This window comes from Embleya sp. NBC_00896, from assembly GCF_045207785.1.
Classification (GTDB): domain Bacteria; phylum Actinomycetota; class Actinomycetes; order Streptomycetales; family Streptomycetaceae; genus Embleya.
The window spans coordinates 4,178,911-4,235,977 of the sequence record NZ_CP108776.1; the positions used below are offsets into that span (position 1 = coordinate 4,178,911).

Here is a 57,067-nt window from a genome sequence, read left to right on the forward strand (position 1 = left end):
GGCGGCATGTCGAGGTCACGTCCGGGGTGCCCGGTGGCCGGATCAGTCGGACCGGCTTCGACGTGGTCCCCGAGCAGCCCGCCGACCTGGCTCCGGAACCGACGACGCAGTCCCTCGTCCCGTCCGACCCCGGCGCGATCTTCCACGCCCCGCTGCGTTTTCGGAACGTGCGCGGGCGCACCGTCGACGGCGTATCGCTGATCGTGCGGACCCGGCACGGCCTCGCACCGGTGCGCGGGCACGACAACTGCCGGTACGGCACCGGGTCGGACGTGGACACCGCCGTCTGCGACTTCCCCGTATCCGTAGGCCCCGACGCGTCGTTCGAGGTGGCCGGCGGCCTTGCGATACACGTCGCGAGGAACGCCCGGGTCGAACAGGTCGACGCGGTCTACCGCTTCCTGCCGACCGCCGATGCGGCCGAGGCAGTTCGGTCGGAGAGCGCCCGCTGGGAGCCCGGTCACGGGCCGGCCCTCGGCCTCGTCGCCGCGGCCCCGATCGTCTTGGAGCCACCCGAGGGCGTCGACCCCGAGGCGTTCGCGGACCGGGAGACGGCCGCCGCGGATCGACCGTACGAAAGCCGCGACACCTTCATCGCCGACCTCGACCGCGGTGGCTATCGCCTCCAGGACCCGCCGGGCAGCGGGCCCGGGTCGGACCCGAACGGCAGGTTGTGGAACATGGCCGGCGCCGCGATCCTCACCCTCGCCATCGCCGCCGCCCTCTACGGGATCCTGCGCCGTCGCCCCCGGCCCGGCCCGCCGGCACCCGGCCTGTTCCCCGGCTAGGCGTATATCGGTTCGGGGAGCCGATACGCGGTGGGTAGCCTTGTCCCGTGACCGAGCAGAGCGCAGCGCAGCCGCAGATCGACGACCTTCCCGAGCAGATGCGGGTCCGCCGCGACAAGCTCGACCGGCTTCGGGCCGAGGGCACCGACCCCTACCCGGTCGGATTCCCCCGGAGTACCACCGTGGGCGCGCTGCGCGCGGAGTTCGACGGTCTCGAAGCCGACGTCGAGACCGGTCGCCGGGTCGGCATCACCGGCCGCGTCGTGCTCTACCGCACCGGCGGCAAGCTGTGCTTCGCGACGCTGCGCGACGGCGACGGCGACATCCAGGTGATGGTCTCGCTCGACGGCGTCGGTGCCGAGTCGCTCGCCGCGTGGAAGAGCGACGTCGACCTGGGCGACCACGTCGGTGTCGAGGGGCAGGTCATCACGTCCCGCCGCGGCGAGTTGTCGATCATGGTCGACAACTGGGCGATCACGTCCAAGTGCCTTCGCCCGCTCCCGGACAAGCACAAGGGCCTGACCGATCCCGAGGCCCGGGTCCGGCAGCGCTACGTCGACCTCATCGTCAACGACGAGTCGCGCGCGATGCTGCGCACCCGCAGCCGGATCGTCCGCTCGATCCGCGAGTGGTTCGACACCAGGGACTTCCTGGAGGTCGAGACCCCGATGCTGCAGCCGGTGCACGGCGGCGCCACCGCGCGCCCGTTCGTGACCCACATCAACGCGTACGACATGGACCTGTTCCTGCGCATCGCGCCGGAGCTGTATCTCAAGCGCCTGGTCGTCGGCGGCGCCGAGAAGGTCTTCGAGATCAACCGCAACTTCCGCAACGAGGGCGCCGACTCGACGCACAACCCCGAGTTCACGATGCTCGAGGCGTACGAGGCGTACGGCGACTACAACACGATGGCCACGCTCACCCGCGAGGTGTACCAGCACGTCGCCCAGGCCGTGTTCGGCACGCACACCTTCCGGTACGGCGACGGCGAGGTCGACATCTCCGGCGAGTGGCGCGAGATCACCGTCTACGGTTCGGTCTCCGAGGCGGTCGGCGACGAGGTCACCCCGGAGACCCCGATCGAGACCGTGCGCAAGCTCGCCGGCGCGCGCGAGATCGAGTACGACAAGTCGTGGGGCCAGGGCAAGCTCGTCCAGGAGATCTACGAGGCACTCGTCGAGCACACGATCGTCGCGCCGACGTTCGTGCGCGACTTCCCGATCGAGACCTCGCCGCTGACCCGCCAGCACCGCACCACGCCGGGCGTCGCGGAGAAGTGGGACCTGATCGGCTTCGGCATGGAGCTGGGCACCGCGTACTCCGAGCTGGTCGACCCGATCGAGCAGCGCCGCCGGCTCACCGAGCAGTCGCTGTTGGCGGCGGGCGGCGACGTCGAGGCCATGCAGATCGACGAGGACTTCCTGCGGGCCCTGGAGTTCGCGATGCCGCCGAGCGGCGGCCTGGGTCTGGGCATCGACCGGATGATCATGGCCTTCACCGGCCGGGGCATCCGCGAGACCATCCTGTTCCCGCTGGTCAAGCCGACCACCGACTGAGCGGGACCCGGCTCGGAACGGAAACCCCGGGGCGTGCCCCGGGCGGGCGACGCGCGCACGGCGGCGAGGATGTCGACCGTCGCCCTCCCGGGGGTCCTGTCGCTGTTTCCGGGCGCATCACCCGTTCGTACGCATAGGGTCGGCCGCATGGAAGCAGCCCCCGATCTCCGGATCTGCGTCGCCGGCGACTCGTTCGTCCAGGGCGTCGGCGACCTCTCCGGCGGCGGATGGGTCGGTCGCCTCGCGGCCGAGTCCCGTCGCCGTGACCGGCAGTTGACCGCGTACAACCTCGGCGTCCGCCTCGAGACCTCCGCCGACGTCGCCGAGCGCTGGTACGGCGAGGCCGTCCCGCGCATGCGGCACGCCGACGGCTACGGCATGGTCTTCGCGTTCGGCGCCAACGACGTCGTCGTCGAGAACGGCCGCCGGCGCGTGAAGCACGAGGACAGCGTCGCCAACCTCGACGCGATACTGGACACCGCGACCGGCGCGCGCTGGACGTGCCTGGTCGTCGGTCCGCCGCCGATGCCCGCCGACGTGAACGGGGTCGACAGCGCGCTCACCCTCGAGGACGCCTTCGCGAAGACGTGCGCCGCCCGCGGTGTCCCCTTCGTGCCGGTACAGCGCGCGCTGCGCGAGGACCCCGCGTGGTGGCGCAGCGTCGAGGCGTGCGATGACGGGGCGCACTGCGACGGCGTCGGTTACGCGATGCTCGCCGCACTGGTCGCCGAGGGCGGCTGGTGGGACTGGTTGGACTCGCTGACGATCAGGGGCTGACGCCCTTGCCGCGCAGCCACGAGCCCGGGTCCACGGCCGAGCGGCCGCCCGGGTGCACCTCGAAGTGCAGGTGCGGGCCGGTCGAATTGCCGGTGGTGCCGACGTAGCCGATCAGGTCGCCCGCCGCGACGGCGCCCGAGGTCTTGGCGAACCGCGACTGGTGGCAGTACCAGGTCTGGGTGCCGTCGGGGTGGGTGATCACGATGCGATTGCCGAACGCGCCGGCGGTCCCGGCGGAGGTTATCCGTCCCGCCGCGGCGGCCTTGATCGGGGTGCCCGACTTCGCGGCGAAGTCCAGGCCGGTGTGCGTGTGCGCCCAGCGCGAGCCGCTGTTGCCGAAACGACCGGTCAGCGTGTAGCCCGAGGTCGGCAGCACCCACCCGGTGGCGGCCTTCTCGGCGGCCTCGGCCTCGGCCCGCTCGGCCTCCGCGCGTGCCTCCGCCTCTGCCTCCGCGCGTGCGTCCGCCTCGGCGGCCGCCTGTCGCTCGGCCTCGCGCTCGGCCTGCTCGGCTTCGGCGCGCTGCAATTCGCCCTGCCGCGCGTCGGCGGCGAGGAGCTGCCCGTCGCCGAGCGCCGCGCGCTCCTGCGACCGGGCCGCGACGTCGACACCGCGATCGGCGAGCCGCTGGTCCGGGCCGGACGTCGGGGTCGGGTTCCGTGCGGCGAACGCCGCCGTGGTCGCGCGGTGCTCGACCGAGCCCGCCCCCGATGCCTGTACGCCGGCGGAAACCGCGACGGCGACGACCGCCAGGCCCGAGACCAGAGTGACCGGGCGGCTCGGGCGCAGGCCCTTGAGACGCGAGACGCGGTCGGTGGGCGCGAGCGGGGCTTCGGGGGTGTTCGGCACGAATACCTCGGGGGGTTCGACGACATTGCCGAGATCAGTGGTAGCAATCCGCCGTACATCGACCAAGTCGTAACGGAACGGACACTACGACGTCGCGTAGTAGTGGATCACCCGACCCTCGGCCGCCCGATCCGGCACGTCGGGCCGTAGGTCGCCGCCCACGGCGCCCGCCCGCTGTCCGCTCGCAGGCCCCCTGCCTGTGCGGATCGGCGGAATTCAGCTGACCGGCGCCCCGTGCGGGAGTGGGGCGAAAGTCCTTGTTTAAATACGGACAAATACTGACCAATATGTGTCTACGATGCTGCATAGGAGGCCGCGCGGTGCGCGTGACGCAGCTCACGGCATGACGAGGTTTTGCGAAAGGGCCGGCATGACACGTCTCGGTGAACTCGAAGCCCAGGTGATGCTCCGCGTGTGGGCGCGCAACAGTCCGTCGTCGGTGCGCGACGTCCAGGAGGCACTGCTGCCGGATCGCGAGCCCGCCTATACGACGGTGATGACCGTGCTGGACAACCTGTTCCGCAAAGGCATGCTGCGCCGCCGGCTCGACGGGCGCGCCTATCTCTATGAGGCGGTGCGCTCGCGCGACGCGCATACTGCCGAGCTGATGCTCGCGGATTGGGCGGCGGGCGACAGTCGCGCGGGTGCGCTGGTCCACTTCGTCGAGGGGATGACTCCCGATCAGATCGAGGCGTTGCGCGACGCGCTGCGGGTGGCACTTCCGTGAGTCGCAGCGAGGCGTTCCCGACGCGGTTTCTGGGCTGTTCGGGGCCTATCCAATTCGTTCGGCCTAGGCGGAGCACGTTCGGAAGGCGACTCTACGTAATCGTATTAATGATCTACGTAAGGAATGCCGAGTTCTGATCCGAACAGTCCAGCGGAAAGCAGGCCGACACATGATGCGCGCGAAAACCCGAGTACGACGCACTCTCGCGGCGGTCACGGTCGGAGTGACCACCGCGATGGGCGTGAACCTGGCGGCGGCCGGTACGGCCCAGGCGGCCCCCGAGCGCCGACCCGCGCCGCGCGCGAGCGCGTACGGATGGTCGCCGTGGTCGTCCGCGTCGATGTGGTCGTCCTCGCGCGTGGTGCTGCCGCCGGACGACGTGATGGCGGACCTGCGCGGCCAAGTGGACGAGATGCGCGGGACGGTCGGGCAGGAGCTCCAGGACGCGCTCGCCGACATGATGGCGACCCTGGCCGCGTCGCTGCCGCCGGGCGTACCCCTGCCGAACCTGCCCGACCTGTCCGACCTCGGCGTGGTCATGCCGACCGTGACCTCGCCGACGAGGCCCGCGGCGCCGCCGCCGCCCGTCCCGGTCACCCCGCCCAAGCCGCCGGTCCCGCCCGTCCCGCCCAAGCCGCCGATCGACCCGACCGCCACGGTCAGGCTGGAACTGCGCCGCGCGGCCGACCGGGCCCAGGCCAAGCCGGGTGACGTCGTCACGCACACGGTGACCGTCCGGAACGGCGGCACCGCCGACGCCACGTCCGCGGTGGTCCGCAACACGGTGCCGGCCGGCGTGAAACTGATGGATTCGAAGCCGTCGCAGGGTGAATTCGACACCGCGACCGGCCTGTGGAAGACCGGCTCGATCAAGGCCGGATCCGCGGTCACCCTGATTCTCGTGCTCAAGGTGCCGGAAGGCGCGGCCGGATCCGAGATGACCGCCCGATCGAGTTTTGTCACCGCGCCCGGTGCGAAGCCGGTGATCGGCAACGCGTGTAGCGATGACACCACCGCGACGTGTGCCGGCACTCGCGTGGCCGAATCCTCGTAGCGGGAAAGGCTTGTGGGAATCCACTCATATCCGACCTGATCACTCCACAACACATGGTCGTGGTCCGGAGGTATCGAGCCGGATGTATGAAGAACGTGTGGCCCGGGCGTCGGGAAACCCCGCCCGGGCCGCCGTCTGTCGGCCGGGTGATTCCCGGACCGGCGGGGCGGATCGGTGGTAAACAGGGCGGAGCGGCGATCGCTATCGTGATCGCGATAGCGTCAGCCCATGGAAGTGACGATCCGCCGTGCCAGAACGTCCGATGTGCGGGCCATTCGACGCCTTGTGGATGGCTACGTGGGTCTGCGTATCCTTCTGGACAAACCCACGGTCACCCTCTTCGAGGACGTTCAGGAGTTCTGGGTAGCCGAACGCGACGCCGACAGCGAGGTTGTCGCGTGTGGGGCCCTGCACGTGATGTGGGAAGACCTCGCCGAGGTTCGCACTCTCGCGGTGGATCCCGTGTGCCGCGGGCACGGAGTGGGTCACGTGTTGCTCACCAAACTCCTGGAGACCGCGCGTTGGCTCGGCGTCCGACGGATATTTTGCTTGACCTTCGAGGTCGACTTCTTCGCGAAGCACGGCTTCGTCGAGATCGAGGCGACACCGATCGACGGCGATGTCTACAGCGAACTGATGCGTTCGTACGACGAGGGCGTCGCCGAGTTTTTGGATCTGGAACGCGTCAAACCCAACACCCTTGGCAACACGCGGATGCTGCTCCATCTCTGGCAGTGATCTCGATCCGCGTAGACCGCGTCGAGTGTGGTGGAGATCGCGTCCTCCGGACCGGCGAACCCCTTGACGCTTCTTGCCGGTGACGGTGTGGTGTGCGGTGAAGTCACATCCACAAACCCGGTAACGTATTGGCGACTCGACGGGTTCCGCTCGCGTGGGTTTGTATTTTCCCGCAGAAAGCGGTTTCCTTTTCTTGAGCTGGTTGTGAACCCTCCCGATGAAAGGGAATCCTGGTGGCACAGAAGGTCCAGATTCTTCTCGTTGACGACCTCGACGGCGGCAAGGCCGATGAGACGGTGACGTTCGCGCTCGACGGTGTCTCCTACGAGATCGACCTGAGCGCCACGCACGCAGAGCAGCTCCGCGCGGCCCTGACGACCTACGTCGAATCCGGTCGCAAGACCGGTGGCCGGGTCGCCGCACGTCGCGGCGTTCGCCAGGTGGTCAAGGGCGGTGCCGCCTCCGGCGACACCGCCAAGATCCGTGCCTGGGCCAAGGAGAACGGCTACGACGTCAGTGAGCGCGGGCGCGTGCCGGGCAACATCCGCGACGCCTACGAGAAGGCCCACGCCTGATCGTCGACGCCATCGTTGAGCGGTGCCCTCCCCCGATCGCATCGGGGGAGGGCACCGCTCATGTCGTTTTTCGGGATGGCGGAGCGGAGTCTGCGTCGCCCGGCCGCCGGTCAGACCGGGGCGGGGCGGTGGTGGATCAGCAGTCGCGGCCCGCCCGCGCGCGGCCTCGGGAACAGCCGCACGTGCTGGCACGCGTGCGCCAACGTGCTCAGCAGCCGCGTGACGTCCGGGAAGCGCACGTCCACGTGCAGGACGGCACCGAGCGGGTGCGGGTCCCGGACCGGGCCCGCCGGGCCCACGCCGGCCGGTCGGCGCAGCCAGCGCGCCTGCTCCCACGCCCGGGGCCACGGGGCGCGCCACGTCGCCGGCCACGGGGACGGCGCGGCCACCGTGTCGCCCTCGCCGTACGCGCGCAGGTCGAGATCGAGATCGGCCCAGTCCAGCCAATCGAGCAGCGCGGGCAGATCGTCCGCGACGCCCGGGGCCACGAAGAACTGGATCCGTCCCGTGCTCGTCGCGGCCACCGGCCCGACCGGGAGACCGAGCCGCTCGGCCCGATCCAGGGCCCGGGCCCCGGCGGCCCCCGGTACGTCCAGTACGTCGAAGTGCACGCCCGCGGCGAGCCGCACCGGAGCGGCGGGGGCGGCGGCCCAGTACGCCGTGAGCGCGCGCGGATCGGTGGTCGCGGCCGCGATCGGGCCCACGGAGTCGACCGACCCCGGGCCGGCCGGCCAGCCGAGGGTGCGCGCATACCAAAGAGCTTCGTCCAGCGGACCCGGTACGACGGGCGCCGATCGGGACGCGAAAACAAGCGTGGCTGCCATACCGTGTTCAACTCCGGGACGACGGCGAGGTTACGAAAGGTGATATGGCCATCGCAATGAGTGACACATCGCGGAGGGTGCCCACCCGGTGCCGTTCGCGGCGTCGGCGCGGTTGCCCGCATACCTGTCGTGACCTGCCGGTATACAGGAGGTGTCGTCCGGGGTATGACCCGAACATGGAGGGGAGACGGGGAAGCGGAGTAGTCGGCGGTGATCCGGCCGGGTCAAACCGGTGGTCGAAATTGCCGCGTTCGCTTCTGGCGTACTCGGAATCGGCCTCAGTACGTGGCCGGCGGGAACATCGTCTCGCACCATCGGGTTTGACTAGTAGTCCAACGCGGTCCGCAACACGTGGGTCGCACGTCTTCACGGACGAATCGAGCGGTCCTGCGTGCAGGACTAGCATGCGGAAGGACAGGGAGGGGACCGTCCCCGATCTGCACGACCGCTCTGAGGAGCGATAACGATGTTCGAGAGGTTCACCGACCGCGCGCGGCGGGTTGTCGTCCTGGCTCAGGAGGAGGCCCGGATGCTCAACCACAACTACATCGGTACTGAGCACATCCTCCTCGGCCTCATCCACGAGGGTGAGGGCGTCGCTGCGAAGGCCCTGGAGAGCCTCGGCATCTCGCTTGAGGCAGTGCGTCAGCAGGTTGAGGAGATCATCGGTCAGGGCCAGCAGGCTCCGTCCGGTCACATCCCCTTCACGCCCCGTGCGAAGAAGGTCCTCGAGCTGTCGCTTCGCGAGGCGCTCCAGCTCGGCCACAACTACATCGGCACGGAGCACATCCTCCTGGGCCTGATCCGCGAGGGCGAGGGTGTCGCAGCCCAGGTCCTCGTGAAGCTCGGCGCCGACCTCAACCGGGTCCGCCAGCAGGTCATCCAGCTGCTCTCCGGCTACTCGGGCGGCAAGGAATCCGCCGCCCCGGGCGGAAGCGGTCAGGAGGGCACTCCTTCGACGTCCCTCGTGCTCGACCAGTTCGGGCGCAACCTGACCCAGGCCGCACGCGAGGGCAAGCTCGACCCCGTCATCGGGCGAGAGAAGGAAATCGAGCGGGTCATGCAGGTGCTGTCCCGCCGCACCAAGAACAACCCCGTCCTGATCGGCGAGCCCGGCGTCGGCAAGACCGCCGTCGTCGAGGGCCTGGCCCAGGCGATCGTCAAGGGCGAGGTGCCCGAGACGCTCAAGGACAAGCAGCTCTACACGCTCGACCTCGGCGCGCTCGTCGCCGGTTCGCGCTACCGCGGCGACTTCGAGGAGCGCCTCAAGAAGGTGCTCAAGGAGATCCGCACGCGCGGCGACATCATCCTGTTCATCGACGAGCTGCACACGCTCGTCGGCGCGGGTGCCGCCGAAGGCGCGATCGACGCGGCGAGCATCCTCAAGCCGATGCTGGCGCGTGGCGAGCTGCAGACGATCGGTGCGACCACGCTCGACGAGTACCGCAAGCACTTGGAGAAGGACGCGGCCCTCGAGCGCCGTTTCCAGCCCATCCAGGTCGCGGAACCGTCTCTGCCGCACACGATCGAGATCCTCAAGGGTCTGCGCGACCGTTACGAGGCGCACCACCGCGTGTCGATCACCGACCAGGCCCTCGTGGCCGCGGCGACGCTCGCGGACCGGTACATCTCCGACCGGTTCCTGCCGGACAAGGCGATCGACCTCATCGACGAGGCCGGCTCGCGCATGCGCATCCGTCGCATGACCGCGCCGCCGGACCTGCGCGAGTTCGACGAGAAGATCGCCAACGTGCGTCGGGACAAGGAGTCCGCGATCGACGCGCAGGACTTCGAGAAGGCCGCGTCCCTGCGCGACAGCGAGAAGAAGCTCCTCGCCGACAAGGCGAAGCGGGAGAAGGAGTGGAAGGCCGGCGACATGGACGTCGTGGCCGAGGTCGACGAGGAACTGATCGCAGAGGTTCTCTCGACCGCCACCGGCATCCCGGTCTTCAAGCTGACCGAGGAGGAGTCGGCCCGTCTTCTGCGCATGGAGGACGAGCTGCACAAGCGGGTCATCGGCCAGAAGGACGCCATCAAGGCGCTCTCCCAGGCCATCCGGCGCACCCGCGCCGGGCTCAAGGACCCGAAGCGTCCCGGTGGCTCGTTCATCTTCGCCGGCCCGTCCGGTGTCGGTAAGACCGAGCTGTCGAAGACCCTCGCCGAGTTCCTCTTCGGCGACGAGGACGCGCTGATCCAGCTCGACATGAGCGAGTTCTCGGAGAAGCACACGGTCTCGCGACTGTTCGGTTCCCCGCCCGGATATGTGGGTTACGAAGAGGGTGGCCAGCTCACCGAGAAGGTGCGTCGCAAGCCTTTCTCGGTCGTCCTGTTCGACGAGGTCGAGAAGGCCCACCCGGACATCTTCAACTCGCTTCTGCAGATTCTGGAAGACGGTCGCCTGACCGATTCCCAGGGTCGGGTCGTCGACTTCAAGAACACCGTCATCATCATGACGACGAACCTCGGCACGCGGGACATCTCGAAGGGCTTCGGCCTGGGATTCTCCGGGTCGTCCGACGTCAAGACCGGCTACGACCGGATGAAGGCGAAGGTCAACGAAGAGCTCAAGCAGCACTTCCGGCCCGAGTTCCTGAACCGCGTCGACGACACGATCGTCTTCCACCAGCTTTCCGAGGAAGACATCATCCAGATCGTCGACCTCATGATCGCCAAGGTCGACGAGCGGCTGCGCGACCGTGACATGGGCATCGAGCTCCGTCCGGCCGCCAAGGCCCTGCTCGCCAAGCGGGGCTACGACCCGCTGCTCGGCGCCCGTCCGCTCCGTCGGACGATCCAGCGCCAGATCGAGGACAACCTCTCCGAGAAGATCCTCTACGGCGAGCTGCGCTCCGGGTCGATCATCGTGGTCGACACCGAGGGTGAGGGCAAGGAAGAGAACTTCACCTTCGAGGGCATGGAGAAGGCACCGCTGCCGGACGCGCCGCCCATCGAGGCGACCGGTTCGGGCCCGAACCTGACCAAGGAGTAGTACCGGACCGAAGGGGCCGCCCCCGGGAATCACTTCCCGAGGGCGGCCCCTTCGCGTTCCGACCGTGGCGCGCTCGGCTCAGCCGCCCGGGCGCGGGAGGTAGTGCCGAAAGCCCAGGGCGCGCGTCTCGAAGCCGCATGCCTGGTAGAACGCGTGCGCCTCGGCCTCGTCGACGGCCAGGAGCTCGATCTTGTAGCAGCCCGAGTCGGCGGCCGTCGTGACAGCCGCCGCGAGCAGCCGGCGTCCGATGCCGCGCCTGCGGTGCGCCGCCGCGACCACGACGTTCTCCACGAACATGATCGAGCGCCCACCGCGCGTGAGATTGGGCAGCACCGCGCAGTCGGCGGTGCCGACGATCGTCCCGGCCACGTCCGCCACCAGCACCGTACGACCGCGCTGGGTGCCGATGTCTGCCCAGATCAGATGCGCGTCCTCGATCGGCAGCGGCACGTCGTCGGGATTGAACTCGGCGTACAGCGCGAGCACCCCGGGCAGGTCCCGCGCGGTCGCGGGGCGGATCGTCATGGTCATGACGGAAACCTACAAACGTTCGATCGTCCGACACGGCGCGATGCATCGGTGGGATTCCCGGTATGCGCGCCGGCAAAGGCGAATACTGGGTGTCGACGATCATGCTACGGACAGCGACCGGATGCCGCGAGTGGCGAGGTGCGGGGGAGCGGAGGCGGACACGGTGACGGACGAGATCGGCGACGAGGATGCCGGGGCGAGCGAGGCGATCCAGTGCACGGGCTGCCAGGGCACCGGGCTCGACACCTCCGGCCGGGCCTATCGGAACCGGCGGCACGAGGTCTCGACGGTCTGGGCCGGCACCCGCTGCCCGCACTGTCGGGGCACCGGGTGGCTGCGCAACGGACCGACCGACCCACCGGCGGGCTGTACCGGCGGCCCATGGCGCACGGGATCGTGAGCGAACGCCCCCGACCCGGCGTCAGGGGCCCCGCCACGCGGCGGCCTTCACCGGCCGATAGGTCATGCCGAGGCTCTCGTACAGCCGCACCGCGGCGTGGTTGGATTCTTCGACCATGAGGGCGGCGGCGCCGTGCCGGGCGAGTGCCTCGGCCAGAACGAACGCGCACACGACCCGGCCGAGTCCGCGTCCTCGGGCGGCCGGGCCCACCCCGACCCCCGCGAGCAGGCCGATGCTCGGCGCGGACCACGCGAGCGCGGCCACCGCGAGCAGCTCGCCGTCGCTGTCGCGCACCCCCGCCCAGCGCTCGACGCCGGGCATGCCCGGTTTGGCGTAGGAGGTGGGGAATCCGGTCTCGATCAGCGCCGCGACCTCGTCCGCCGCGTCGTCGGCCAGCCAATGGGCCGGGCCGACGCCCGGGTCCGGTCCGCTCGGCCCGGGCAGGTCCATCCACCCGAAGGCCCCGACCTCGACCAGCTCCGGCACGCCCGCCACGAGCGCGGCGATTCGTTCCGGGGCGCCGAACGGCCGGTACGTCGGCCCCACCTCGGCCATGACGTCGCGTACCAGCGGCACCAGCGCGGCCGGCGGCCCGTACACCGCCACTCGGTCGCGTCGGGACAACCCGGCCCCGGCGACCGCGACCGCCCGCCCGTCCGCACTCGCCCACGCCCGCCGTCCACCGACGAGCCCCTGAGCGGCCCAGACGCACATCGCGTCCCCGTCGCAACGGCGCACCAGCTCGTCGTGATCGATCAGCTCCCGCACGCCACAAATCCTGCCGGACGGGCTTCACGAGACGGCTCCCGGGGGTCCGCGCCGGTCTCCGGGGGACACCCGCCGGCCCCGCCGAGGTCGGCCGAGATTCACCCGATCGGGTGAATCCCCGTGCCGTGCCCACGGTCCGCCACATGGCGGGTTCCCGCTGATGCCAAGGCCACCGGTGACTTCGGGCGGGTCCGGTCCCGGGTACCTCCGGTTGTCGCTTCGTTCGATTCGCCGTCTGCTGGTGATCGGAGCTCCCACACGACGACCGCCAGGTCGCGGCATCCCTGCCGCGACGCCGGGAACAGGAGCGTTGGCTCGTGAAGACGAATGTCACCCCGCAGGAACTGATCGGCCGCAAGGTCGTCGATTCCGAAGGCAGCAAGATCGGGTCCATCGGCCAGGTGTACCTGGACGACCGCACCGGCGAGCCGGAGTGGGTCACCGTCAAGACCGGGATGTTCGGCGGACGCGAAAGCTTCGTGCCGCTCGGACCGGCCGAGATGCAAGGCGACGACCTGCGTGTGCCCTTCGACAAGGAACTCGTCAAGGAGGCCCCGAGCCTCGGCTCGGACGAGCACCTCTCCCCCGAGGAAGAGGCCCGCCTCTACCGCCACTACAGCGTCACACCCTCCACCGGCATGACCCGCACCGGGGCTCCCCGCGGCGCCGGCGGCCCCGCGGGTAGGGCGCCCGGAGCCGCCGGAGCCGCCGGAGCCGCCGGAGCGGCGGGAGCGGCGGGAGCGGCGGCCGGCGGGCGACAGCACCGGGCCGACATGTCCAAGTCCCAGCTCGCGGGCACGGACGAGGGCTTCGAGGAGCTGACCGGCAAGCACGACCCGTCGATGCGGTCCGACTCGCTCCAGGCGACCGCGGCGGCCGGCACCGTGACCGATCGGCCCGCGCGCCCGGCGACGGACGCGGACGCGAAGTCCGGCATGGCCTCGCCCACCCCGGCGGCCACCCCGACCCGCTCGACCACTTCCGCCCCGGGCATGGCCCGGGGCGCGGCGACGTCCGCCAAGTCCGGCACCGACAACGCGATGACCCGTTCCGAGGAACGCATCGACGTGCAGGTCGAGACGATCGAGGCCGGCCGTGCCACGCTCCGCAAGGTCATCGAGACCGAGCGGGTGGAGAGGGTCGTGCCGATCATGCACGAGGAGTGGGAGATCGTCCGCGAACCGATCACCAACGCGAACCGGGCCGCCGCACTCGACGGTCCGGACATGCACGAGGCCGCGCACGAGATCGTGCTGCACGCCGAACGGGTCATCGTCCGCAAGGAGGTCGTCCCCGTGGAGCGCATCCGCCTGGTCTCCAAGCGGATCGCGGGCGAGCAGCGGGTGACCGAGGAGGTCCGTCGCGAGCGGATCGAACTGCACGACGGCGACAAGGTGCAGCGCCTCGACGACACGGGCGAGCGACTCGACAAGAACATGGGCGCGCGCCCGGACAAGAACATGGGCGCGCGGCCGGAAAAGAACATGGGCGAGCGACGGGACAGGAACATGGGCGCGCGCCCGGACAAGAACATGTAGCGCGCCCGCTCGAGCGCTCCGCTCGCGAAGCCCCCGATCGCCCCCGGCCGGTTCTCCGGCGGCGGCCGGGGGCTTCGCCCGGTGCGTCGGGAAGCCGAGCGCCGGTTTCCGGGGATTCCGGTGAAATCACCTCTTCCGTACGGCGTTACCCGCCAGTAGGGTCCGAGGCATGGACCTCACGGTGTTCGCCATTCCGGCCTTCACCCTCCTCCTGGTCGTCGAGTGGGTTTCGTACCGATTCGCTCCCGACGACAGCGAGCGCGGGTACGCGGTGAAGGACACCGCGACGAGCCTGACCATGGGCCTCGGCAGCATCGCGGCCGGCCTCGGTTGGGGGTTGCTGACCGTCCTGGCCTGGGAGGGACTGCACGAACTGACGCCGCTGCGCCTCGACTACACGTGGTGGACGTGGGTCCTGGTGATCGTCGGGGTGGACCTCTTCTACTACTGGGAACACCGCGCCGGCCACGAGGTCCGACTGCTGTGGGCCAGTCACGTCGTGCATCACTCCAGCCGGCACTACAACCTGTCCACCGCGCTGCGGCAGACCTGGACCGGGGCGCACCACATCGTGTTCATCGGGCCGATGCTGCTGCTCGGTTTCCCGTTCGCGATGGTCGTGACCTCGTTCTCGATCAACCTGCTCTACCAGTTCTGGATCCACACGGAGCGCATCGACAAGCTCTGGAAGCCGATCGAGTTCGTGTTCAACACGCCTTCGCACCACCGCGTGCACCACGGCTCGAACCCGCAGTACCTGGACCGCAACTACGGCGGCATCCTGATCCTGTGGGACCGGCTGTTCCGCAGCTTCGAGCCCGAGGGCGAGCCGGTGAACTACGGGCTCACCAAGAACATCGAGACGTACAACCCCCTGCGCGTGGCCTTCCACGAGTACGCGGCGATCGCCCGCGACGTGCGCGCCTCGCGGACCTGGCGGGCGCGCCTGGGACGGGTGTTCCGCGGGCCCGGCTGGCAGCCCGCACCGCCGGTGCCGGCCGAGGCGGGCCCGCGACCGGCCGGCGCGGAAGCCACCGCGTGAGGCCACGGGCGCTCCTCGTCGGGTATCTCGTGCTCGGCCTGGCCGACACCGTGTTCGCCGCGATCGACCTGACCGAGCCGCGCTGGGTCACCAAGACGCTGCTGATGCCCGTGCTGGTCGCCTTCCTCGTGGCGACCGCGCGCCCCGGCACCCGGTCGGGGCTGCCGATCGCCGCGCTCGCGGGCGGGTTCGTCGGCGACGTCGGGCTGCTCGTGGACCACGACGCGACGTTCATGATCGGGATGGGCGGGTTCGCGGTCGGCCACGTCTGCTACATCGTGGCCTTCCGGCGCGCGGGCATCTCGATGCCGCGCGGGCTGCCCGCGGTGTACCTGCTCGTGTGGGCCGCGATGATGGCGCTCGTCTGGCGCGGCCTGGACGACTTGCTGGTCCCGGTGCTCGGCTACAGCCTCCTGTTGACCGCGATGGCCGTGTGCGCGGCCGGCGTCTCGTGGCGGGCCGGGCTCGGCGGGGCGCTGTTCCTGTTCTCCGACGCGGTGATCGCGCTGGGGATCGCGGAGGTGGACCTGGTGCCGGGCCAGGACGCGGTCGTGATGCCCGCGTACGTCGCCGCGCAGCTGCTGCTCGCGCTGACCTGGGCGCGATGGCCGTTCGGTCCGGCGAACGCCGAAGCGGCGGCGGACCCTCGGTCCACCGCCGCCACGAACTGAGTGGTCAGTCGGCGTACTTCGCCGCGGCCGCCACGTAGTCGGGCTCCGGGTTCATCGCCGCCGCGAGCCGCAGGTACGGCGCGCCCTCGACGCCGCGACCGGCCCGCTCCAGGGTCCGGCCGAGCGCGTGGGTGGCCCACGCGTCACACGGGTCCAGTTCCACGACCCGACGCAGCGTCGCCTCGGCCCGCCGCAGTTGGAGCGAGAGGAAGTAGGCGCGGCCGGCGAGCTGCTGCACGGCGACGTTGTCGCGCTCCTCGTCGAGCACCGGCTCCAGGATGCGCAGTGCGCCCAGCGGGTCGCGCCGCTCGACCAGTTCCTCGGCCACTCGGTAGTTCTCCAGGGTCAGCGTCACGGTCGGCTCCTTTCGCGGTGCTCGTGACGGCATCGGACATGGGGCAGAACCACATACCCTCGGCAGGTATTCCGGCGGCCCCCGACCGACCCGACGAGCGCGCGGTCCGGTGGCCGGCCGGACCCGCAGCGGTCACGGTGCGGTGTAGCCGCCGTCGACCAGGTGATGGCTGCCGGTGACGAACGAGGCCCGATCGGACAGCAGGAACGCGACCACGTCGGCCACTTCGTCGGCCACGCCGAGCCGGCCCATCGGGTGCAGCCTCGCGAGCGCGGCGTGCGCCTCGGCGTCGGACTCCTTGAGCAGCGGGGTCTCGATGAAGCCGGGGCCGACCGCGGTGATCCGGATCCCGCGCTGCGCGTACTCGATCGCGGCGGTCTTGGTCAGGCCGAGCACGCCGTGCTTGGCGGCGACGTACCCGACGGCGTTCGGGAAGCCGACCGAGGCCAGGATCGAGGCCATGTTGACGATCGCCCCGCCGTTCTTCAGCATCGCGGGGATCTGGTAGCGCATGCAGAAGAAGACGCCGCTCAGGTTGACGTCGATCACCTTGCGCCAGCCGTCCGGCGGGTAGTCCCCGGTGTGCGCGTGCGGGCCGGTGATGCCCGCGTTGTTCACGGCCAGGTGCAGCCCGCCGAACGTCTCGACGGCGGCGTCCACCAGTGCCGCGCAGGACTCGGGCACGGCCACGTCCACCCGCATCCCCCGCGCGGTGCCGCCGGCCTCGTTGATCTCGGCGGCCGTCCGGGACGCGCCGAGGTCGTCGAGGTCGGCGACCACCACGCGGGCGCCGTCGGCGGCGAGTCGCCTGGCGATGGCCGCGCCGATGCCCGAGGCGGCGCCGGTCACGATGGCGGTCTTGGCTGCGAATTCGGCGCTCATGTCTTCGATCCTGGAAGCGGATCGTCGCGGGCGCCTGTTGGCGGGCTCCCGAAGGGCCCCAACGGGCGAACGACCCGGCCACGAGCGGTCCGGCCGTGCCCGGTCCGGCCGGGGCTCACAGCCCGTTCAGGGCCACGTCGAGGCCGCGATCGACGATCGCCGCCTTGACCTCGTCCGAGAGGCGGGCCAGTTCGGTGTCGAGCAGCAGCACGCTGAGCCCGTGCACGGCGGACCACATCACGATGTCCGAGTACGGCCGGTTCTCGGCCGCGAGTCGGCCGCACGCGACCAGGTCGTCGAGCGCGTGGGACATCATCGCGTACGACTCCTCGGACTCGTCCGGCGCGCCGTCCATCTGGTAGGCGCCGCCCGCGGCATCCGCCTGGCGACGGCCGATCGTCGGTTCGTCGTCGGTCATCCCGTAGAAGATCGTCCGGAACAGGCCGGGCTCGGCGAACGCGAAGCGCACGTAGCCCATCCCCGCGGCGCGCAGCCGGCGCATCGCCTCGTCGCCCGGGTCCGGTCGGGGCTCGCCCCGAGCCAACTCGGCGCGCATCGCGGCCGCGAGCATCTGCAGACCGCGGTCCTTGACCGCCATGACCAGCTCGTGGTGGTTGGCGAAATGCCGGTAGGCGGCGGTCGAGGACACCGTCGTGGTGCGTGCGACCTCGCGCAGCACGATCGCCTGCGGCCCACCCGCCCGGGCCAGTTCGACGGCCGCCTCGGTCAACGCGTTGCGGAGATCTCCGTGGTGGTAGCCGCGGCGACCCGCGGCTCCACCGGCTTGCTCGGCTGACATGTTTCTCCGTTCGATCCAGTCCCATGTTGACAGTGCGCACATTCACTGCCAAGTTATCAATGCAAACATTGTTATCGGCGTCAACATCGCTTGTGTGGTTTTGGCACCGTCCGTCCCCCACGGACCGCATGGAAGGTCGATGATCATGCTCGAACGGCTAGGGGATCTCGTGTACCGCCGGGCACGCGCCGTGCTCGTGATCGGCGCGCTGCTGTTGCTTGTCGCGGCCGGGGTGGGCTTCGGGGCCTTCGGCAAGCTCCAGTCGGGCGGCTTCGACGCGCCGAACGCGGCCTCGACCCGGGCCCAGGACACGATCGACGACACCTTCGGCGGACGCCCCAACCTCGTCGTCGAGGTCCGCGCGAAGAACGGCGCGAACGTCGACGACCCCGCCGTCGCGGACGCCGGACGCCGGCTCACGGCGGCCCTCGCGGCCTCGCCGGGCTTCGATCAGGTGGCCTCCTACTGGACCACCAACGCACCCGGGCTCAAGGCCGACGGCGGTCGCGGCGCGCTCCTGGTCGCCCATTCGGTCGAAGACGACATCAGTGAATTGCCGGCGAGCGCGACACCGCCCGCCGACAGCCCGCTCAAGCTCCGGATCGGCGGCGACGCCGCGATCGGCCCGGCGGTCAACGGCGAGGTCGGCCGCAGCCTCGCGATCGCCGAGGCGATCGCCGTACCGCTGACGCTGCTGCTGCTCGTGCTCGCGTTCGGCAGCCTGGTCGCGGCGCTCGTGCCGCTCGTGATCGGCTTCATCGCGATCATGGGCACCTTCGCCGAGCTGTTCGTGCTCGGCAGCCTCACCGACGTGTCGATCTTCTCGATCAACCTCACCACCGCGCTGGGCCTGGGGCTCGCGATCGACTACGCGCTGCTGATCGTGGCCCGACACCGCGAACTGCTGAACTCCGGCCACGACCTGCACGGCGCGGTGGTGGGCACGATGCGCACCGCCGGACGGACGATCCTGTTCTCCGCGGCGACGGTCACCGCCGCGCTCGCCGTGCTGCTGGTCTTCCCCCAGTACTTCCTGCGCTCGTTCGGATACGCCGGCATCGGCGTGGTGGTCGTGTCGGCGCTGGCCGCGCTGATCATCGCGCCGGCCCTGCTGACCGTGCTCGGGCCGCGCGTCGAGTCGCTGCGGATCCGCGGCGTCAGGGGCGTCCAGGGCGGCGAGGCGCCGGTGTGGTCGCGGTTGGCGGAATTCGTGTCGCGCCGGCCCGCGCTGACCGCGCTGCCGGTGCTCGCGGTGCTGCTGCTGGCGGCCTCGCCGCTGCTGGGGGTGCAGTTCGGCACGCCCGACGAGCGGGTCCTGCCGACCAGCACCCAGGCCCGCCAGGTGGGCGACACGCTGCGCGAGGACTACAGCCTCAACGACACCCGTTCGCTGGACGTCGTGCTCGTCGGCGCCGGCGCCGAGGCCCCGGTGGACGCGTACGCCGCCCGGATCGCGGCGATCCCGGGCGTGACCCGGGTGGACGCCGTCGGAGCGGACCGGGTGCGGCCGAACGCCCGCCTGCTGTCCGTGATCACCACGCTGCCGGCCAAGTCGGACGCCGCGCAGGACCTGGTGCGCGACGTTCGCGCGATCCCCGCGCCGGACCGTACCGAGGCCCTCGTCGGCGGCACCGACGCCGCTCTCGTGGACACCAAGACGTCGATCGGCGACCGGTTGCCGATCGCGTTCGGGTTGATCGTGCTCAGCACGTTCGTGCTGCTGTTCCTGTTCACCGGGAGCGTCCTGCAGCCGTTGCGCGCGCTGCTCCTGAACGGGATCAGCATCACCGCGGCGGTCGGGATCACCGTGTGGGTGTTCCAGGACGGGCACCTGTCGAACCTGCTCGGGTTCACGCCGCTGCCCATGGACACGTCGATGACGGTGCTGCTGTTCTGCATCGCGTTCGCGCTGTCGATGGACTACGAGGTCTTCGTGACCAGTCGGATCAAGGAACTGCACGACGCCGGCGCGTCCGATCTGGACGCGGTCCGGCACGGTCTGGGCCGCACCGGGCGGATCGTCACGACGGCCGCCGCACTGCTGGCCGTGACCTTCGTGGCGTTCCTGACCAGCAGCGTGAGCTTCCTCCAGCTGTTCGGCTTCGGCGCGGCGCTGGCGATACTCCTGGACGCGACCCTCGTGCGCGGCGTCCTGGTGCCCGCCGCGATGCGTCTGCTCGGTCGGCACGCGTGGTACGCCCCGGCGCCGCTGCGTCGGCTGCACGACCGGGTGGGTCTGCGCGAGTCCGCGGCCGAGCCGGTGGTGGCGCTGCCGGCCCAGGCCGAGGCGAGGAGCGAGGACCCCGCGCGCGACGCGGTCCGCTGACCGAAGGCGCCGCCGAGCCCGGTCTCTCGGTGCCGGAGGTCAGCCGGTCGGCACGCCGGTGGGCAGGCGGTAGACGCCGGCTGCCACCGGCTCGACCAGGCCGTCGGAGACGAGCCCGTCCAGGGCCCGGGCCCGCTGTACGGGCTCGGGCCACACGGCGTCCAACGCGGCCCGGGGGACCGGCCCTTCGGCGTCGCGCAGCACCGCGAGCAGCTTGCCGCGGACCTGGCGGTCGGTGCCGGCGTAGCTCTGCCCCCGGCGCGGCGGGCCCGCGTAGGCGGGCTTGCCCGCGAGCCGCCACGCGCACAGCGCGGCGACCGGACAGCCCACGCACTTGGGCGACTTCGCGGTGCACACGAGCGCGCCGAGTTCCATGATCGCCACCGCCCATGTGGCGGCCGTCTCGTCGGTGTCCGGCAACAGCGTGGTCGCGGTGCGCCGTTCGGCCGACGTGGTGGCCTGCGGCGGATACTCGACACCGTCGATCGCGCGGCCGATCACCCGGCGCACGTTGGTGTCCAGGACGATGTGCCGCTGCCGGAAGGCGAACGACGCGACGGCGGCGGCGGTGTACTCGCCCACACCCGGCAGCGCGAGCAGATCCGCGTGGGCGGAGGGGACTTCGCCGGCGTGCCGCGCGACGATCGCGGTCGCCGCGCCGTGCAGCCGCAGCGCGCGGCGCGGGTAGCCGAGCCGGCCCCACAGCCGGACCGCCTCGCCCGGTTCGTCGGCGGCCAGCGCGGTCGGCGTCGGCCAGCGGGTCAGCCACGCGTCGTAGACCGGCCGAACTCGGGCCACCGGGGTTTGTTGGAGCATGAACTCGCTGACCAGCACCGCCCACGCGGACGTGTCGGGGGTGCGCCAGGGCAGATCGCGTTGGTGGGCCGAATACCAGTCGAGGATCGGCTCGTGCAGTACGTGTGACATCTCGCTCCGATCCTCGCACGTTACGGGCACTCACTCGCCCGAGTGACGAGGGGTTCTGCCCCCAAATGCCGGAAAGCGCCTGCGACCAGGGCTTCTTCGGGCGCGACACGGCCGAAATTGCAACGCGTCGAACGGTGTGGCTACACCGGACGGCGTAACGATCTCCCCTAGAGTTTGCGCGTGGACTCGATGCGCCGCCCCGTGGGTCACCTGCCGTCAACCGTGTATTGGCGTCGGCGGGTCATCGTGCTGCTCGCCCTCGCGCTGTTGATCGCGCTCGTGGCCTGGGCATGCACTGCCGGTGGGGACTCCGACGACAAGAAGAACGCCTCGAACAAGAAACCGGGGCCGAGCGGCTCGGCCTCGGCCGATCCGGGCACCATCACGCCCGGACCGAACCCGACGACCGGCGCGAACCCGCCGATCCCGGGCGGTAGCACCGGCACGCCGGGCACCGGGGGCACTCCGGGCACGGCCGCCGGCACGTCCGGTCAGCCCGGGGGGCAGCCTGCGCAGACCGCCGGTCAGTCGGCGGGCACGGCCGGCACCGGCGGCGCGGTGAGCGCCGGCGGCAAGGCCGCCCCGAACGGCGGCGTGTGGTGCAACCCGAGCATGATCCGGGTGCAGCTCCTGCCCGTCGAGGCGGGCAAGACCGCCTACAACGCCGGGCAGAACGTGGCGCTGAAGCTGTTGGTCACGAACCAGACCGGGTCGACCTGCTACCTGGATCTCGCGCCGAAGAACGCCTACATCGAGGTGCTGTCCGGCCCCGAGCGGCTGTGGAGCTCGGCCGACTGCGCCACGGGCGCGGCCACCGACGTGCGCCAGCTCCAGCCGGGCGACGCGCAGGCCGTGGCGGTCACCCGCGACTGGTCCTGGACCCGCTCGAACGCCGCGCAGTGCGCGACGAACGGCGGCCAGACCAAGACGGCTCCGGCGGACAAGGCGGCCTACCGCGCGAAGGGCACGCTGGCGGGTCTCGAACCGTCCGGCGAGTTCGTGTTCACCGCCACGGTGGGCAAGTAACGACGAACGCACGAAAGCACGAAGGAGGGCCCCGGCGTCGCCGGGGCCCTCCTTCGTGTTCGTGAGCGTTCTCGTGCCCTGGGGCGTGCGTTACACGTAGCGCTCCAGGATCGAGGACTCGGCGAGTCGGGACAGCCCCTCGCGCACGCTGCGGGCGCGCGCCTCGCCGACGCCGTCCACGGCCTGGAGGTCGTCGACGCTCGCCGCGAGCAGCTTCTGCAGGCCGCCGAAGTGCTCCACGAGCCGCTCGATCACCACGGGTGGGAGCCGGGGGACCTTCGCGAGCAGTCGGTAGCCGCGCGGGCTGACCGCCGAGTCGAGCACCTCGTGGCCCGAGGTGAAGCCGAGCGCACGGGCCACCGTCTGCAGGTCGAGCAGATCGGCGTGCGCGAGGCCGTCGAGCTCGGCGAGCACGTCGGCCTCGGTCCGGCCGCGCTTGATCGCGCGTTCGGGGACGTAGTCGCGCGCGACGAGCTTGCGGTCGTCCTCGACGCCCGCGATCAGCTCTTCGAGCTGGAGCGAGAGCAGCCGGCCGTCGACACCCAGCTCGGTGACGTAGCCGTCGATCTCGCGCGCGATCAGGCGCACCATCTCCAGCCGCTGCGACACCGCGCACACGTCCCGGACGGTGACCAGGTCCTCGATCTCCAGGGCGGACAGCGTGCCCGACACCTCGTCGAGCCGCAGCTTGTACCGCTCCAGGGTCGCGAGCGCCTGGTTGGCCCGGGACAGGATCGCCGCCGAGTCCTCCAGGACGTGCCGCTTGCCGTTCACGTACAGCGCGATCAGGCGCATCGACTGGCTCACCGAGACCACCGGGTAGCCGGTCTGCTTGTTGACGCGCTCGGCGGTGCGGTGCCGCGTGCCCGTCTCCTCCGTCGGAATCGACGGGTCGGGGACGAGTTGGACGCCCGCACGGACGATCTTCGTGCACTCGCGGTCGACCACGACCCCGCCGTCGAGCTTGCACAGCTCGCGCAGCCGGGTCGCGGAGAACTCGACGTCGAGCACGAAGCCCCCCGTGGACAGCGCCTCCACCGTCTTGTCGAAGCCAAGCACGATCAGGCCGCCGGTGTTGCCCCGGAGAATGCGCTCCAGGCCGTCGCGCAGGGCGGTGCCCGGGGCCACGGATTCCAGCGCGGCCCTCACGAGGGCCGCGTCGGCACTCGTGCCCTTGTCGGTCCGGTCATTCGTAGCCACAGAACTCCCCGTGGTCGTTGCCATCCTCGGCCGGCCATCGGCCGTCACCCGGGCATTTGCTCCGGTATGCACGGCCGGGAGCGCCTCAGGACCTGCGGTCGACACAGGTCGGCCGCTACGTCGGAAGATCGGTGGAAAAGTCTAGTGCCTCCCTGCCACCGACCGGTCGTCTTATCCGGCCCGAAGCCGTGTTTTGGCACAGGTCGCGCATGCCGTTCCGTTTGTCGAGTATCTCCGAGGCCACGCTTGGTCACTCCTCGGGGCACCCGGAAAGTTGCCGACCCCCGCCGCGGCGGTCCGACGGGCGGTCGCGGGCACGTCGTGGGAGTCACTCGCGATCGGGCTTGCGCTCGCGGGAGGACACCAGGTTGAAGGCGCGCAGGGCCTCGCGGATGTCGGCCACCTCGATGACCTTCATGCCCTTCGGGATCTTGCCGGGGTCCGGTGGCACCAGGGCGTGCGTGAAGCCGAGCCGGAACGCCTCCGCGAGCCGGCGCTGCACGCCGGTGGCCCGGCGGATCTCGCCGGCGAGCCCGACCTCGCCGACCGCGACCAGCTTGGACGGCAGCGCCACGTCGGCGGCGGCGCCCGCGAGCGCGAGGGCCGCCGCGAGGTCGGCGGCCGGCTCGGTGAGCTTCACCCCGCCGACCGTGGCGGTGTAGATCTCGGTCTTCTCCAGGCGGACCCCGCCGCGCCGCTCCAACACCGCGAGGACCATGCCCATCCGGGCCGAGTCGAGCCCCGAGGTGGCCCGGCGCGGGGTGGGGATCTGGGACGGCGCCACCAGCGCCTGCACCTCGACCACCAGCGGGCGCTTGCCCTCCAGGGTGACCGTGACGCAGGTGCCGGAGACCGGCTCCTGGCGCTGGGTCAGGAACAGCCCGCTCGGGTCGGTCAGGCCGGTGATGCCCTCGTCGTGCAGTTCGAAGCAGCCGACCTCGTCGGCCGTTCCGTAGCGGTTCTTGATCGCCCGGACTAGGCGCAGCCGGGCGTGCCGGTCACCCTCGAAGTGCAGCACCACGTCGACCAGATGCTCCAGCAGGCGCGGGCCGGCGATGGAGCCGTCCTTGGTGACGTGGCCGACCAGGACGGTGGCGATGCCGCGCTCCTTGGCGATCCGGATCAGCGCGCCCGTGACCTCGCGGACCTGGGACACCCCGCCCGGCGCGCCGTCGATCGCGGGCGAGGCGATGGTCTGCACCGAGTCGACCACCAGGAGCGCGGGCTTGACCGCGTCGACGTGGCTGATCAGCGCGGCCAGGTCGGTTTCGGCGGCGAGGTAGAGCTCGTCGTTGAGCGCGCCGATCCGGCCCGCGCGCAGTCGGACCTGGGAGGCGGACTCCTCGCCGGTGATGTAGAGCGTGCGGGCGGTCGGGGACGCGGACTTGCTCGCGACGTCGAGCAGGAGGGTGGACTTGCCGACCCCCGGCTCGCCCGCGAGCAGCACGACCGCGCCCGGGACCAGGCCGCCGCCGAGGACGCGGTCGAGTTCGTCGACGCCGGTCGAGCGGAACTTGGCGGCCTTGACGTCGATGCGGCCGATCGGCATGGCCGCGGCGGTCACCGGCCCGGCGGCGATCGAGCGCGCCTTGGGGACGCCGAACTCCTCGACCGTGCCCCACGCGTGGCACTCGTTGCAGCGGCCGAGCCATTTCGGCCCGGTCCAGCCGCATTCCGTGCAGCGGTACGACGGGCGATCCTTCGTGGTGGTCCTGGCCATGCCAGGAACGTTAACGGGCCGCGCCGACAACCGATTACACGATGGACGATCACGGTCGGAATGTCTTGATCCTGTCACCGAGCCGGTAAAGCGATGGTGACCATGGTCGTGATCTCCCTACCGTGTGGCGGCATGGCGGGTGGGGACGTAGCGGGGCAGTGGTCCGGCACGACGGACGCGACGGACGGGACGCGCGACGCCGTCGCGCTGTACGACACGTACGGCGACGCCCTCTTCGGTTTCTCCGTGGAGCTGGTGCGCGACCGGGAGCTCGCCGAGCGGGTGCTGCGGGACACGCTCCTAATGGGCGCCCGGCGGCTGCGCGTGCTGCGGGAGCGGAGCCGGACCAGGGCGCTGCTGTACGCGCTCGCCCGCGCCGAGTGCGAGCGGGCGGCCCCCTGGCGGCCCGGCCCCGGCGTGGTCGAGCAGGTGCTCACGGCGGGCGCCGCGGTATGGATCGTGCCGGATCGCCACCGCTTGGCGCCGCTGGTCCCGTACGCGTTGTGGGCCGTGGACGAGGTCGAGCGGATCGCGTTGGACCTGTCGGTGCGGCACGGCCTGGGCGGCGCGGAGATCGCCGACGTGCTCGCGATACCCGAGCGGCACGTGGGTCGCACGCTCGCCCGCGGCCGGCAACAGTTCGAACAGGCCGTGGCCGTGTACGCGGTCGCGACCCATCCGCGGCGGGATTGCCCGGAGCTCGCGCTGCTGCTGCCGGACGCGGGCGCGGCCGTCGACTCGGCGCTGCGCCGGCCGCTGCACCTGCACGTCGACTCGTGCCCGGACTGCGTGGTGCTCGGTCCCGACGCGGTGGACGCGGGGGCGCTGCTCGGGGGCGGTGCGCTGCCGCCGGCGCCGTACGGGATCCGGATCGACCTGCTCGCGGCGGATCTCGGGGGCGAGGCCGTCGACGCGGGGCGGAACGGGTTCCCCAAGGGCCTGGGCCGGCCGCGCTCGCGGGTGCCGGTGGCCGTGGGCTGCCTGGTCGCGACGTCGCTCGTGCTCGGTCTCGTCGCGTTCGCCCGGGTGGGCGACGACGACCGGGGCTCGCCGGTCGCGTTGAGCACGGCCCAGGAGCCCGATCGGCCGGTGTTCGTGCATCCGTCGCCGTCGGCCGAGCCGAGCGCGGTGGCGTCGACCCCACCACCACCGCCGACGACGGCGGCGGCCCCCGGTACGCGCGCCGCCACGCCCAAGCCGACCGCCAAGACGACACGGGGCGCGAAGCCCACGACGGGTGCCCCGGCGCCGCCCGGCGCCGGCGCGCAGCAGATGGACCCCCGGTCGGCCACGACCGACGCGAACGCGGCGGGCACGTTGACCTGGTCGCAACGGGACGCGGTGGACCTCGGGGTCGGCGGCGCGCCGCGGACCGTCCGGCTCACCGCGACCGGCGGACCGGTCACGTGGTCGTTGGGCGTGTCGGAGAACGACTGGCTCACGGTGAGCCCGCGATCGGGAAGCCTGCGCGCGGGGCAGTCGGTTTCGATCACGATCTCGGCGAATCCCGACAAGGCCCCGGCGCCCACGTGGACGGTGACGCTGTCCCTTCGCCCCAACGGTGATTCGCTCACGGTAGAGGGGGTCGGCCGGCGCTTGGTGGTCCGGTGAAAAATTTCGCTCAAAGGTGACGGACATTCACTCGAAAGTATGATTGTCGACCTCGAAAGGCGTATGAAAGTGCAAATCGCCTGAGTCGGGGGCTCTCGGACACCTACGTTCACGAGCGTGACGGATTCGGTAACCGGCCCGGTCTCGGCCCCCGCCGCGGTGCTTTCGTGGGGACGCGCCGCCTACGACGCCTATGCCGAAGGGCTCTACACCTACTGCCTCTCGGTGCTCCGCGACCACCAGGCGGCCTCGGAGTCACTACGCAGCACCTTCGTGCTCGCCGATCGTCACATCGGCCGGCTCCCCGACCTGGATCTGCTCAAACCGTGGCTCTACGCGCTCGCCCGGTACGAGTGCCTGGTCCGGCTCGACGCGCACGTGCGGGTCGGCGGCGGCCCCGCGCGCCCCGAGGACGTCCGGGTGGTGTGGGCACACGAGCGCAGCCTGCCGCCGCTCTCGTCCGACGCCGACGAATACCCCGACCTGTTCCCCGGCACCGAGGCCGGCCGCGCACCCGGCCGGCGGCGCGGCGACCTGGACGACCTCGCCTGGCCCGAGGCCGTGGGGCTGGGGCCCGAGCGGCGCGAGGCGCTCGAACTGTCGGTACGGCACGGGCTCGACCCGCGCGGCCTGGCCGCGGTGCTCGGGTGCGACGAGCAGCAGGCCCGCAGCCTGCTCCTGGGGGCCGGCCGGGAGGTGGACCGGACCCGGGCGGCCGTCGCGGGCGCCGAGGCCTCACACGGGTGCCCCGAAGGCCAGGAACTGGCCACCGGGCGGCTCACCTCGACCCTGCGCGAGCGCCTGATCGCGCACGTCGAGACGTGTCGGCGGTGCGGGCCGCACGTGCGGCGCGCCGCGACCCACCTCGCGCCGACCACCGGGGCCGCGGCCGCGCCGGTGGGGCTCACCCTGATCGCGCCGCCGGCGGCGCTGCGGATCGAGGTGCTCGGCGAGGTCGGCAAGGGCCGGTCGGCGCAGCGTCCGCCGGAGATCGCGCGGCGGGTCGCCGAGTTCGACCGGACCGGCTTCCCGGTCTTTCCGATCCACGTGGTCGAGCGCGGCAACCGGCGGCGGGCCACGGTGATCGCGGCGGTCGTGGTGGCCGCGGTCGTCGCCGCGCCCGCGCTCGCGCTGTGGCAGGCGTCGGGCGGGTCGGCCGGCGAGGCGACCACGAAAGCCGTCACCATCGCCTCGGCCCGGGTGGACGGCGCGAACAAGGCCGCCGCGCCGGCGCCGGCCGAACCGGAGCGTTCGCCCGCGGCGCCGTCGGTGCGTCCCGCCGCCTCGGATTCGGCGCCCGGCCGGGAGCCCGGCCCCACGACCGCGCTCGCGCCGCCGGCCGTGGCCCGGCCGGAGATCGGGCCCGGGGCCGAGCAGGTTCCGCCGCCGCGCGGCGCGTCGGCGCCGACGCCGCCGCGGGTCACGGTTACCGGCAAAGGCGACCGCACGATCCTCACGCTGCGCAACACCGGCCCGGTGCCGGTCGACTGGCGCGCGGACACGGCGGCGCCGTGGCTGCGCCTGAGCCGGTCGCGCGGCACGCTCGCCCCCGGGCAGCAGGACACGATCACGATCACCGTCGACGCCGAGCAGGCCCCGAGGGGGTCGTGGTCGGCCAGGGTCGTGGTCGAACCGGGCGACGCGGTCGTCACGATCGAGGGCCGCACCGGCGAACCGGCCCCGTCCCGATCGCCGACGAGCCCGCCGGTCGCGACCACGCCACCCGCCCCGACCAGGACCCCCGTCCCGACGGGCTGAGCCCCCGGCCGGGGGCGGACGCCGGGTCGGACGCCGCCTTCGGACGCCGCGTCGGTCAGTCGACCGGGTCGGCCGGATGCGGCGCGACCGGCCGCCCGTTCGCGAGCCGGGTCTCGCACGCCTGCACCAGGACCGCGTACGCGGCCTGGCCCATCAGCTCGCGCAGCTCCGGGCCGTACGACTGGTACACCGGCTCGCCCGCGCCGTGCGCCTCGGTGCTCCCGGTGCACCACCAGTGCAGGTCGTGGCCGCCCGGCCCCCACCCTCTGCGGTCGTACTCGCCGATCGTCACCATCAGCACGCGCGTCTCGTCCGGCCGGTCGATCCAGTCGTACGTCCGGCGGACCGGCAGCTGCCAGCACACGTCCGGTTTGGTCTCCAGCGGGTGCACGTCCTCACGCAGCGCGAGCGCGTGCAGCGAGCAGCCCGCGCCGCCCGCGAAGCCCGGCCGGTTCAGGAACACGCACGCGCCGTCGACCAGACGGGTGCGTTTGTCGCCGTCCTCGAACTCGCTCACGCCCTGCTCCATCGCCAGGTCGTGGAACTGCCAGGTCTGCGGCGTCAGCCGTTCGGCCCAGGCCAGCACGCGCTTCTCGTCGTCCTCGTCGGACCAGTGCGCGCCCAATGAGCAGCACCCGTCCGGCGCACGGCCGGCGACGACACCGTGACAGCCCGCGCCGAAGATGCACTGCCAGCGCGATGTCAGCCACGTGAGGTCGCAGCGGAACAGCTGGTCGGCATCGTCGGGGTCGGGGAATTCGAACCAAGCGCGTGGAAAATCCAGGTCTACCTCGGGCACCGGATCAGCCTACGGCTCACACCGGGGTGTTTCGGTCAAGCAAAGGCGTGGCAACCGAGGGACCGCCCCCGCTCGCGGCCCGGGTCCGACGGATTACCTTCGGGGACATGCGACTCGGTGTTCTCGATGTGGGCTCCAATACGGTCCATCTGCTCGTGGTCGACGCCCATCAGGGTGCTCGCCCCCTTCCCGCGTACTCGCACAAGCACGAGTTGCGCCTGGCCGAACTGCTCGAGCCGGACGGCAGCATCGCCCCGCACGGGGTCGATCTGCTCGTCCGCACGATGGCGAGCGCCCTGGAGATCGCCGAGGACAAGGGCGTCGAGGACCTGCTGCCGTTCGCGACGTCGGCGGTGCGCGAGGCGGCCAATTCCGAGGCGGTGCTCGATCGGGTGCGGCGCGAGACGGGCGTGGACCTCCAGGTGCTCACCGGCGCCGACGAGGCCCGGCTGACCTTCCTGGCGGTGCGCCGCTGGTTCGGCTGGTCCTCCGGCCGGCTGCTCGTGCTCGACATCGGCGGCGGCTCGCTGGAGATCGCGGCCGGTGTCGACGAGGAGCCGGACGCGGCGGCCTCGCTGCCGCTGGGCGCGGGTCGACTCACCCGTTCGTGGCTGCACGGCGACCCGCCGTCGCTCGACGAGGTGCGGCTGCTGCGCAAGCACGTCCGTGCCGAGATCGCGCGCACGGTCGCCGAGTTCAGCCGGCTCGGCCGCCCCGACCACGTGGTGGCGACCTCCAAGACGTTCAAACAGCTCGCCCGGATCGCCGGCGCGCCGGCCTCGGGGGAGGGCCCGTACGTGAAGCGGCTGCTCACCCGGGCCGGTCTCGCCGACTGGCTGCCCCGGCTCGCGACGATGTCCTCGGCCGAGCGGGCGACCCTCCCGGGCGTGTCCGTGGGGCGGGCTCCACAGCTGGTCGCGGGGGCGATAGTGGCCGACGCCGCGCTCGACCTGTTCAACGTCAACGCGCTGGAGGTGTGCCCGTGGGCGCTGCGCGAGGGGATCATCCTGCGCCGCCTGGATTGGATGGACTGATGGGAGCGTCCCAGCCGTGACGGCGGCCGATGGTTCTACTCTGGGCGACGTGGCCGACCACGACATACTCACGGGTACGGGGGCCGACACGTCCGAGGCGCGCCTGCCGGACGCGGTGCTTCGGGTGCCCGACGCGAAGATCGCCCTGTCCACCGCCTCCGTCTACCCCGAGTCCACGGCCGACGGTTTCGAGATCGCCGCTCGGCTCGGGTACGACGGCATCGAGGTCATGGTCTCGACCGACCCCGTGAGCCAGGACGTCGAGGCGCTGCGCCGCCTGTCCGACCACCACGGCGTGCCCATCCTGTCCGTGCACGCGCCCTGTCTGCTGATCACGCAGCGCGTGTGGGGGACGGACCCGTGGACCAAGCTGGTGCGGGCGCGCGACGCGGCCGAGCGGCTCGGCGCCGCGACGGTCGTCGTGCATCCGCCGTTTCGCTGGCAGCGCAGCTACGCACGCGACTTCGTCCGCGGCATCGAGCGGATGGCCGACGAGACCGACGTGCTGTTCGCGGTCGAGAACATGTTCCCGCTGCGTTACCGGGACAAGGAGGTCGCGGCCTACGCGCCGGACTGGGACCCCTCCGACGAGGACTACCGGCACTTCACGCTCGACCTGTCGCACACCGCGACCTCGCGCTCGGACGCGCTCGCGATGCTCGCCCGGATGGGTGATCGGCTGGGGCACGTCCACCTCGCCGACGGCAGCGGCTCGCTCAAGGACGAACACCTGGTCCCCGGGCGCGGCACCCAGCCGTGCGCGGAACTGCTCGAACACCTCGCCCGGACGTCCTTCGCCGGGGCGATCGTCCTGGAGGTCAACACGCGGCGGTGCGGATCGCGCGCCGAGCGCGAGGCCGACCTCGCCGAGGCGCTCGCGTACACCCGCCTGCACCTGGCGGCGGAAGCGGAGGCGGAGCGACGCTATGGCTGAATCGAGTACGACCTCGGGACCGGAGCCCACCCGGCGCCGCGGGCCGGGCCGCCCGCCCGGCCGGCGCGCGGGCACGACGCAGACCCGCGAGAGCATCCTGGACGCGGCCCGGGTCGAGTTCGCCGCGCGCGGCTACGCGGGCGCGTCGGTCCGCGCGATCGCCCGCGGCGCGGGCGTCGACCCCGCGCTGGTGCACCACTACTTCGGACCCAAGGACCGGGTGTTCATCGCGGCCATGGACCTGCCGCTGGATCCCGAGACGCTCATCGCCGACGTGTTCGCGATGGGCGTCGAGCACGCGGGCGAACGCCTGGCCGCGAGGTTCATGACCCTGTGGGAGCACCCCGAGACGGGAACGCGCCTGCTCGCGATCATGCGTACGGCCGTCCTCGACGGCGGCGACCCGGCGTTTCGCGAGTTCGTCGGCGCCGAGCTGACCGCGCGGCTGGCCGAGCGGATCGGCACGCCCGACGCGGCACTGCGCGCGAACCTGTGCGTGAGCCAGATCCTCGGGGTCGCCCTCACCCGCTACGTGCTGCGTCTGGAACCGATCGCCTCCGCCGCGCCGGAGGAGATCGCCGCGCGGATCGCGCCGATTCTCCGGCTCCACCTGGGGCCTGTCTTCAATCCCACGCCGAGCACCGCGACGCCCGGCATCCGCCCTTCGGGCTCCTCGCTGCGCTCACCTCGCCGCCCCGGTGAACCGCCCGAATAGAACCACTATGCGAGCGCTTCCCCGGCACGCCGATGCACGGCACCGGACGCCGCGGAGCCCGACGCGGGATTGAAGACAGGCCCTAGGCGGCGGCTGAGCGGCGCTCCGGCCCCGCTCCGCCCCCGTTCCGGCCCTGGCCCGACCCCGGCCCGGCCTCGATCGGCCGCCCGCCGAGGGGTCGCATAGTGGACGTCCGCGCCGTCGATCCCGGTCGCGGACGTAAGCTCGAAAGCACCCCGGATCCACCGGTGAATTTGCTGAGAGGGTGTGTGCAGTGCCGCAACTCAGGTCTCGGACGGTCACCCACGGTCGCGAAATGGCGGGCGCTCGCGCGCTGCTGATGGCCGCAGGCGTCAAGCGTGAGGACTTCGGCAAGCCGATCATCGCGGTTGCCAACAGCTTCACCGAGTTCGTACCGGGCCACACCCACCTCCAGCCCGTCGGCCGGATCGTGTCCGAGGCCATCTCGGCCGCCGGCGGCATCCCGCGCGAGTTCAACACGATCGCCGTCGACGACGGCATCGCGATGGGCCACTCGGGCATGCTCTACTCGCTGCCCTCGCGCGAGCTGATCGCCGATGCCGTCGAATACATGGTCAACGCGCACCAGGCCGACGCCATGGTGTGCGTGTCCAACTGCGACAAGATCACCCCCGGCATGCTGATGGCCGCGCTGCGGCTGAACATCCCCGCCGTGTTCGTCTCCGGCGGTCCGATGGAGGCCGGCACCGCGGTCATGGTCGACGGTCGGGTGCGCCCGCACCTGGACCTGATCACCGCGATCTCCGACTCCGCGTCGGACCAGGTCTCCGACGAGGACCTGGAGCGGATCGAGAACGCCGCGTGTCCGACCTGCGGATCCTGCGCGGGCATGTTCACCGCCAACTCGATGAACTTCCTGGTCGAGGCGATGGGCCTCGCGCTCCCGGGCAACGGTTCGGTGCTCGCGACGCACACCGCGCGCAAGGCGCTGTACGAGGGCGCGGGCCGCACGGTCGTCGAGATCACCAAGCGCTACTACGAGCAGGACGACGAGAGCGTGCTGCCGCGCAACGTGGCGACCCGGCAGGCGTTCGAGAACGCGATGGCGATGGACATCGCCATGGGCGGCTCGACCAACACGATCCTGCACCTGCTCGCGGCCGCGCAGGAGGCCGAGATGGACTTCACGATGGCCGACATCGACGTGCTCTCGCGCCGGGTGCCGTGCCTGGCGAAGGTCGCGCCGAACAACGCGCCGTACCACGTGGAGGACGTGCACCGCGCCGGTGGCGTGCCCCGGCTGCTCGGTGAGCTGCACCGTGCCGGGCTGCTGCACGAGGACGTCGGCTCGGTGCACACCGACAACCTCGCCGAGTGGCTCAAGACCTGGGACGTGCGCGGCGGTTCGCCGTCGGCGGAGGCCATCGAGCTGTTCCACGCGGCCCCCGGCTGCGTGCGCTCGGCGACCGCGTTCAGCCAGTCGGAGCGCTGGGACGCGCTCGACCTGGACGTGGCCGCGGGCTGCATCCGTGACGTCGAGCACGCGTACAGCAAGGACGGCGGCCTCGGCATCCTGTACGGCAACCTCGCCGAGGCGGGGTGTGTCGTGAAGACGGCCGGCGTGGACGAGTCGATCTGGACCTTCTCCGGCCCGGCCGTCGTGGTCGAGTCGCAGGAGGAGGCCGTCCACGCGATCCTCAGCAAGCGGGTCAAGGCGGGCGACGTCGTGGTGGTCCGGTACGAAGGCCCCAAGGGCGGGCCGGGCATGCAGGAGATGCTCTACCCGACGTCGTACCTCAAGGGTCTCGGGCTCGGCGCCAAGTGCGCGCTGATCACGGACGGGCGATTCTCGGGCGGCACCTCCGGTCTGTCGATCGGGCACGTCTCGCCGGAGGCGGCGGCCGGCGGCACGATCGCCCTCGTGCGCGACGGCGACACCGTCACGATCGACATCCCCAACCGGACGATCGACCTGGAGGTCTCGTTCGAGGAACTGGCCGAGCGACGCGAGACGCTGCTGCACGACCTGGGCAAGTACCGCCCGGTCGACCGCGACCGCCAGGTGAGCACCGCCTTGAAGGCGTACGCGGCGATGGCCACCAGCGCGGACCGGGGCGCGGTGCGCGACGTGTCGATGTTCGACTGATCCACGGCGATTCCCGAAAGGGCGTCCCGGCTTCGGCCGGGGCGCCCTTTCGGCTCACGGGTTCACCGCGGTGAACAGGAATTCCCCGGACGACTCGAGGCCTGCGAGGATCGCCTTCGCGCGGTAGACGGCCTTGTCCGCCGGCGCGGCCTTGCTCTGCCCGCCGTTGGTCGCGCACTGCGCGGCGTTGGAGCGGGTCCAGGACCAGTCGCGGGTGATCGAGACGGCCTGCGCGTCGCCCTGCTGCAACTGCCGCACGTCGGTGGCCGCGCCGGCCGCGCAGTCGGCCGAGATCCACAGCCGCTCGGAGCCGGAGCGCACCTCGATGTAGGCGCGGCTCGGCGCGAGGTCGACGTAGCAGGTCGGCCCGGTCTGATTCGTGACGAGCACCTTGAGCGCGACGTTCTGCGAGGCGTTGTAGGCGGCCTTGCCCGACTCCACCGGCTGGATCTGCACCCGGATCATGCTCGGCGTGCACCAGGTGCCGCCGTTCGGCGCGGCTTTGCCGCCGGGTATATCGGCGGTCGGCGGCGTCGACGGCGGCATCGACGGTGGCGTCGATGGCGGCGTGGTCACCGGCTCGGGCGAGTGGGAGCTCGATCCGCGCGTCGAGGGCCCGTCGTCCGAGAAGAGCGAATACCGGATCAGTGCGGTCACGCCCATCGCGACGAGCGCGGTCGCGGCCACGAACGGGAGCACCCGACGCCGCGTGTGCGGGCGGCGCGGTCGCGGTGCGGGTGCGCCGTCGTCGGACCCGCCCGCGGTGTGCGGTGTCGGCGGGCGGTTCGAGGTCGTGGTGTCGGTACTTGTGGTCCCGGCGCCCGTGGTGTCGGTGCTCGTGACGCCGGCGCTTGTGGTGCCTGTGCTCGTGGTGCCGGCCTTTGTGGTGAACATGGGCTCGGCATCCGGATCGTGCCGCGGCTCCGGTGCCTGCGGAGGTCGGCCCGGCGTCGGCGCGAGCCGGTCGGTCACGAGTTCGGCCAGTGCGGTGAGGGGCGGGCGAACCTCCGGCGGCTTCGCCAGGCACGCCCGGATCAGGTCCGCGAGTTCCGGCGGGATCCCGGTCGGATCCGCCTCGCCGTACAGGATCCGGCCCATCACCGCGATCGGGGTCTCGGCCGGGAACGCGAGCCGGCCGGTCGCCGCGAAGGTCAGCACCGAGCCCATCGCGAACACGTCGCTGGAGTACCCCGCGGTGCCGGTCTCGATCTGCTCGGGCGCCATGTACGCGGGCGTGCCGAAGGTGCCGCCGGTGGAGACGAGCAGCGAACGGCCGGTGTCCCGGGCGATCCCGAAGTCGATCACCTTCGGGCCGTCGTGCTCGGTGATCAGGATGTTGGCCGGCTTGAGATCGCGGTGGATCAGCCCCGCCGCGTGGATGTCCTGGAGCGCCTCGATCAGCCCGGCGGCCAGGCGCAGCACCGCGCGCGGATCGAGCGGCCCGCGCGCGCGCACCACCGCGTCCAGCGAGGGCGCCGGGATGTACACCGTGGCGAACCACGGCTGTGGCGCGTCCGGGTCCGCGTTGACCACGGGCGCGGTGAAGGCGCCGCCGACCTTGCGGGCCATTTCGACCTCGCGCCGGAACCGGGCGCGAAAGCCCGGATCGTCCAGGTGCTCCGCCCGGATCACCTTGATCGCGACCCGGCGTCCCGAGGGTCCGACGCCGAGAAAGACCTCGCCCATCCCGCCCGCGCCGAGCCGTTCGACGACCTCGTACGGCCCGATCCGTGCCACTGGGCGCGCCCCCTTCGCCGGTTGAGGGAAATCGTAGGGAATCGCTTGACGGCGCGGAGTGGGAAGCGCATATTCAACATATGATGAATTATGGCGAGGACGCGATCCGGGCCGAGCGCCTGCGGGTCGTGCGCGGCGGGTGCGTGGTGCTCGACGACGTCTCGTTCGCCGTGCGGCGCGGGAGCGTGACCGGTCTGCTCGGGCCGAGCGGTTGCGGCAAGAGCACGCTCATGCGCGCGATCGTCGGCGTCCAGGCCGGCGTGAGCGGGCGGCTCGACGTGCTGGGGCTGCCCACCGGGCACAAGCGGTTGCGCAGCGCGATCGGCTACGTGACGCAGGCGCCGTCGGTGTACGCGGACCTGACCGTGCGGGAGAACCTGCGCTACTTCGGCGCGATCCTGGGGGTCGAGTCGGCCGAGATCGACCGGGTGCTCCGCGACGTGGACCTGACCGATCGTCAGGACGCCACCGTGTCCCGGCTCTCCGGCGGCCAGCAGGCCCGGGTCTCGCTCGCCGCGGCGCTGCTCGGTTCGCCCGAGCTGCTCATCCTCGACGAGCCCACGGTCGGGCTCGACCCGGTGCTGCGCCGCGATCTGTGGGGGCTGTTCCACCGGCTCGCCGCCGTCGGCGTGACGCTCCTGGTGTCGAGTCACGTCATGGACGAGGCCGAGCGCTGCCAACGACTCCTGCTGCTGCGCGACGGCGTGTTGCTCGCCGACGAGACCCCGGACGCGCTCCTGGCGCGCACCGACACCCACGACGCGGAATCGGCCTTCCTGGCCCTGGTCGACGCCGCGGCGACCCCGACCTCCGCCTCGACCTCGGACTCCGGGAGCGCGTCATGACCGCCACCGCCACCATCACCGCAAGCCCCACCACCGCCACCGCTCGGCGCGTGCTCGGTCAACTGCGGCACGACCCGCGCACGATCGCGCTGATGCTGCTCGTGCCGTGCGTGCTGCTCACGCTGCTGTACTGGCTCTACGACGACAACCCGCGCCAGTTCGACCACATCGGTGGGCCGCTGCTCGGGATCTTCCCGTTCGTGGTGATGTTCCTGGTGACGTCCGTGGCGACGCTGCGCGAGCGCTCGACCGGCACGCTGGAGCGGTTGCTGACCATGCCGATCGGCAAGATGCAGCTGATCGGCGGCTACGCGCTCGCCTTCGGTCTGGTCGCGGTGGTCCAGGCGGTCGTCGCGACCGGGCTCGCGATCGGCCTGCTCGGGCTCGACGTCGCCGGGCCGACCTGGCTGATCCTGTGCGTCGCGGTGCTCGACGCGCTGCTCGGGCTCGCGCTCGGACTGCTGGTGAGCGCGTTCGCCAACACCGAGTTCCAGGCCGTGCAGTTCCTGCCGGCGGTGATCCTGCCGCAGTTCCTGCTGTGCGGTCTGTTCGTGCCGCGCGAGCAGATGCAGCCCGTGCTCGAAGCGGTCTCGAATGTGCTCCCGCTGTCCTACGCGGTCGACGCGATGTTGCGGCTGACCAGCGAGAGCGATGTCTCCGGCCTGCTCGTTCGCGACATCGCGGTGATCGCCGGGTGCGTGCTCGCGGCCCTCGCGTTCGGCGCGCTGACCCTGCGTCGGCGCACGCCTTAGGACACGTGTCCGTACCGTACGGTGGCCATTGGGGGTGCCCGGAGCGCCCCCGATGAACCAACGAACGCGAGAAAGTGTGGGGGCCATGGCTCAGCGGGTCGCCGTCGTCGGCACCGGGAAAATCGGTGAAGCATTGCTGTCGGGGATGATCCGGGCGGGCAAGAGCCCGGACGACATCCTCGTCACGACCCGCCGGGCCGAACGGGCCGAGGACCTGCAGCGCCGCTACGGAGTCGAGGCGGTCACCAACGCCGAGGCGGCCAAGGCCGCGGACATCCTGATCCTGACCGTCAAGCCGCAGGACATGGCCGCCCTGATGGACGAGCTCGCCCCGCACGTGCCCGCCGATCGGCTGATCGTCAGCGGCGCCGCGGGCATCACCACGAAGTTCCTCGAATCGCGCCTGGCCGCAGGCACGCCCGTGGTGCGGGTCATGTCGAACACGCCCGTGCTCGTGGACGAGGGAATGAGCGCGATCTCCGGCGGCGCACACGCGACCGAGGCGCACCTGGCCCGGGTCGAGAAGATCTTCGGGTCGGTGGGCAAGACCATCCGCGTCCCGGAGAAGCAGCAGGACGCGGTCACCGCGCTGTCCGGCTCGGGCCCGGCCTACTTCTACTTCCTCGTCGAGGCGATGACCGACGCCGGCATCCTGCTCGGCCTGCCGCGCGCCGCCGCGCACGACCTGATCGTGCAGGCCGCGATCGGCGCCTCGGTGATGCTGCGCGACTCGGGGGAGCACCCCACGCTCCTTCGCGAGGCCGTCACGTCCCCGGCGGGAACCACGATCGCGGCGATCCGCGAGCTGGAGAACCACGGCGTGCGCGCCGCGCTGCTCGCCGCGCTCGAAGCCGCGAGCAACCGGTCGCAGGAGATCGCCGAGGGCCTCAAGTGAAGCCCGACCTGGTCCTCTTCGACAACGACGGCGTCCTGGTCGACAGCGAGCCGATCGCCAACCGGGCACTGGCGGCCCTGCTCACCGAGCTCGGCGTGCCCACGACCTACGAGGACTCGCTGCGCGACTACCTCGGCGGCACGATGGCGCGCGTGCACGCGATAGTGCGCGAGCGGGACGGCGTCACGCTGCCCGACGACTTCGACCACGTCTACCACGAGCGGGTGTTCGCGGGCTTCCGGGCCGAACTCGAAGCCGTGGTCGGGGTGGCCGAGGTGCTGGACGCGCTCGACCTCGCGGGTGTCCCGTACTGCCTCGCCTCGTCGGGCACGCACGAGCGGATCCGGCTGGCGCTGAACCGCACCGACCTGATCGGGCGCTTCCCCGAGCCGCTGATCTTCAGCAGCCAGGACGTCGCGCAGGGCAAGCCCGCGCCCGACCTGTTCCTGCACGCCGCCGCCACCATGGGCGTCGACCCCGCGCGCTGCGTGGTCGTCGAGGACAGCCCGTTGGGGGTGCGGGCCGCGCGGGCGGCGGGCATGACCGTGTACGGGTATGCCGCGATGACCCCGCCGGAGCGGCTCGCGGACGCCGACTCGCTGTTCAAGGACATGGTCGACCTACCGGAACTGTTGGGCATTCGTCCCTGAACGCGGGCGTTTGCTCGACCCGGTAGCCGGCGGTTGGTCAAAAGATCTTCTCGGCCCCTGTCCGTCGAAGTGACCCGTCGGTAGCGTGCACGCCCATGCAGGTGACCGAACCGGCGGCCGGGCCGTCCAAGGACCAGACGCTGCGCCGCGCGCGGTTCAGTCTGCTCGTGTGCTTTCTGGTCCAGGGCGCGTCCTTCGCGCTGCTCGTCACCCGGATCCCGGCGATCCAGCGGCGCTACGACATGGGCGACGGCACGCTGACCGCGGTCCTGTCCGTGGTGCCGATCGTCGCGGGCGTCGGCAGCGTGATCGCCGGTTCGCTGGCCAAGCGCTACGGCAGCCACACCGTTCTGCGGGTGTCGCAGCCGGTCGTCTGCGCGATCCTGCTCGGGGTCGGCGCGGGCGATCGGCTGTGGCAACTGGCCATCGTGCTCTTCGTGTTCGGGCTGTCCCTGGGCGCGGTCGACGCGACGATGAACATGCAGGGCGTCGCGATCCAGGCCCGCGAGGGCCGCAGCATCATGCTCGGCTTCCACGCCTCCTACAGCCTCGGCGGCCTGGCCGGCGCGGGCGTCGCCGGGCTGTGCGCGTGGGGCGACGTCGCGCTCGTGTGGATGTACGCGGGCGCCGTGGTCCTCACGGTGCCGATCGTGCTCGGGGTCGGCGCGGGCTATCTGCGCGCCGACGCGGCGCCGGTCGCCGCCGACCCGGACAAGGCGGGGCGGGGGCTCCCGTGGGGTCCGCTGCTCCCGCTGTGCGCGGTGATGACGTTCGCCTACATCGGCGACTCGACCGTGGCCAACTGGTCCGCGGTCTACCTGGAGAAGGTGCTCGACAGCTCCGAGGCGTTCGCGACCGTCCCCTACATCGCGTACATGATCACCACCCTCGTCGGCCGCGGCGTCGGCGACCTGGGCGTGCGTCGCTGGGGCATGGTCAACGTGGTCCGCGGCGGCGCGGTGGTGGCGGCAGCGGGCTTCGCCGTCGTGCTCGCCGCACCGCACGCCGCGGTGGGCCTGCTCGGCTTCGTGATCCTGGGCGTGGGGCTGTGCGTGCTCGTCCCGCAGACGTTCGTCGCGGGCGGCCGGCAGTCGCCGGACGACGCGGACGAGGTGGTCGCCCGGCTGAACATCTTCAACTACGCCGGCTTCCTGATCGGGACCCCGCTGGTGGGCGGGATCGCCGACCTCGCGTCGTTTCGCGTCGCGATGCTCGTGCCGTTGGTCCTGGTGCTCGCCGTGGTGCCGCTGGCCCGCGCCTTCGCCCCGCACGGTGAACCCGCTCACGACCGATGATCGAGAGCCATCCCGGGCGGTAGCGTGACCGCATGAGTCGAGCGGTGCACGTGATGTGGGACGACCGGATGACCGGTTACGACTTCGGATCGTGGCACCCGATGAAGCCCGTCCGGCTGCGGCTGACCATCGACCTCATCCGTGCCTTCGGTCTGCACACCCTGCCCGAACTGCGCGTCCGCGCCGCCGGGATCGCCACCGACGAGCAACTGGGCATGGTGCACACCGACGCGTTCATCGCGGCCGTGCGGCGCGCCTCCGCCGACCCGAAGCACGCCGACCAGGCATACGGCATAGGCACCGAGGACACCCCGGCGTTCGCGCACATGCACGAGGTGTCCGCGCTGATCGCGGGCGCCTCGATCGCCGCGGCCGACGCGGTGTGGCTGGGTCCCGACCACCCCGACGGCGCCGAGCACGCGGTCAACTTCGCCGGCGGCCTGCACCACGCGATGCCGGCCGCCGCCGCCGGGTTCTGCGTGTACAACGACCCCGCGCTCGCGATCGCACGCCTGCTCGACCTCGGCGCCGAGCGGGTCGCCTACGTGGACATCGACGTGCACCACGGCGACGGCGTGCAGCAGGCGTTCTGGAACGACCCGCGCGTGCTCACGATCAGCCTGCACGAGAGCCCGCGCTTCCTCTTCCCCGGCACCGGCTTCCCCGACGAGATCGGCGGGCCGGACGCCGAGGGCCTCGCGGTCAACGTCGCGCTGCCGCCGGGGATCGCCGACGCGGCCTGGCTGCGCGCGTTCGACGCCGTGGTCCCGCCGCTGCTCGCGGCGTTCCGGCCGGACGTACTGGTCACCCAGCACGGCGCGGACACCCACGTGGAGGACCCGCTCGCGCACCTCGCACTGACCGTGGACGCGCAGCGCGCCGCGCACGCCGCGCTGCACGCGCTCGCGCACGAACACGCCGGCGGGCGCTGGATCGCCACCGGCGGCGGCGGCTACTCGGCGATCGACGTGGTTCCGCGCTCGTGGACCCACCTGGTGGCCGAGGCGGCCGGGCACCCGATCGAACCCACCAGTGACGTGCCGCTCGACTGGCGCGAAGAGGTCCGAATCCTGACCCGTGAGGCGGGGCCGCAGCGGATGACCGACGGCGGGACCGGCGATTTTCGGCCGTTCTCGACGGGCTACGACCCGGGGGACCGGACCGACCAGGCGATTCTGGCCACGCGCAGAGCGGTCTTCCCCGCCCACGGCCTCGACCCGATGTTCGACCTGTGACCACGACCCGAGACCCAAGGAGCTATGCGTGACCGTTGCGGTTCCCACCCCCGCGGAGCTTCGCTCCCACCTCGTGCGCGGCCGGATCGCCGGCGACGTGGCGACGTCCCGGGAGAACAACCTCCGGCACTACCGACTGATGAGCGAGCGCCATCCCGGCCACCTGTTCGGCCTCGAGCCGGACGGCCGGTGGACCGCCGACGACGTGCTCGCGCTGATGGTGCGCCGTTGCGGAGTCGTGGCCGATCCGGCCCACCGCAGCGGCCAGGACACGATCGACCCGGATCTGACCATCGCCGCCCTGGACGCCTACGCCGACCGGGTCGGGCTCGCCGCCAAGCGCCGCGAGCGGGTGATCGTGGCCACGGGCCACCCGGACGGCCTACAGGACTGGTACCGCACACTGGCGCGCGTGCTGCGCGAGGCCGGGTGTACGCTCCTGCGCCCCGCGACCGGCTGGACGTATCGCACCCCCACCGCCGAGGGCGGGCACTCCCGCACGGTCCGCTACAAGGGCGACGTCGCGATGGTCGTCGACGACGCGGGGGACTTCCGGCACACGCACTCCGCGCGCGGCATCCGCGCGATGCTGACCGAACTGGCGGCCGAGCGCGAGCCGCTGCCGGACCTGGTGATCGGCGACCACGGGTGGGCCGGCGGCGCCGGTCAGGCGGGTGTGGCGGCGATCGGCTTCGCGGACTGCAACGACCCCGCGCTGTTCGTGGCGGCCGAGGAGGGCCGGGTCGAGGTGGTCGTTCCGCTGGACGACAACGTCGCGCCCCACCTGTACAAACCGCTCATGGCCTACGTCCTCGATCGGTCCGGACTGTCCGGAATCGATCCGTAAAACAATCTGATGGGCGATTCAGGTGGGATAACTACTCCTCTTCCCCACTGGTACCACACGCCACTACTCTGGAGTCACGCACGTGCGTGTGGCAGTCGCCGGAGGGGAAGCCGGCGCCCGACGCGTGCTGAATGGTTCGGTGCGTCATGGCTTCTGGAGAGAGGCCTCTCAACGAGGTCAACTTCTTGACTGTGGCCGAGGTGGCCGCGGTGATGCGGGTGTCCAAGATGACGGTGTATCGCCTGGTCCACAGTGGCGAGATGCCTGCCATCAGGGTTGGTCGGTCGTTCCGAGTTCCGGAGCAGGCCGTCCACGACTACCTGCGAGACTCCTACGTGGAAACAGCGTAGGGGGGCATTACGGACCGCCTCGTTTAGAGGTGGGCCGGGGCGGCGAGTAGGCTGGCCCCCAGTTGTGCGGGCTGATCCGGCTCCGTGCGGTAAGAACGTGACGTAAGCGAGGGTTGTCGGTGGGCTCTGTCATCAAGAAGCGTCGCAAGCGCATGGCGAAGAAGAAGCACCGCAAGCTTCTCAAGAAGACGCGCGTGCAGCGTCGCAACAAGAAGTAGGCATCCCACCGGCGTATGCCGCTGAAGCCTTGGGCGACCGCCCGTCACTCTCCCTCCGGGGGTGCGACGGGCGGTCGTCGTGCGTTGTGGGCCGATGTCGAGGCGTGCGCGGGAGCGCGTTGGAGCGAAACCGGTGTGAACGCCTCGTAAACGCGCTCCCGCCGGGTAGTCGGTACGGATACGTTTGATCTCGTCGCCTCGCGTGTGCGTTCCGTAACCGCTTGACTGCGCGACGATCCGACCTGGCGGGGGAGGCACAGCATGGGACGTGTCGTGATGGTCACCGGTGTCGCCGGTGATCCGGGGGCCGATTTCGTACGGATGATCCGCGACGAACCCGGGGTGGACCGGGTGATCGGGGTCGACATGGTCGAGCCCGCGGTGGATCCCGGCGGCGTCGAGTTCGTCCTCGCCGACATCCGCAACCCGATGATCGCCAAGGTGGTCGCGTCGGCCGCGGTGGACACCGTCGTGCACCTGAGCCCGAGCGAACTGCCGCCGATCCACGGCGGGCCGGTCTCGGTCAAGGAAACCAACGTCATCGGCACGATGCAGCTGCTCGCGGCGTGTCAGAAGGCGCCGTCGATCCGCCGCCTCGTGGTGCGCTCGACCACCGCCGTCTACGGCGGCTCGGCGCGCGACCCCGCGCTGTTCGGGGAGGACACCGAGCCGCGCGTCCAGCCGTCGTCCGGCTGGGCCAAGGACGCCGTCGAGATAGAGGGCTACGTGCGCGGCTTCGCTCGGCGGCGGCCGGATGTCGCGGTCACGGTGCTGCGGTTCGCGCCGCTGCTCGGGCCGCGGACCGATTCGCCGATGGGCGCCTACTTCGCGCTCCCGGTGCTGCCGACCGTGCTCGGCTACGACCCGCGGCTCCAGTTCGTGCACGAGGACGATCTGCTGGAGGCGCTGCGGATCGCCGTCGGCGCGGACCGGCCCGGGACGTACAACATCGCCGCCGAGGGCGTGTTGTTCCTGTCGCAGGCCGCGCGCCGGCTCGGCCGACCGGTGGTGCCCTTCCCCTCGGCCGCGGTCGGCCTGGTGAACCAGGGTTTGCGGCGGGTGGGTTCGGTGCATCTGTCCGCCGAGCAGGTTCGGCTGCTCACCCACGGGCGCGTGGTGGACCCCGCGCGCGCTCGCGAGAAGCTCGGCTTCGTCGCGGCCAGGACCACGGCCGAGACGTTCGCCGACTATGCCCGGGGTCGTCATTCGGCCGGCCTGTTCGACCCGGGGCGCCTCGCGCAGGTGCCCGATCGACTCGCGACGCTGCTGCTCACCAGGAGGAGCCCCGATGGGTGACGCCCGGATCATTCCCTTCGACGGCGCCGCAGCCGGGGCGCGCACCCCGGCGCCGCGCTCCGGGCGGCGGTCCCCACGGCCCACACGGGCCGTCAGGGTGCCCGAACCGGTCGAGGGTGAGGTGCGGGTCCGGTCGATCGACGGGCGGCCCGCACACGAGCGCGAGGGATCCCCGGGTCCCGGGCCGCGCCGCGCGCCGGGTTCCGGGCGCTCGCTGCTGGGTTCGCTGGCGGGCGCGGTCGGCGGGGTCGTGGGCGGCGCCGCCGCCGGGCTGCTCGACGGCGTGGCCGGGCCGGGCTGGGAGGAAAAGGCCGCCGACGGGCTCGCGTTCGTGCGGCGGCGGATCACCGGCGAGTACGAGGTGGACGAGTTCGGCTTCGACCCCGAGCTCAACGACCGGCTGATGGCCGCGCTGCGGGTGGTGTACGAGAAGTACTTCCGGGTCGAGGTCAGCGGGTTGGAGCACATCCCGGCCAAGGGCGGCGCGCTGATCGTCGCGAACCACTCCGGCACGCTGCCGGTGGACGCGCTGATGACGCAGGTGGCCGTGCACGACCACCACCCCGATCAGCGGAACCTGCGGCTGCTCGCCGCCGACCTGGTCTTCCAACTGCCGCTGGTGGGCTCGGTGGCGCGCAAGAGCGGGCACACCCTGGCGTGCCACGCGGACGCCGAGCGACTGCTCGCCAAGGGGGAGTTGGTCGGTGTGTGGCCCGAGGGCTACAAGGGCCTCGGCAAGCCGTTCAGCGAGCGGTACAAGCTCCAGCGCTTCGGGCGCGGCGGGTTCGTGTCGGCGGCGCTGCGGACCCAGGTGCCGATCGTGCCGTGCTCGATCGTGGGGGCCGAGGAGATCTTCCCGATGGTCGGCAACGCGCGCACGCTCGCGCGGCTGTTGAACCTGCCCTACTTCCCGGTCACGCCGACGTTCCCGCTGCTGGGCCCGCTCGGCCTGGTACCGCTGCCGACCCGGTGGAAGATCGAGTTCGGCGCGCCGATCCGCACCGACGCGTACACGGAGGAGGCGGCGGACGACCCGATGGTCGTCTTCAACCTCACCGACGAGGTCCGCGAGAGCATCCAGCACACGATCTACCGACTGCTGATGCAGCGCCGGTCGGTGTTCTTCTAGGTCTTCCGGGAGTGGTGGGGGCGGGTCGCCCGCCCCACCACCGACGCGAGAGCGGCTCGTGGACACCCGTCCACGAGCCGCTCTCGCGTTGCCCCGCCGGTTGGGCGGGCCCGGTCGGATCAGCTGTCCGGGGTGTCCTCCGGGGCGCCGCCGAGCAGGTTGAGCCCGATGCCCGGCAGGCCGGGCAGCAGTGGCGGGAGGAGCTGCCCCTGCGATGTCTTCGCCGACGGCGCGGGGGTGCCGCCGGATCGGGCCTGGGGGCTCTCCGGCGGTGATCCGCCGAGCAGCGGGATGTTCAGCCCCGGCAGCAGTCCGTCGTCCTGCTGCGGTTGCTCTTGCCGGGGGGTGGAACCGCCCGGCGCGGTCGAGCCGTTCGGTGCCGCGGGGCCGTTCGCCGTCGGGCCGCCCAGGCCGGGGACCCGCGGGACGAGTGGCAGCAGCGGCGGCCGGCCCGGGGCCGTGCCCGGGTCGGTGCCGGGCGCGGCCGGGGTTCGACCGGTCTGCCCGCCCTCGGCGGGCGCGGGCGCGGTCCGACCGGGGGTGCCCGCGATCGGGGCGACCTGCTCGTCGATCGCGGTCAGCAGGGTGCGGACCCGATCGCGCTCGGTCGACAGCTCCGGGGGGAGTCGATCGCCGATCCGGGCCATCCGCTCGTTGCCGGAGCGGGCGAAGTCGGCCAGATTGCGCATCGGGTCGTCGCTGCCGCTCTTGCGGAAGTGGTCGGTGAGCAGCGTGCGGCCCTTGCCGGCCTCCTCGCGCCAGTCGTCGAGCACCTGCCGAAGGTGGCGCACGGTGGCCTTGTCGGCGGGTGATCCGCCGGACCGCTTGAGTAGCCGTTCGGCCTCGCCCATTCGGGTCTCGGCCTGCTGGAGATACCGCTCGCCGCGCTCGTGGTCGTTGTCCGCGAGCGAGATCTTGAAGTCTTCGACCGTGCGCTTGACGCCGTAGGTCAGGTCGCCGGGCAGCGCATCGGAACTGGCGTACGCCACGCCGCCGAGACCACTGCCGGTGACGACCACGAATGTGCCGGCGATCGCCACGCGTCGACGCCAGCGCACGGTGCGCGGCGGGGCCGCGTGGTCCTTGCGGCGATGCGCGCCGCGCGGCGCGGGCACGGTGGCCGCACCCTCGGTCGCGGGCAGGGCCGCGGCCTCGTCCAACAGTCGTTGTCGTAGCGCGGCTCGAAAGTCCGTGCTCGGCACGGGGGCCGACTGGGACCGATCACGCAGCAGCTCGGCGGTCCGCAGCAGCGGGACCAGCGCGGGCAGGGGTTCTGCCGATCGGTTGTTGCGGTCGTTCTCGTCGAGGGCTCGCGCGAAGGCGTTCGCGGGTCGCCGATCCAGGGCCGCAATGCTCACAGGCCGCACCTCCTCTCCCCGGATGTCCGTCCAGGGAAGTCTCCGGGTCGGGGGCCACAGGGCGGCTCCCCGCCGCAGCGATCCCCGTGGGGGGCCGCTATCGAGGAGAACGAGCCGGAGGCCCCGAAGGTTACGGAAGTGTGATTCACCGCACGTCCTCGGGCAGGAGTCGGGCGAGTGTCCGTACGGCGCGGTACTGCAACGTCTTGATCGCCCCCTCGTTCTTACCCATGATCTGTGCGGTCTCGGCGACCGAGAGTCCCTGGAGGAAACGCAGGGTAACGCACTCCTGCTGCTGGGGGTTGAGCTTGTGCACGGCGTCGAGCAGGGCCGCGTTGGACAGCGATTCCAGCACGCAGTCCTCGGGGCTGGACTCGACCTCGTTCGCGTCGAGCATCTCCCCGGTGGTGACCTCCAGGCGGAACCGGCTGGACTTGAAGTGGTCCGCGACGAGGTTGCGCGCGATGGTCACGAGCCAGGCGCCGAAGTCGCGGCCCTGCCACGTGAACGTGCCGATCCGGCGCAGTGCGCGCAGGAAGGTCTCGCTGGTGAGGTCCTCGGCGACGGCGCGTCCGCCGACCCGGTAGTAGATGTACCGGTAGACGGTGTCGAAGTAGTTGTCGTACAGCTGGGCGAACGCGTCGCCGTCGCCGTCCTGGGCGAGTTCGACGAGGGCCATGATGCGGCGGGCCTCGCCGTCCGGTCCCGGGCCCCGGGTGTAGCCGGATCCTCGGGTGGGACGGGTCGGTTCGGTGGTGCCGGCGCGCGTCGCGAGGGCGAAGCCCACGGGTTGGGCCGGGGTCGCGTAACAAACCCCGGCGCCGTACCCGGCGGCCATGGCGAAGCCGGCGGACAGACTGGGGGCAAAGCTCGCGCACACCGCCGCACGCAGTGTCGCCAGCCCGGACACGTCAACCCGGACGATTCGGTGCACGGGACTCCCTGTTGCTTCAGCGGTAATTACGTTCGGTGCGGAATCGATCACCCATAGTAGGGAACTTGGATACCGCTGTGCGCCGATCGAGAATAACGCTTAGTAAAGGAAGGGATACCAAGTGTGCCCATCGGCGTTGTGAAGCTACCGGGATGCACCGCTGTTGTGTGCTCTTTGCGTGTTTGTCGGATTGCCGCGTGTCACCTGTGCTATATACGGACAACTTGCCGTCGGTCGGGCGTCCCGGGCATGCCGAACGGACCCCTCGTCGCAGGTCGCGGGGGTTGTGGACGGCCGGGGCGGCCGATCAGATCCGGTGCGGCACGCGGCGTCGAACGGCGGTGCCGGCGACGAGCGCGCCCGCGACCGCGCCGACTCCGGCGGCGGCCGGCAGACCGATCCGGGCCGCCTTGCGGCCGGTGCGGTAGTCCTTGACGCGCCATCCGTGTTCCCGGGCGTGGCGGCGCAGCCGGGTGTCCGGATTGACCGCGCACGGGTCGCCGACCAGGCTCAGCATCGGGATGTCGTTGGCCGAGTCGCTGTAGGCCGAACAGTCGGTCAGGTCCAGGCCCTCGCGGATCGCGAGCGCGCGGACGGCCTCCGCCTTGGCCTCGCCGTGCAGCAGTTCGCCGACGAGGCGACCGGTGTACACGCCCGCCCGGGTCTCGGACACCGTGCCGAGTGCGCCGGTGAGCCCGAGCCGGCCGGCGATCGTGGTGGCGATCTCGACCGGCGCGGCGGTCACCAGCCAGACCTGACGGCCGGCGTCCAGGTGCATCTGGGCGAGCCCGCGGGTGCCGGGCCAGATCTTGTCCGACATGCACTCGTCGAAGATCTCCTCGCCGATCAGCCGGATCTCCTCGACCGTGTGGCCCCTCGCGAACGACAGCGCGGTCTCCTGCGCGTCGCCCACGTGGCCCATGTGTTCGCCGCCGAGCCGGAACCGGGCCTGCTGCCAGCCGAACCTGGCGATGTCGCGCTTGGTGAAGAACCGGCGCGCGTACAGGCCGCGGGCCAGGTGGAAGATCGACGCGCCGCGCATCACGGTGTTGTCCAGGTCGAAGAACGCGGCGCCGATCGTCGCGGGCAGGCCGTCGTCGCCGGGGGCGCGTGGCGGGGCGCTCGCGTGTGCTGCCGCGGCCGCTGCCTCACCGGCTCGCACGGCGCTGTCGGTGGTGTTCTTGGTCGTCGATCGCCGGCGCAAGAGAACCATGTGCCGAGCGTAGTAGGCGCGCATTGCGTGTGTGTGGCGGTTGTCTTGCCGTCCGGCGCCGCCCCGATGAAGCGCGAACCGGGGCGCGCTCCGGCGGCCGGTGCGGCGTGCGGGGCCGGCCGAGTCGGGGAGCGCCCTTCTGGCCGGCCCCTCGTCGGGTGACAATCGAGGACGTGAATCTCTTCCGCCGCCGCCCCGACGCCGCGACCCGCACCGTGACGCTGTTGAGCAAGCCCGGGTGTCACCTGTGCGACGACGCCCGCGTCGTCATCGAACGGGTGACCGGAGAACTGGGTGTGACCTGGGAAGAGGTCGACATCACCACTGATGCCGACCTGCAGCACAAGTATTGGGAACAGATCCCGGTGACGTTCGTGGACGGCAGGCAGCACGACTTCTGGCGGGTGGACGAGAAGCGGCTGCGACGCGCACTGGGGGGCTGAGCCGAGTGCGGTCGGCCCCTGTTCGGCCTCGCTCGGAGAGGGGGCCGACGGAGGGAAGAATCACCGACACGTACGGTAGGGGGGTGTGTGCGGAGAGCGGGCGCGACTACGAATGGCCCACATCGACGTCACCTCGTGTGACCGAGTTCACGCCCGTGTTCGGAACCAAGGCGTGACGAGCATCACGACAGGCGCGCAAATCGGACACCTACTTTGTGCGTACGTTCACAAAAGCCTAACCTGGCAATCGAAATCCCAGGTCCCACCCACAGGAGCAGCGTGGCTACAGGGCGTACCGAGCGACCGGCGCAGCGGGGACGTGGCATCCCCGAGGCGACGGTAGCGCGGCTTCCGCTGTACCTCCGGGCGCTCAGTGCGCTGTCGGAGCGAGGTGTTCCCACGGTCTCGTCCGAGGAACTCGCCGCTGCCGCCGGGGTGAATTCGGCGAAGCTGCGCAAGGACCTGTCGTATCTCGGCTCCTACGGCACCCGTGGTGTCGGTTACGACGTCGAGTATCTCGTGTACCAAATCTCGCGTGAACTCGGGCTCACCCAGGACTGGCCGGTCGCCATCATCGGTATAGGAAACCTGGGGCACGCCCTCGCCAACTACGGCGGGTTCGCGTCGCGTGGCTTCCGGGTCGCGGCCCTGCTGGACGCCGATCGGGCGGTCACCGGTCAGCGGATCGCGGGCATGGCGGTGCGGCACATGGACGACCTCGAGCAGATCGTGCGCGAGGACCACGTGTCGATCGGCGTCATCACGACGCCGGCGCCGGCCGCGCAGGAAGTGTGCGACCGGCTGGTCGCCGCGGGTATCACGAGCATTCTGAACTTCGCGCCGACCGTCCTCTCCGTTCCCGAGGGCGTCGACGTGCGCAAGGTGGATCTGTCGATCGAACTGCAGATCCTGGCCTTCCACGAACAGCGCAAGTCCGGTCTCGATCCCGTCGCGGGACCGGTCCCGGCGCGACCCTCGAAGCCCGGGGAACGCGGCGACCTCCCCGAGGTGATGCCCGCGTGACCGGCTGTAGTGCGGGTGTCGCGCCTGCGAACACGGCGAACAACGGTAGGAAGACACCATGAGTGTCCTGGCGGTCGGTCTCAGCCACCGCACGGCCGAGGTCAGCCTGCTGGAGCGCGTCTCGGTCACCGGGACGGCCCAGGAGGCGCTGCTGCGCGACCTGATCGAGGCCGAGCCGGTCGGTGAGGCCGTGTTGCTCTCGACCTGCAACCGGGTCGAGGTCTACGCGGACGTGGACCGGTTCCACGGCGGCGTGACCGAGCTGGGCAACCTGCTGTCGCGCCACACCGGCGTGCCGGTCGCCGAGCTGACTCCGTACATGTACGTGCACTACGAGGACCGCGCGGTCCAGCACCTGTTCTCGGTCGCGTGCGGACTCGACTCGATGGTGGTCGGCGAGGGTCAGATCCTCGCCCAGATAAAGGGCGCACTGGCGCTCGCGCAGAGCCAGGGCACCGCCGGGCGGGTCCTGAACGAACTGACCCAGCAGGCCCTGCGGGTCGGCAAGCGGGCACACACCGAGACCGGTATCGACCGGGCCGGGCGGTCGCTGATGACCGTCGGCCTCGCCCAGGCCGAGCTGTCGATGGACGCGATCGAGGGCTGCCGCGCGCTCGTGGTGGGCGCGGGTTCGATGAGCGCGCTCGCCGCGACCACGCTGAGCCGCGAGGGCGTCGGGCACATCGTCGTCGCGAACCGCACCTACGAGCGGGCCGAACGCCTCGCCGAGTCGGTGAGCGGCCGGGCCGTGCCGATGTCCGCGCTGCCGGACGCGCTCGCCGCCGCCGACCTGGTGGTCTCCTGCACCGGCGCGGCCGGTCTGGTGATCGGCCGGGACGAGATCGAGGCCGTGCTGGCCTCGCGCCGTGAGCGCGGTGTCGAGCAACCGCTCGTGCTGATGGACCTCGCGCTGCCGCGCGACATCGACTCGGCCGTGCGCGAGCTCGACGGCGTCGTGCTGATCGACCTGGAACTGCTGGCCGAGGTCTCCGCCGACTCCGCCGGCGCGGCCGACGTGAACCTCGTGCGCAAGATCGTGTGCGAGGAAGTGGCCGCCTTCGCGACCGCGCAGCAGGCCCAGCAGGTGGCGCCGACCGTGGTCGCGCTGCGCAGCATGGGCTCCGACGTCGTGCGGGCCGAACTCGACCGGCTCACCGGCCGGGTCCCGGAGATGGACGAACGCGTGCGCGCCGAGGTCGAGCAGACCGTGCGCCGCGTCGTGGACAAGCTCCTGCACGCACCGACCGTGCGGGTGAAGCAGCTCGCCGGGGAGCCCGGTGGCTCGTCGTACGCCGACGCGCTGCGGATGCTCTTCGATCTCGACCCCGGCACCCCAGAAGTGGTCCGCCGGGCCGACACTCCCGATTCCGTGGAAGGTGCGGTGTGACCGAAGCACCGTTGCGACTGGGCACCAGGCGAAGCAAGCTTGCGATGGCCCAGTCGGGTCATGTCGCGGAAGCCGTCACGAAGCTGACCGGCCGCCGGGTCGAGCTCGTGGAGATCACCACGCAGGGCGACACCTCGCGCGAACGGCTCACGCAGATAGGCGGCACGGGCGTCTTCGTCAACGCGCTGCGGGACGCGCTGCTCGCGGGCGAGGTCGACTTCGTCGTGCACTCGCTCAAGGACCTGCCCACCGGCGAGCCCGAGGGCATCACGCTCGCGGCGATCCCGCCCCGGCACGACCCGCGCGACGCGCTGGTGGCCCGGGACGGCCTCGCGCTCGCCGAGCTGCCCGCCGGGTCCCGGATCGGCACCGGGTCGCCGCGCCGCGCCGCGCAGCTGCTGCTGCTCGGGCTCGGGCACGAGATCGTGCCGATCCGCGGCAACGTCGACACCCGGATCGGCTTCGTGACGTCCGGCGAACTCGACGCGGTCGTCCTGGCCAAGGCCGGCCTCGGCCGCCTGGGCCGTGCGGAGGAGGTCACCGAGACCTTCGATCCGCTCCACATGCTGCCTGCCCCCGGTCAAGGGGCATTGGCCGTCGAGTGCGTGGCACACGATGCCGCCCTCGTCGAACTGCTCACCGGTTTGGACGACTCGGATACCCGAGCCGCCGTGCTGGCCGAGCGCACGCTGCTCGCCGTGTTGGAAGCCGGATGTTCGGCTCCGGTCGGCGCCCTCTGTGAGGTCGCCGAAGGCGAGCAGGTCACCGAGCTGTACCTGCGGGCCGTAGTCGCGAATGTCGACGGCACCGACAGCGTACGGTTGTCCGCCACCGGAACCCTCGACGAGGCGCAGAAGATCGGTCGCGAACTCGCCGCCGAACTGCTCGCCCGAGGGGCCTCCGGTTTGATGGGGGAGCGCGTCCCTTGAGCCCCAGAGCGAAGAAGAAGCCCAGCGGCATCGTGACCTTTGTGGGTGCCGGTCCCGGCGACCCGCGACTGCTCACGCTGCGGGCCATCGAGGTGCTGGCCGAGGCCGATGTGGTGGTCGCCGACGAGGCGACGCTGCGCCAGGTCCTGTTCCACTGCAAGAGCGGCGTCGAGGTCCTCGACCCGGTGACCGGTGACGACGGGGAACTCCTGTCGGCCGTTGCCCGGGCCAAGGTCGTCGTGGCCGCCGCGCGGGCCGGCAAGCAGGTCGTCCGGGCCGTGGCGGGTGACCCGTGCGTGGACCAGTCGGTCACGGACGAGGTCACGGCGGTCGCGAAGGCGAAGATCGTCTTCGAGGTCGTCCCGGGTGTGCCGGTCAGCACGGCTGTTCCGACGTACGCGGGCATCCCGCTGCACCCGGCCAAGGGCAGCGGTGGCGTGCGCGTCCTCGACATGGCCGAGGCCTCGATCGACTGGGCCACGGTCGGCTCCGTCGACGGCACGCTCGTGCTGCGCGGTGCGCTCGACTCGATCGCCGAGATCGCGCAGGAACTGGTCGCGGGTGGTCGCAAGCCGGCCACGCCGGTGGCGGTCACCATCAACGGCACCACCACCGAGCAGCGCACCCTGGTGAGCACGCTCGCGCAGGTGGCCTCCGACGTGCGGTCCGCGAAGATCACGCTGCCGGCCGTCGTGGTCGTCGGCGAGGTCGTCGCGCAGCGCGACACCTTGTCGTGGTTCGAGACCAAGCCCCTGTTCGGTTGGAAGGTGCTCGTCCCGCGGACCAAGGAGCAGGCGGTCACGCTGTCCGAGCAGCTTCGCTCGTACGGCGCGGTCCCGCACGAGGTGCCGACCATCGCGGTCGAGCCCCCGCGCACGCCGCAGCAGATGGAGCGCGCGATCAAGGGCCTGGTCACCGGCCGCTACGAGTGGATCGCGTTCACGTCGGTCAACGCCGTGCGCGCGGTGCGCGAGCGGTTCGAGGACTACGGCCTGGACGCGCGCGCGTTCGCGGGCATCAAGGTCGCGGCCGTCGGCGAGGCGACCGCGCGGGCGCTCGTCGAGTTCGGCGTGAAGCCGGACCTGGTGCCGTCGGGCGAGCAGTCCGCGGCCGGGCTGCTGGAGGACTGGCCGCCGTACGACCCGGTCTTCGACCCGATCGACCGGGTGTTCCTGCCGCGTGCCGACATCGCCACCGAGACCCTGGTGGCCGGTCTGGTCGAGCTCGGCTGGGAGGTCGACGACGTCACCGCGTACCGCACGGTGCGCGCGGCGCCGCCGCCCGCCGACACCCGCGAGGCGATCAAGGGCGGCGGTTTCGACGCGGTCTTGTTCACGTCGTCCTCGACGGTGCGTAACCTGGTCGGCATCGCGGGTAAGCCGCATGCCGTGACGGTCATCGCGTGTATCGGCTCGGCCACGGCGAAGACCGCCGAGGAGCACGGGCTGCGCGTGGACGTCATGGCGCCCGAGCCGTCGGTGTCCGCTCTGGCCGAGGCCCTCGCGGAGTTCGGCACGGCGCGACGCGCGGCGATGATCGAGGCGGGCGACCCGGTCACGCGTCCGAGTGAGCGGCGCCCCGGTTCCCGGAGGAAGGCGAAGTAGTTCTCATGTCGTACCAGGCTGACGCATCGTCAGGGTTTCCCACGCACCGCCCGAGGCGGTTGCGCACGTCCCCGGCGGTGCGCCGCCTGGTCGCGGAGACCCGGCTGCATCCCGCCGAGCTGATCCTTCCGGTGTTCGTCCGGGAGGGCGCGACCGAACCGGTGCCGATCTCGTCGATGCCGGGAGTCGTGCAACACACCCGCGACTCGTTGCGCAAGGCCGCGCACGAGGCGGTCGCGGCGGGGGTCGGCGGCATCATGCTGTTCGGCATCCCGACGGTCAAGGACGCGGTCGGCTCCGCCGGCTTCGACCCCGAGGGCGTGCTCCAGGTCGCGATCCGCGACGTGGTGGCCGAGGTGGGCTCCGACGCGGTCGTGATGTCCGACCTGTGCCTGGACGAGTTCACCGACCACGGGCACTGCGGCGTGTTGGCCGCGGACGGCTCGGTCGACAACGACGCGACGCTGGACGCCTACGCGCGGATGGCCGTCGTACAGGCCGACGCGGGCGTGCACATGGTCGGCCCCAGCGGGATGATGGACGGTCAGGTCGGGGTGATCCGGCGGGCGTTGGACGGTGCCGGGTATCAGGACGTGTCGATCCTGGCGTACAGCGCGAAGTACGCGTCGGGCTTCTACGGTCCGTTCCGCGAGGCGGTCGAGTCCACGCTCAAGGGCGACCGGATGACCTACCAGCAGGACCCGGCGAACGCCGAGGAGTCCGTGCGCGAGGTGCTGTTGGACCTCGCCGAGGGCGCGGACATGGTGATGGTCAAGCCCGCGATGTCGTACCTGGACATCATCCGGCGGATCGCCGACGAGGTGCACGTGCCGGTGGCGGCGTACCAGGTCAGCGGCGAGTACGCGATGGTCGAGGCGGCGGCGGCGAACGGGTGGATCGACCGGGATCGGGTGGTCATGGAGACGCTGACCTCGATCAAGCGCGCGGGCGCGTCGTCGATCCTGACGTATTGGGCGACGGAGGCGGCGCGGCGGTTGCGGTGACGGGCGGCCCGCGGGGGACGCTCACTCGATGGGGTGAGCGGGCGTTGAAGTGGGCTCGTAGCGTGCGGATGCCGCATACGGTCGGCTGAAAGCTTGTCCGCTTCCGGCGACCGTGGCCCAGACTTGGGGGCAAGGAGGTGTTTCCCGATGGCGATCGCGATGCATGAGCCTCATGTGACTGCTTCCGAGTTCGACGCGCTGGACGATGTGCTCTGGCAGGCGTGGAGCGAGATGACCGTGCCCGAGGGACTGCGCGCCGAGATCATCGAAGGAGCCATCGAGGTGTCTCCCACCGGGTCGCGGCGCCATGGGAAGGTCGCGAACCGTCTGCGCGACGCGCTCAGAGATCATCTGGCGTCCGGCGATTCGCTTTCGGCCTACCAGGACATCAACGTCATCTGTCGCCGTAAGGTCTACATCCCCGATGTCTGCGTGGCTCCCGAGGACTTGGACGAGGCTCCTGATCCCGATGGACTCGGAGTGGCCTCCACGGGAGTGGTACTGGTCGCCGAGATCGTGTCTCCGGGGCGAGAGGCCGGGGCCCGCGATCGCGAGCGTAAGCGTCGTGCCTACGCGGAGGCCGGCATCGGCACCTACGTGATCGTCGACGACTTCGACGAGTCCGGGATCGTGACGGTATTGAGCGAGCCGGATGTCGCGAAGGGGGTCTACCAGGTGGAAACTCGGGTGGCGTACGGGATTGCCGTTTCCATCCCGGACGGCCCGGTGAAGGGCTTCGCGATCGGCCCCGAGATCACGACGAACTGACGTCTCCGCGGGGGCGTAGCCGGGCCAGGGCGGTCGGCGGGAGGTGGCGGGCGAGTGTTGCCAGGGCCTCCTTGACCTCCGCGATCGCTTCCCCGTCGGTCGGGTCCACGATCCTGACCAGCGCGTCGTCGATGGTGGTGGCGCGGACCTCCGTTACGCGCGAGGAGGGTTCCGGGGAGCGGCGGACCAGCATGCGGCGGCGGTCGGTGGGGTCCGGGGTGGTTTCGATCGAGCCGGCCTCCTTGAGGCGGGCCACGGCGGTGGAGACCTGGCTCTGCGGCAGGCCGGTGCGCTTGGCGATCTCGCCGATGGCGCTGTCGGGGTGGGCGGAGAGGTCGCCGAGCACGATCAGGATCGAGCGGGTGCTGCCCGCGTAGCGGTCGGCACCGCCGGCCGGTTCGGGCATCGCCTCCTCGCCGATCTTCATCAGCGTGCGGCCCAGCAGGAAGAGTTCGACTCCGTTCATGCCCGGATATTACATCGATCGAGATGCATCTATCTTGATGTATCTCGATCGATGCTTTATCGTTCGGGGAGTCGAACGAACCGTCTTCTCGCTGGGGGAACACCATGACCGCGCATGCCGTGCTGTCTGTGCCGGGCGCCGAGCTGTACTACGAGGTCCGGGGCTCCGGTCCGATGCTGCTCGTGTCGCAAAGCGGCGAAGGAGGCGCCGGTCGCAGCGTCGACATGGTGGATCGGTTGGTCGCCGACTTCACGGTCGTGACGTACGACCGGCGCGGGTTGTCCCGCAGCACACTCGTCGACCCCGCGGTGCCGGTGACCGTCGACGCGCACGCCGACGACGTGGTCCGCCTGCTGGCCGAGCTGACCGACGAGCCGGCGCTCATGCTCGGGTGCAGCATGGGTGCGCTGATCGGGCTGCACGTGGCCGCGCGCCGGCCGGGAGTGCTGGGCACGCTGGTCGCCCACGAGCCGGTCGCGCCCTGGCTGCTGCCGGTGGGCGAACAGGCCCACCACAGGGCCGAGTTGACGGAGCTTCAGGTGATCCACCGGCGGGACGGGCTGGGCGCCGCGCTGCCGATCATGGCCAAGACCCTCGGCATCGACCCGGTCGCGGGCGACCGCGAACCGGACCTGACGCCGCAGCCCCTG

55 protein-coding genes (2 of these 55 running past the window's edge) are annotated in these 57,067 nt (G+C 71.4%); 39 read left to right on the forward strand and 16 right to left on the reverse strand.

Annotated features, from left to right (window positions below):
* The 3 genes from OG928_RS19080 to OG928_RS19090 form a co-directional block, all read left to right on the forward strand.
* Positions 1-788: the 3' portion of a hypothetical protein gene (locus OG928_RS19080; protein ID WP_406285269.1), read on the forward strand. It extends 421 nt beyond the left edge of the window; 788 of the gene's 1,209 nt are visible here — the last part of the coding sequence; its start codon lies off the left edge, out of view; its stop codon occupies positions 786-788.
* A gap of 47 nt (positions 789-835) precedes the next feature.
* Complete coding sequence (gene lysX / locus OG928_RS19085; protein WP_406285270.1) at positions 836-2,344, forward strand: bifunctional lysylphosphatidylglycerol synthetase/lysine--tRNA ligase LysX; 1,509 nt, start codon at positions 836-838, stop codon at positions 2,342-2,344.
* 147 nt (positions 2,345-2,491) lie between these two features.
* Positions 2,492-3,121 (forward strand): GDSL-type esterase/lipase family protein, encoded by a 630-nt coding sequence (locus tag OG928_RS19090; RefSeq protein WP_406285272.1) that lies wholly within the window; start codon positions 2,492-2,494, stop codon positions 3,119-3,121.
* Here the strand turns inward: OG928_RS19090 and OG928_RS19095 are convergent.
* On the reverse strand, positions 3,111-3,968 hold the full coding sequence (locus tag OG928_RS19095; protein ID WP_406285274.1) for a M23 family metallopeptidase: 858 nt from the start codon (positions 3,966-3,968) through the stop codon (positions 3,111-3,113). The two genes, OG928_RS19090 and OG928_RS19095, sit on opposite strands and share 11 nt — an antisense overlap.
* Positions 3,969-4,338: 370 nt before the next feature.
* Between OG928_RS19095 and OG928_RS19100 the strand changes: the two genes are divergently transcribed.
* From OG928_RS19100 to OG928_RS19115, 4 genes are all read left to right on the forward strand, one after another.
* Complete coding sequence (locus OG928_RS19100; protein WP_406285276.1) at positions 4,339-4,695, forward strand: BlaI/MecI/CopY family transcriptional regulator; 357 nt, start codon at positions 4,339-4,341, stop codon at positions 4,693-4,695.
* Between the two features lie 169 nt (positions 4,696-4,864).
* A complete protein-coding gene (locus tag OG928_RS19105) occupies positions 4,865-5,749 on the forward strand; it encodes a DUF11 domain-containing protein (protein WP_406285278.1) in 885 nt (294 codons plus the stop codon).
* 228 nt (positions 5,750-5,977) lie between these two features.
* Positions 5,978-6,487: an amino-acid N-acetyltransferase gene (locus OG928_RS19110; RefSeq protein ID WP_406285280.1), complete on the forward strand. Its 510-nt coding sequence runs from the start codon at positions 5,978-5,980 to the stop codon at positions 6,485-6,487.
* A 233-nt stretch (positions 6,488-6,720) separates the two neighbouring features.
* Positions 6,721-7,062, forward strand: coding sequence for an Lsr2 family protein (locus OG928_RS19115; protein WP_406285282.1), 342 nt, complete (start codon positions 6,721-6,723; stop codon positions 7,060-7,062).
* A gap of 110 nt (positions 7,063-7,172) precedes the next feature.
* On the opposite strand, the gene OG928_RS19120 is transcribed toward OG928_RS19115, so the two are convergent.
* Entirely contained in the window at positions 7,173-7,886 is a 714-nt protein-coding gene (locus OG928_RS19120; RefSeq protein WP_406285284.1) for an SCO3374 family protein, read from the reverse strand.
* 466 nt (positions 7,887-8,352) lie between these two features.
* Between OG928_RS19120 and OG928_RS19125 the strand changes: the two genes are divergently transcribed.
* Positions 8,353-10,875, forward strand: coding sequence for an ATP-dependent Clp protease ATP-binding subunit (locus OG928_RS19125; RefSeq protein WP_406285287.1), 2,523 nt, complete (start codon positions 8,353-8,355; stop codon positions 10,873-10,875).
* 78 nt (positions 10,876-10,953) lie between these two features.
* Here the strand turns inward: OG928_RS19125 and OG928_RS19130 are convergent, their stop codons facing one another.
* Positions 10,954-11,406 carry a GNAT family N-acetyltransferase gene (locus OG928_RS19130; protein WP_406285289.1) on the reverse strand — a complete coding sequence of 151 codons (453 nt, stop codon included), beginning with the start codon at positions 11,404-11,406 and terminating at the stop codon, positions 10,954-10,956.
* Positions 11,407-11,569: 163 nt separating this feature from the next.
* Between OG928_RS19130 and OG928_RS19135 the strand changes: the two genes are divergently transcribed.
* Positions 11,570-11,806, forward strand: a complete 237-nt coding sequence (locus OG928_RS19135; RefSeq protein ID WP_406285292.1) for a hypothetical protein — start codon at positions 11,570-11,572, stop codon at positions 11,804-11,806.
* A 21-nt stretch (positions 11,807-11,827) separates the two neighbouring features.
* Here OG928_RS19135 and OG928_RS19140 read toward each other — a convergent pair whose 3' ends face one another.
* On the reverse strand, positions 11,828-12,574 hold the full coding sequence (locus tag OG928_RS19140) for a GNAT family N-acetyltransferase (protein ID WP_406285294.1): 747 nt from the start codon (positions 12,572-12,574) through the stop codon (positions 11,828-11,830).
* 317 nt (positions 12,575-12,891) lie between these two features.
* Here OG928_RS19140 and OG928_RS19145 point away from each other — a divergent pair, with 317 nt between their 5' ends.
* The 3 genes from OG928_RS19145 (at position 12,892) to OG928_RS19155 (ending at position 15,825) form a co-directional block, all read left to right on the forward strand.
* On the forward strand, positions 12,892-14,112 hold the full coding sequence (locus OG928_RS19145) for a DUF2382 domain-containing protein (RefSeq protein WP_406285297.1): 1,221 nt from the start codon (positions 12,892-12,894) through the stop codon (positions 14,110-14,112).
* 169 nt (positions 14,113-14,281) lie between these two features.
* Entirely contained in the window at positions 14,282-15,154 is an 873-nt protein-coding gene (locus OG928_RS19150) for a sterol desaturase family protein (protein ID WP_406285299.1), read from the forward strand.
* Positions 15,151-15,825: a lysoplasmalogenase gene (locus OG928_RS19155; RefSeq protein WP_406285301.1), complete on the forward strand. Its 675-nt coding sequence runs from the start codon at positions 15,151-15,153 to the stop codon at positions 15,823-15,825. Before OG928_RS19150 ends, OG928_RS19155 begins: the two co-directional genes overlap by 4 nt.
* 4 nt (positions 15,826-15,829) lie before the next feature.
* On the opposite strand, the gene OG928_RS19160 is transcribed toward OG928_RS19155, so the two are convergent.
* The 3 genes from OG928_RS19160 to OG928_RS19170 form a co-directional block, all read right to left on the reverse strand.
* The gene (locus OG928_RS19160; protein WP_406285304.1) at positions 15,830-16,180 is read right to left on the reverse strand and encodes a tetratricopeptide repeat protein; all 351 of its coding nucleotides are present in this window, start codon (positions 16,178-16,180) and stop codon (positions 15,830-15,832) included.
* A 132-nt stretch (positions 16,181-16,312) separates the two neighbouring features.
* Complete coding sequence (locus tag OG928_RS19165; RefSeq protein ID WP_406285306.1) at positions 16,313-17,062, reverse strand: SDR family NAD(P)-dependent oxidoreductase; 750 nt, start codon at positions 17,060-17,062, stop codon at positions 16,313-16,315.
* Between the two features lie 115 nt (positions 17,063-17,177).
* Positions 17,178-17,861: a TetR/AcrR family transcriptional regulator gene (locus OG928_RS19170; RefSeq protein WP_406285309.1), complete on the reverse strand. Its 684-nt coding sequence runs from the start codon at positions 17,859-17,861 to the stop codon at positions 17,178-17,180.
* A gap of 145 nt (positions 17,862-18,006) precedes the next feature.
* Here OG928_RS19170 and OG928_RS19175 point away from each other — a divergent pair, with 145 nt between their 5' ends.
* Positions 18,007-20,187: an MMPL family transporter gene (locus OG928_RS19175; protein WP_406291074.1), complete on the forward strand. Its 2,181-nt coding sequence runs from the start codon at positions 18,007-18,009 to the stop codon at positions 20,185-20,187.
* A gap of 39 nt (positions 20,188-20,226) precedes the next feature.
* Here OG928_RS19175 and OG928_RS19180 read toward each other — a convergent pair whose 3' ends face one another.
* Positions 20,227-21,114: an A/G-specific adenine glycosylase gene (locus OG928_RS19180; protein WP_406285312.1), complete on the reverse strand. Its 888-nt coding sequence runs from the start codon at positions 21,112-21,114 to the stop codon at positions 20,227-20,229.
* Positions 21,115-21,294: 180 nt separating this feature from the next.
* Between OG928_RS19180 and OG928_RS19185 the strand changes: the two genes are divergently transcribed.
* Positions 21,295-22,140: a hypothetical protein gene (locus OG928_RS19185; RefSeq protein WP_406285314.1), complete on the forward strand. Its 846-nt coding sequence runs from the start codon at positions 21,295-21,297 to the stop codon at positions 22,138-22,140.
* A 90-nt stretch (positions 22,141-22,230) separates the two neighbouring features.
* Here OG928_RS19185 and disA read toward each other — a convergent pair whose 3' ends face one another.
* Both disA and radA read right to left on the reverse strand, forming a co-directional pair.
* The gene (gene disA / locus OG928_RS19190; RefSeq protein ID WP_406285316.1) at positions 22,231-23,340 is read right to left on the reverse strand and encodes a DNA integrity scanning diadenylate cyclase DisA; all 1,110 of its coding nucleotides are present in this window, start codon (positions 23,338-23,340) and stop codon (positions 22,231-22,233) included.
* Between the two features lie 328 nt (positions 23,341-23,668).
* Entirely contained in the window at positions 23,669-25,060 is a 1,392-nt protein-coding gene (gene radA, locus OG928_RS19195) for a DNA repair protein RadA (RefSeq protein WP_406285318.1), read from the reverse strand.
* Positions 25,061-25,192: 132 nt separating this feature from the next.
* On the opposite strand from radA, the gene OG928_RS19200 reads away from it, so the two are divergent.
* A complete protein-coding gene (locus tag OG928_RS19200) occupies positions 25,193-26,671 on the forward strand; it encodes a BACON domain-containing protein (RefSeq protein WP_406285320.1) in 1,479 nt (492 codons plus the stop codon).
* A gap of 117 nt (positions 26,672-26,788) precedes the next feature.
* Positions 26,789-28,429, forward strand: coding sequence for a BACON domain-containing protein (locus OG928_RS19205; RefSeq protein ID WP_406285323.1), 1,641 nt, complete (start codon positions 26,789-26,791; stop codon positions 28,427-28,429).
* Between the two features lie 55 nt (positions 28,430-28,484).
* Here OG928_RS19205 and OG928_RS19210 read toward each other — a convergent pair whose 3' ends face one another.
* Complete coding sequence (locus tag OG928_RS19210) at positions 28,485-29,228, reverse strand: hypothetical protein (protein ID WP_406285325.1); 744 nt, start codon at positions 29,226-29,228, stop codon at positions 28,485-28,487.
* Positions 29,229-29,335: 107 nt separating this feature from the next.
* On the opposite strand from OG928_RS19210, the gene OG928_RS19215 reads away from it, so the two are divergent.
* From OG928_RS19215 to ilvD, 4 genes are all read left to right on the forward strand, one after another.
* Positions 29,336-30,262 (forward strand): Ppx/GppA family phosphatase, encoded by a 927-nt coding sequence (locus OG928_RS19215; RefSeq protein ID WP_406285327.1) that lies wholly within the window; start codon positions 29,336-29,338, stop codon positions 30,260-30,262.
* 115 nt (positions 30,263-30,377) lie between these two features.
* A complete protein-coding gene (locus OG928_RS19220; protein WP_406291076.1) occupies positions 30,378-31,196 on the forward strand; it encodes a sugar phosphate isomerase/epimerase family protein in 819 nt (272 codons plus the stop codon).
* Positions 31,189-31,911 carry a TetR family transcriptional regulator gene (locus OG928_RS19225; protein ID WP_406285329.1) on the forward strand — a complete coding sequence of 241 codons (723 nt, stop codon included), beginning with the start codon at positions 31,189-31,191 and terminating at the stop codon, positions 31,909-31,911. The genes OG928_RS19220 and OG928_RS19225 overlap by 8 nt, the downstream gene beginning before the upstream one ends.
* 274 nt (positions 31,912-32,185) lie before the next feature.
* Positions 32,186-34,039, forward strand: coding sequence for a dihydroxy-acid dehydratase (gene ilvD / locus OG928_RS19230; protein ID WP_406285332.1), 1,854 nt, complete (start codon positions 32,186-32,188; stop codon positions 34,037-34,039).
* Positions 34,040-34,093: 54 nt separating this feature from the next.
* Here ilvD and OG928_RS19235 read toward each other — a convergent pair whose 3' ends face one another.
* Positions 34,094-35,776 (reverse strand): serine/threonine-protein kinase, encoded by a 1,683-nt coding sequence (locus OG928_RS19235; protein ID WP_406285334.1) that lies wholly within the window; start codon positions 35,774-35,776, stop codon positions 34,094-34,096.
* 80 nt (positions 35,777-35,856) lie between these two features.
* Here OG928_RS19235 and OG928_RS19240 point away from each other — a divergent pair, with 80 nt between their 5' ends.
* The 11 genes from OG928_RS19240 (at position 35,857) to OG928_RS19290 (ending at position 45,288) form a co-directional block, all read left to right on the forward strand.
* Complete coding sequence (locus tag OG928_RS19240; protein ID WP_406285337.1) at positions 35,857-36,621, forward strand: ABC transporter ATP-binding protein; 765 nt, start codon at positions 35,857-35,859, stop codon at positions 36,619-36,621.
* On the forward strand, positions 36,618-37,373 hold the full coding sequence (locus tag OG928_RS19245) for an ABC transporter permease (protein ID WP_406285339.1): 756 nt from the start codon (positions 36,618-36,620) through the stop codon (positions 37,371-37,373). The genes OG928_RS19240 and OG928_RS19245 overlap by 4 nt, the downstream gene beginning before the upstream one ends.
* A gap of 85 nt (positions 37,374-37,458) precedes the next feature.
* Positions 37,459-38,268 carry a pyrroline-5-carboxylate reductase gene (proC, locus tag OG928_RS19250; RefSeq protein WP_406285341.1) on the forward strand — a complete coding sequence of 270 codons (810 nt, stop codon included), beginning with the start codon at positions 37,459-37,461 and terminating at the stop codon, positions 38,266-38,268.
* Positions 38,265-38,918, forward strand: coding sequence for an HAD family hydrolase (locus OG928_RS19255; protein WP_406285343.1), 654 nt, complete (start codon positions 38,265-38,267; stop codon positions 38,916-38,918). The genes proC and OG928_RS19255 overlap by 4 nt, the downstream gene beginning before the upstream one ends.
* Before the next feature lie 95 nt (positions 38,919-39,013).
* On the forward strand, positions 39,014-40,213 hold the full coding sequence (locus OG928_RS19260; RefSeq protein ID WP_406285346.1) for an MFS transporter: 1,200 nt from the start codon (positions 39,014-39,016) through the stop codon (positions 40,211-40,213).
* Between the two features lie 32 nt (positions 40,214-40,245).
* On the forward strand, positions 40,246-41,448 hold the full coding sequence (locus OG928_RS19265; protein ID WP_406285348.1) for an acetoin utilization protein AcuC: 1,203 nt from the start codon (positions 40,246-40,248) through the stop codon (positions 41,446-41,448).
* A gap of 28 nt (positions 41,449-41,476) precedes the next feature.
* Positions 41,477-42,295, forward strand: a complete 819-nt coding sequence (locus OG928_RS19270) for a phosphatase (protein WP_406285350.1) — start codon at positions 41,477-41,479, stop codon at positions 42,293-42,295.
* Between the two features lie 146 nt (positions 42,296-42,441).
* Positions 42,442-42,645: a helix-turn-helix domain-containing protein gene (locus OG928_RS19275; RefSeq protein ID WP_020549639.1), complete on the forward strand. Its 204-nt coding sequence runs from the start codon at positions 42,442-42,444 to the stop codon at positions 42,643-42,645.
* Positions 42,646-42,764: 119 nt separating this feature from the next.
* A complete protein-coding gene (locus tag OG928_RS19280; protein ID WP_012854759.1) occupies positions 42,765-42,863 on the forward strand; it encodes a 30S ribosomal protein bS22 in 99 nt (32 codons plus the stop codon).
* Between the two features lie 261 nt (positions 42,864-43,124).
* Positions 43,125-44,159 carry an NAD-dependent epimerase/dehydratase family protein gene (locus OG928_RS19285; RefSeq protein ID WP_406285356.1) on the forward strand — a complete coding sequence of 345 codons (1,035 nt, stop codon included), beginning with the start codon at positions 43,125-43,127 and terminating at the stop codon, positions 44,157-44,159.
* Positions 44,152-45,288 (forward strand): lysophospholipid acyltransferase family protein, encoded by a 1,137-nt coding sequence (locus OG928_RS19290; RefSeq protein ID WP_406285359.1) that lies wholly within the window; start codon positions 44,152-44,154, stop codon positions 45,286-45,288. The genes OG928_RS19285 and OG928_RS19290 overlap by 8 nt, the downstream gene beginning before the upstream one ends.
* 119 nt (positions 45,289-45,407) lie before the next feature.
* On the opposite strand, the gene OG928_RS19295 is transcribed toward OG928_RS19290, so the two are convergent.
* From OG928_RS19295 to OG928_RS19305, 3 genes are all read right to left on the reverse strand, one after another.
* Positions 45,408-46,646: a DUF5667 domain-containing protein gene (locus OG928_RS19295; RefSeq protein WP_406285361.1), complete on the reverse strand. Its 1,239-nt coding sequence runs from the start codon at positions 46,644-46,646 to the stop codon at positions 45,408-45,410.
* Positions 46,647-46,791: 145 nt separating this feature from the next.
* On the reverse strand, positions 46,792-47,580 hold the full coding sequence (locus OG928_RS19300) for an ECF subfamily RNA polymerase sigma factor, BldN family (RefSeq protein ID WP_406285364.1): 789 nt from the start codon (positions 47,578-47,580) through the stop codon (positions 46,792-46,794).
* A gap of 307 nt (positions 47,581-47,887) precedes the next feature.
* On the reverse strand, positions 47,888-48,793 hold the full coding sequence (locus OG928_RS19305) for an HAD family hydrolase (RefSeq protein WP_406285367.1): 906 nt from the start codon (positions 48,791-48,793) through the stop codon (positions 47,888-47,890).
* Positions 48,794-48,966: 173 nt separating this feature from the next.
* On the opposite strand from OG928_RS19305, the gene OG928_RS19310 reads away from it, so the two are divergent.
* The 7 genes from OG928_RS19310 to OG928_RS19340 all read left to right on the forward strand — a co-directional run bounded on the left by OG928_RS19310 (position 48,967) and on the right by OG928_RS19340 (position 55,951).
* A complete protein-coding gene (locus OG928_RS19310; protein WP_406285370.1) occupies positions 48,967-49,236 on the forward strand; it encodes a glutaredoxin family protein in 270 nt (89 codons plus the stop codon).
* A 279-nt stretch (positions 49,237-49,515) separates the two neighbouring features.
* Positions 49,516-50,259 (forward strand): redox-sensing transcriptional repressor Rex, encoded by a 744-nt coding sequence (locus OG928_RS19315; protein ID WP_355534206.1) that lies wholly within the window; start codon positions 49,516-49,518, stop codon positions 50,257-50,259.
* Positions 50,260-50,317: 58 nt separating this feature from the next.
* A complete protein-coding gene (locus OG928_RS19320; protein ID WP_406285372.1) occupies positions 50,318-51,646 on the forward strand; it encodes a glutamyl-tRNA reductase in 1,329 nt (442 codons plus the stop codon).
* Entirely contained in the window at positions 51,643-52,575 is a 933-nt protein-coding gene (gene hemC, locus OG928_RS19325) for a hydroxymethylbilane synthase (protein WP_406285375.1), read from the forward strand. The genes OG928_RS19320 and hemC overlap by 4 nt, the downstream gene beginning before the upstream one ends.
* A complete protein-coding gene (locus OG928_RS19330) occupies positions 52,572-54,179 on the forward strand; it encodes a uroporphyrinogen-III synthase (RefSeq protein WP_406285378.1) in 1,608 nt (535 codons plus the stop codon). Before hemC ends, OG928_RS19330 begins: the two co-directional genes overlap by 4 nt.
* 5 nt (positions 54,180-54,184) lie before the next feature.
* Positions 54,185-55,183, forward strand: a complete 999-nt coding sequence (gene hemB / locus OG928_RS19335) for a porphobilinogen synthase (protein WP_406285380.1) — start codon at positions 54,185-54,187, stop codon at positions 55,181-55,183.
* 147 nt (positions 55,184-55,330) lie between these two features.
* Entirely contained in the window at positions 55,331-55,951 is a 621-nt protein-coding gene (locus tag OG928_RS19340) for a Uma2 family endonuclease (protein WP_406285382.1), read from the forward strand.
* Here the strand turns inward: OG928_RS19340 and OG928_RS19345 are convergent.
* On the reverse strand, positions 55,938-56,417 hold the full coding sequence (locus OG928_RS19345; RefSeq protein WP_406285383.1) for a MarR family transcriptional regulator: 480 nt from the start codon (positions 56,415-56,417) through the stop codon (positions 55,938-55,940). The two genes, OG928_RS19340 and OG928_RS19345, sit on opposite strands and share 14 nt — an antisense overlap.
* A 104-nt stretch (positions 56,418-56,521) precedes the next feature.
* Between OG928_RS19345 and OG928_RS19350 the strand changes: the two genes are divergently transcribed.
* Positions 56,522-57,067, forward strand: partial view of an alpha/beta fold hydrolase gene (locus tag OG928_RS19350; protein WP_406285386.1) — the 5' portion only. It continues 279 nt past the right edge of the window; only the first 546 of its 825 coding nucleotides appear in the window; the start codon lies at positions 56,522-56,524; its stop codon lies off the right edge, out of view.

Bases quoted from the DNA above. Each gene is read 5' to 3' on its own strand.
- OG928_RS19090 (WP_406285272.1), top strand. From the start codon at position 2,492: ATGGAAGCAGCCCCCGATCTCCGGATCTGCGTCGCCGGCGACTCGTTC.
- OG928_RS19100 (WP_406285276.1), top strand. From the start codon at position 4,339: ATGACACGTCTCGGTGAACTCGAAGCCCAGGTGATGCTCCGCGTGTGG.
- OG928_RS19105 (WP_406285278.1), top strand. From the start codon at position 4,865: ATGATGCGCGCGAAAACCCGAGTACGACGCACTCTCGCGGCGGTCACG.
- OG928_RS19110 (WP_406285280.1), top strand. From the start codon at position 5,978: ATGGAAGTGACGATCCGCCGTGCCAGAACGTCCGATGTGCGGGCCATT.
- OG928_RS19120 (WP_406285284.1), bottom strand. From the start codon at position 7,886: ATGGCAGCCACGCTTGTTTTCGCGTCCCGATCGGCGCCCGTCGTACCG.
- OG928_RS19125 (WP_406285287.1), top strand. From the start codon at position 8,353: ATGTTCGAGAGGTTCACCGACCGCGCGCGGCGGGTTGTCGTCCTGGCT.
- OG928_RS19130 (WP_406285289.1), bottom strand. From the start codon at position 11,406: ATGACCATGACGATCCGCCCCGCGACCGCGCGGGACCTGCCCGGGGTG.
- OG928_RS19150 (WP_406285299.1), top strand. From the start codon at position 14,282: ATGGACCTCACGGTGTTCGCCATTCCGGCCTTCACCCTCCTCCTGGTC.
- OG928_RS19165 (WP_406285306.1), bottom strand. From the start codon at position 17,062: ATGAGCGCCGAATTCGCAGCCAAGACCGCCATCGTGACCGGCGCCGCC.
- OG928_RS19170 (WP_406285309.1), bottom strand. From the start codon at position 17,861: ATGTCAGCCGAGCAAGCCGGTGGAGCCGCGGGTCGCCGCGGCTACCAC.
- OG928_RS19175 (WP_406291074.1), top strand. From the start codon at position 18,007: ATGCTCGAACGGCTAGGGGATCTCGTGTACCGCCGGGCACGCGCCGTG.
- OG928_RS19180 (WP_406285312.1), bottom strand. From the start codon at position 21,114: ATGTCACACGTACTGCACGAGCCGATCCTCGACTGGTATTCGGCCCAC.
- radA (WP_406285318.1), bottom strand. From the start codon at position 25,060: ATGGCCAGGACCACCACGAAGGATCGCCCGTCGTACCGCTGCACGGAA.
- OG928_RS19200 (WP_406285320.1), top strand. From the start codon at position 25,193: ATGGCGGGTGGGGACGTAGCGGGGCAGTGGTCCGGCACGACGGACGCG.
- OG928_RS19215 (WP_406285327.1), top strand. From the start codon at position 29,336: ATGCGACTCGGTGTTCTCGATGTGGGCTCCAATACGGTCCATCTGCTC.
- OG928_RS19225 (WP_406285329.1), top strand. From the start codon at position 31,189: ATGGCTGAATCGAGTACGACCTCGGGACCGGAGCCCACCCGGCGCCGC.
- OG928_RS19240 (WP_406285337.1), top strand. From the start codon at position 35,857: ATGATGAATTATGGCGAGGACGCGATCCGGGCCGAGCGCCTGCGGGTC.
- OG928_RS19245 (WP_406285339.1), top strand. From the start codon at position 36,618: ATGACCGCCACCGCCACCATCACCGCAAGCCCCACCACCGCCACCGCT.
- proC (WP_406285341.1), top strand. From the start codon at position 37,459: ATGGCTCAGCGGGTCGCCGTCGTCGGCACCGGGAAAATCGGTGAAGCA.
- OG928_RS19260 (WP_406285346.1), top strand. From the start codon at position 39,014: ATGCAGGTGACCGAACCGGCGGCCGGGCCGTCCAAGGACCAGACGCTG.
- OG928_RS19265 (WP_406285348.1), top strand. From the start codon at position 40,246: ATGAGTCGAGCGGTGCACGTGATGTGGGACGACCGGATGACCGGTTAC.
- OG928_RS19275 (WP_020549639.1), top strand. From the start codon at position 42,442: ATGGCTTCTGGAGAGAGGCCTCTCAACGAGGTCAACTTCTTGACTGTG.
- OG928_RS19285 (WP_406285356.1), top strand. From the start codon at position 43,125: ATGGGACGTGTCGTGATGGTCACCGGTGTCGCCGGTGATCCGGGGGCC.
- OG928_RS19290 (WP_406285359.1), top strand. From the start codon at position 44,152: ATGGGTGACGCCCGGATCATTCCCTTCGACGGCGCCGCAGCCGGGGCG.
- OG928_RS19305 (WP_406285367.1), bottom strand. From the start codon at position 48,793: ATGGTTCTCTTGCGCCGGCGATCGACGACCAAGAACACCACCGACAGC.
- OG928_RS19320 (WP_406285372.1), top strand. From the start codon at position 50,318: ATGAGTGTCCTGGCGGTCGGTCTCAGCCACCGCACGGCCGAGGTCAGC.
- hemB (WP_406285380.1), top strand. From the start codon at position 54,185: ATGTCGTACCAGGCTGACGCATCGTCAGGGTTTCCCACGCACCGCCCG.
- OG928_RS19340 (WP_406285382.1), top strand. From the start codon at position 55,331: ATGGCGATCGCGATGCATGAGCCTCATGTGACTGCTTCCGAGTTCGAC.
- OG928_RS19345 (WP_406285383.1), bottom strand. From the start codon at position 56,417: ATGAACGGAGTCGAACTCTTCCTGCTGGGCCGCACGCTGATGAAGATC.